General features: G+C 61.3%; 50 protein-coding genes, 4 tRNA genes and 1 rRNA gene (1 of these 55 only partly in view). 53 read left to right on the top strand and 2 right to left on the bottom strand.

All coding sequences use genetic code 11. The features are described 5' to 3' along the window. Positions 1-8 precede the first annotated feature (8 nt). The 51 genes from rrf (at position 9) to dsbD (ending at position 39,154) form a co-directional block, all read left to right on the top strand. Positions 9-122, top strand: a 5S ribosomal RNA gene (rrf, locus tag AB4Y35_RS39015). Positions 123-265: 143 nt separating this feature from the next. After that, positions 266-351: transfer RNA gene (locus AB4Y35_RS39010), tRNA-Tyr, on the top strand. Positions 352-426: 75 nt separating this feature from the next. Continuing rightward, a tRNA-Gly gene (locus tag AB4Y35_RS39005) sits at positions 427-500 on the top strand. Between the two features lie 32 nt (positions 501-532). Then, positions 533-607, top strand: a tRNA-Thr gene (locus AB4Y35_RS39000). Between the two features lie 108 nt (positions 608-715). Beyond that, positions 716-1,906 carry an elongation factor Tu gene (gene tuf / locus AB4Y35_RS38995; protein ID WP_028371383.1) on the top strand — a complete coding sequence of 397 codons (1,191 nt, stop codon included), beginning with the start codon at positions 716-718 and terminating at the stop codon, positions 1,904-1,906. A 71-nt stretch (positions 1,907-1,977) separates the two neighbouring features. Next, positions 1,978-2,053: transfer RNA gene (locus AB4Y35_RS38990), tRNA-Trp, on the top strand. Between the two features lie 37 nt (positions 2,054-2,090). Then, positions 2,091-2,471, top strand: a complete 381-nt coding sequence (secE, locus tag AB4Y35_RS38985) for a preprotein translocase subunit SecE (protein ID WP_028208940.1) — start codon at positions 2,091-2,093, stop codon at positions 2,469-2,471. 1 nt (position 2,472) lies between these two features. Continuing rightward, positions 2,473-3,030 (top strand): transcription termination/antitermination protein NusG, encoded by a 558-nt coding sequence (gene nusG / locus AB4Y35_RS38980; protein WP_028208939.1) that lies wholly within the window; start codon positions 2,473-2,475, stop codon positions 3,028-3,030. Between the two features lie 190 nt (positions 3,031-3,220). Continuing rightward, a complete protein-coding gene (gene rplK / locus AB4Y35_RS38975; RefSeq protein ID WP_368708577.1) occupies positions 3,221-3,652 on the top strand; it encodes a 50S ribosomal protein L11 in 432 nt (143 codons plus the stop codon). Next, positions 3,653-4,348 (top strand): 50S ribosomal protein L1, encoded by a 696-nt coding sequence (rplA, locus tag AB4Y35_RS38970; protein WP_042272956.1) that lies wholly within the window; start codon positions 3,653-3,655, stop codon positions 4,346-4,348. It begins immediately after the preceding gene. Positions 4,349-4,658: 310 nt separating this feature from the next. Then, positions 4,659-5,156 carry a 50S ribosomal protein L10 gene (gene rplJ, locus AB4Y35_RS38965; protein WP_368708576.1) on the top strand — a complete coding sequence of 166 codons (498 nt, stop codon included), beginning with the start codon at positions 4,659-4,661 and terminating at the stop codon, positions 5,154-5,156. Positions 5,157-5,234: 78 nt separating this feature from the next. Continuing rightward, positions 5,235-5,609: a 50S ribosomal protein L7/L12 gene (gene rplL, locus AB4Y35_RS38960; protein WP_027821097.1), complete on the top strand. Its 375-nt coding sequence runs from the start codon at positions 5,235-5,237 to the stop codon at positions 5,607-5,609. A 376-nt stretch (positions 5,610-5,985) separates the two neighbouring features. Then, positions 5,986-10,092 (top strand): DNA-directed RNA polymerase subunit beta, encoded by a 4,107-nt coding sequence (gene rpoB / locus AB4Y35_RS38955; RefSeq protein WP_069269333.1) that lies wholly within the window; start codon positions 5,986-5,988, stop codon positions 10,090-10,092. 21 nt (positions 10,093-10,113) lie between these two features. Next, entirely contained in the window at positions 10,114-14,367 is a 4,254-nt protein-coding gene (gene rpoC, locus AB4Y35_RS38950; RefSeq protein ID WP_368691422.1) for a DNA-directed RNA polymerase subunit beta', read from the top strand. 246 nt (positions 14,368-14,613) lie between these two features. Next, positions 14,614-14,943 carry a hypothetical protein gene (locus tag AB4Y35_RS38945; protein ID WP_368691423.1) on the top strand — a complete coding sequence of 110 codons (330 nt, stop codon included), beginning with the start codon at positions 14,614-14,616 and terminating at the stop codon, positions 14,941-14,943. Positions 14,944-15,104: 161 nt separating this feature from the next. Further along, positions 15,105-16,952 carry a DNA helicase RecQ gene (gene recQ / locus AB4Y35_RS38940; RefSeq protein ID WP_368708575.1) on the top strand — a complete coding sequence of 616 codons (1,848 nt, stop codon included), beginning with the start codon at positions 15,105-15,107 and terminating at the stop codon, positions 16,950-16,952. Positions 16,953-17,220: 268 nt separating this feature from the next. Then, positions 17,221-17,601, top strand: a complete 381-nt coding sequence (gene rpsL, locus AB4Y35_RS38935; RefSeq protein ID WP_027797953.1) for a 30S ribosomal protein S12 — start codon at positions 17,221-17,223, stop codon at positions 17,599-17,601. Positions 17,602-17,787: 186 nt separating this feature from the next. After that, entirely contained in the window at positions 17,788-18,258 is a 471-nt protein-coding gene (gene rpsG, locus AB4Y35_RS38930; RefSeq protein ID WP_006053291.1) for a 30S ribosomal protein S7, read from the top strand. A gap of 148 nt (positions 18,259-18,406) precedes the next feature. Beyond that, complete coding sequence (gene fusA / locus AB4Y35_RS38925) at positions 18,407-20,509, top strand: elongation factor G (protein WP_368691425.1); 2,103 nt, start codon at positions 18,407-18,409, stop codon at positions 20,507-20,509. 95 nt (positions 20,510-20,604) lie between these two features. Then, positions 20,605-21,795, top strand: a complete 1,191-nt coding sequence (tuf, locus tag AB4Y35_RS38920; RefSeq protein ID WP_028371383.1) for an elongation factor Tu — start codon at positions 20,605-20,607, stop codon at positions 21,793-21,795. A gap of 137 nt (positions 21,796-21,932) precedes the next feature. Further along, positions 21,933-22,244, top strand: a complete 312-nt coding sequence (gene rpsJ, locus AB4Y35_RS38915; RefSeq protein WP_017777154.1) for a 30S ribosomal protein S10 — start codon at positions 21,933-21,935, stop codon at positions 22,242-22,244. Positions 22,245-22,443: 199 nt separating this feature from the next. Further along, positions 22,444-23,103 carry a 50S ribosomal protein L3 gene (gene rplC, locus AB4Y35_RS38910; protein ID WP_028206511.1) on the top strand — a complete coding sequence of 220 codons (660 nt, stop codon included), beginning with the start codon at positions 22,444-22,446 and terminating at the stop codon, positions 23,101-23,103. Next, positions 23,103-23,723, top strand: a complete 621-nt coding sequence (rplD, locus tag AB4Y35_RS38905) for a 50S ribosomal protein L4 (protein ID WP_028213350.1) — start codon at positions 23,103-23,105, stop codon at positions 23,721-23,723. Before rplC ends, rplD begins: the two co-directional genes overlap by 1 nt. Then, entirely contained in the window at positions 23,720-24,034 is a 315-nt protein-coding gene (gene rplW / locus AB4Y35_RS38900; protein ID WP_028206513.1) for a 50S ribosomal protein L23, read from the top strand. The genes rplD and rplW overlap by 4 nt, the downstream gene beginning before the upstream one ends. Positions 24,035-24,036: 2 nt before the next feature. Beyond that, complete coding sequence (rplB, locus tag AB4Y35_RS38895) at positions 24,037-24,864, top strand: 50S ribosomal protein L2 (RefSeq protein WP_069268211.1); 828 nt, start codon at positions 24,037-24,039, stop codon at positions 24,862-24,864. A gap of 10 nt (positions 24,865-24,874) precedes the next feature. Further along, entirely contained in the window at positions 24,875-25,150 is a 276-nt protein-coding gene (gene rpsS / locus AB4Y35_RS38890) for a 30S ribosomal protein S19 (protein ID WP_006998484.1), read from the top strand. A 12-nt stretch (positions 25,151-25,162) separates the two neighbouring features. Next, complete coding sequence (gene rplV, locus AB4Y35_RS38885; protein ID WP_004199272.1) at positions 25,163-25,492, top strand: 50S ribosomal protein L22; 330 nt, start codon at positions 25,163-25,165, stop codon at positions 25,490-25,492. An 11-nt stretch (positions 25,493-25,503) separates the two neighbouring features. Next, the gene (rpsC, locus tag AB4Y35_RS38880) at positions 25,504-26,295 is read left to right on the top strand and encodes a 30S ribosomal protein S3 (protein ID WP_027797287.1); all 792 of its coding nucleotides are present in this window, start codon (positions 25,504-25,506) and stop codon (positions 26,293-26,295) included. A gap of 2 nt (positions 26,296-26,297) precedes the next feature. Next, on the top strand, positions 26,298-26,714 hold the full coding sequence (gene rplP, locus AB4Y35_RS38875) for a 50S ribosomal protein L16 (protein ID WP_042269753.1): 417 nt from the start codon (positions 26,298-26,300) through the stop codon (positions 26,712-26,714). Positions 26,715-26,724: 10 nt separating this feature from the next. Next, positions 26,725-26,919 carry a 50S ribosomal protein L29 gene (gene rpmC, locus AB4Y35_RS38870; protein WP_028206515.1) on the top strand — a complete coding sequence of 65 codons (195 nt, stop codon included), beginning with the start codon at positions 26,725-26,727 and terminating at the stop codon, positions 26,917-26,919. After that, complete coding sequence (gene rpsQ, locus AB4Y35_RS38865; protein WP_028206516.1) at positions 26,916-27,188, top strand: 30S ribosomal protein S17; 273 nt, start codon at positions 26,916-26,918, stop codon at positions 27,186-27,188. The genes rpmC and rpsQ overlap by 4 nt, the downstream gene beginning before the upstream one ends. A gap of 346 nt (positions 27,189-27,534) precedes the next feature. Continuing rightward, a complete protein-coding gene (gene rplN / locus AB4Y35_RS38860) occupies positions 27,535-27,903 on the top strand; it encodes a 50S ribosomal protein L14 (protein WP_028206517.1) in 369 nt (122 codons plus the stop codon). 9 nt (positions 27,904-27,912) lie between these two features. Continuing rightward, positions 27,913-28,221, top strand: a complete 309-nt coding sequence (gene rplX / locus AB4Y35_RS38855; protein WP_069268212.1) for a 50S ribosomal protein L24 — start codon at positions 27,913-27,915, stop codon at positions 28,219-28,221. A gap of 16 nt (positions 28,222-28,237) precedes the next feature. After that, complete coding sequence (rplE, locus tag AB4Y35_RS38850; protein WP_069268213.1) at positions 28,238-28,777, top strand: 50S ribosomal protein L5; 540 nt, start codon at positions 28,238-28,240, stop codon at positions 28,775-28,777. A 7-nt stretch (positions 28,778-28,784) separates the two neighbouring features. After that, positions 28,785-29,090 carry a 30S ribosomal protein S14 gene (gene rpsN, locus AB4Y35_RS38845; RefSeq protein WP_069268214.1) on the top strand — a complete coding sequence of 102 codons (306 nt, stop codon included), beginning with the start codon at positions 28,785-28,787 and terminating at the stop codon, positions 29,088-29,090. A 14-nt stretch (positions 29,091-29,104) separates the two neighbouring features. Further along, entirely contained in the window at positions 29,105-29,500 is a 396-nt protein-coding gene (gene rpsH / locus AB4Y35_RS38840; protein WP_027819345.1) for a 30S ribosomal protein S8, read from the top strand. 18 nt (positions 29,501-29,518) lie between these two features. Then, the gene (gene rplF / locus AB4Y35_RS38835; protein WP_133186304.1) at positions 29,519-30,049 is read left to right on the top strand and encodes a 50S ribosomal protein L6; all 531 of its coding nucleotides are present in this window, start codon (positions 29,519-29,521) and stop codon (positions 30,047-30,049) included. Between the two features lie 12 nt (positions 30,050-30,061). Next, positions 30,062-30,427 (top strand): 50S ribosomal protein L18, encoded by a 366-nt coding sequence (rplR, locus tag AB4Y35_RS38830; RefSeq protein WP_027819343.1) that lies wholly within the window; start codon positions 30,062-30,064, stop codon positions 30,425-30,427. A gap of 14 nt (positions 30,428-30,441) precedes the next feature. Further along, a complete protein-coding gene (gene rpsE, locus AB4Y35_RS38825; RefSeq protein WP_028206522.1) occupies positions 30,442-30,960 on the top strand; it encodes a 30S ribosomal protein S5 in 519 nt (172 codons plus the stop codon). A gap of 11 nt (positions 30,961-30,971) precedes the next feature. Next, positions 30,972-31,154 carry a 50S ribosomal protein L30 gene (rpmD, locus tag AB4Y35_RS38820; protein ID WP_010106952.1) on the top strand — a complete coding sequence of 61 codons (183 nt, stop codon included), beginning with the start codon at positions 30,972-30,974 and terminating at the stop codon, positions 31,152-31,154. Between the two features lie 30 nt (positions 31,155-31,184). Next, positions 31,185-31,619 carry a 50S ribosomal protein L15 gene (gene rplO, locus AB4Y35_RS38815; RefSeq protein ID WP_028206523.1) on the top strand — a complete coding sequence of 145 codons (435 nt, stop codon included), beginning with the start codon at positions 31,185-31,187 and terminating at the stop codon, positions 31,617-31,619. Positions 31,620-31,678: 59 nt separating this feature from the next. Beyond that, on the top strand, positions 31,679-33,025 hold the full coding sequence (secY, locus tag AB4Y35_RS38810) for a preprotein translocase subunit SecY (RefSeq protein WP_028206524.1): 1,347 nt from the start codon (positions 31,679-31,681) through the stop codon (positions 33,023-33,025). Positions 33,026-33,033: 8 nt separating this feature from the next. Then, positions 33,034-33,252: a translation initiation factor IF-1 gene (gene infA / locus AB4Y35_RS38805; protein WP_004521905.1), complete on the top strand. Its 219-nt coding sequence runs from the start codon at positions 33,034-33,036 to the stop codon at positions 33,250-33,252. 21 nt (positions 33,253-33,273) lie between these two features. Beyond that, positions 33,274-33,390 carry a 50S ribosomal protein L36 gene (gene rpmJ / locus AB4Y35_RS38800; protein ID WP_027819338.1) on the top strand — a complete coding sequence of 39 codons (117 nt, stop codon included), beginning with the start codon at positions 33,274-33,276 and terminating at the stop codon, positions 33,388-33,390. Positions 33,391-33,425: 35 nt separating this feature from the next. Continuing rightward, the gene (rpsM, locus tag AB4Y35_RS38795; protein ID WP_028213337.1) at positions 33,426-33,791 is read left to right on the top strand and encodes a 30S ribosomal protein S13; all 366 of its coding nucleotides are present in this window, start codon (positions 33,426-33,428) and stop codon (positions 33,789-33,791) included. A gap of 28 nt (positions 33,792-33,819) precedes the next feature. Continuing rightward, positions 33,820-34,224 carry a 30S ribosomal protein S11 gene (rpsK, locus tag AB4Y35_RS38790; RefSeq protein ID WP_006052224.1) on the top strand — a complete coding sequence of 135 codons (405 nt, stop codon included), beginning with the start codon at positions 33,820-33,822 and terminating at the stop codon, positions 34,222-34,224. A gap of 163 nt (positions 34,225-34,387) precedes the next feature. Next, on the top strand, positions 34,388-35,011 hold the full coding sequence (gene rpsD, locus AB4Y35_RS38785; protein WP_368691426.1) for a 30S ribosomal protein S4: 624 nt from the start codon (positions 34,388-34,390) through the stop codon (positions 35,009-35,011). Between the two features lie 124 nt (positions 35,012-35,135). After that, entirely contained in the window at positions 35,136-36,113 is a 978-nt protein-coding gene (gene rpoA / locus AB4Y35_RS38780) for a DNA-directed RNA polymerase subunit alpha (RefSeq protein ID WP_254337073.1), read from the top strand. Between the two features lie 128 nt (positions 36,114-36,241). Then, complete coding sequence (rplQ, locus tag AB4Y35_RS38775; RefSeq protein ID WP_027797304.1) at positions 36,242-36,634, top strand: 50S ribosomal protein L17; 393 nt, start codon at positions 36,242-36,244, stop codon at positions 36,632-36,634. 248 nt (positions 36,635-36,882) lie between these two features. Then, positions 36,883-37,194, top strand: a complete 312-nt coding sequence (gene cutA, locus AB4Y35_RS38770) for a divalent-cation tolerance protein CutA (RefSeq protein ID WP_211254093.1) — start codon at positions 36,883-36,885, stop codon at positions 37,192-37,194. Continuing rightward, positions 37,187-39,154: a protein-disulfide reductase DsbD gene (dsbD, locus tag AB4Y35_RS38765; protein WP_368708574.1), complete on the top strand. Its 1,968-nt coding sequence runs from the start codon at positions 37,187-37,189 to the stop codon at positions 39,152-39,154. The genes cutA and dsbD overlap by 8 nt, the downstream gene beginning before the upstream one ends. Before the next feature lie 103 nt (positions 39,155-39,257). On the opposite strand, the gene hemB is transcribed toward dsbD, so the two are convergent. After that, positions 39,258-40,256, bottom strand: a complete 999-nt coding sequence (gene hemB, locus AB4Y35_RS38760) for a porphobilinogen synthase (protein WP_028206531.1) — start codon at positions 40,254-40,256, stop codon at positions 39,258-39,260. Positions 40,257-40,651: 395 nt separating this feature from the next. Then, on the bottom strand, positions 40,652-41,311 hold the full coding sequence (gene yihA, locus AB4Y35_RS38755; protein WP_368691428.1) for a ribosome biogenesis GTP-binding protein YihA/YsxC: 660 nt from the start codon (positions 41,309-41,311) through the stop codon (positions 40,652-40,654). 238 nt (positions 41,312-41,549) lie between these two features. On the opposite strand from yihA, the gene AB4Y35_RS38750 reads away from it, so the two are divergent. Continuing rightward, on the top strand, positions 41,550-42,224 hold the full coding sequence (locus tag AB4Y35_RS38750) for a cytochrome c (RefSeq protein ID WP_368708573.1): 675 nt from the start codon (positions 41,550-41,552) through the stop codon (positions 42,222-42,224). Positions 42,225-42,388: 164 nt separating this feature from the next. Continuing rightward, positions 42,389-43,127: the 5' end (the start) of a cytochrome c biogenesis protein ResB gene (locus tag AB4Y35_RS38745; RefSeq protein ID WP_368708572.1), read on the top strand. 1,499 nt of this gene lie beyond the right edge of the window; 739 of the gene's 2,238 nt are visible here — the first part of the coding sequence; the start codon lies at positions 42,389-42,391; its stop codon lies off the right edge, out of view.

Here is a 43,127-nt window from a genome sequence, read left to right as displayed (position 1 = left end):
CCGTCATGCCTGATGACCATAGCGAGCTGGTCCCACCCCTTCCCATCCCGAACAGGACCGTGAAACAGCTCCACGCCGATGATAGTGCGGATTGCCCGTGTGAAAGTAGGTAATCGTCAGGCTCCTCTACAAGCGAGACCCCGGCCCTAAAAAGCCGGGGTTTTTGCTTTTCCGCTCTCACTATAAGTGAGAGCGTTGTGGGATCGACGCCGAACAAAGTGCTTGACACGATTCGGATGTTCCCCCATAATCATCAGTTCTCTGCGGAGGGGTGCCCGAGTGGCTAAAGGGGGCAGACTGTAAATCTGTTGGCTTACGCCTACGTTGGTTCGAATCCAACCTCCTCCACCAGAATTCAGCTGTAGCAGTGACGGGCCGGTAAAGATTGCGCTAGCAGCTGCGCGATCGAAATGACCGGCGAACCTCGCGGGTGTAGCTCAATGGTAGAGCAGAAGCCTTCCAAGCTTACGACGAGGGTTCGATTCCCTTCACCCGCTCCAGCGAAGCATTAAAGCGGTTCAGAGCAGTTTTCGCCCATGTGGCTCAGTGGTAGAGCACTCCCTTGGTAAGGGAGAGGTCGGCAGTTCGATCCTGCCCATGGGCACCAGCCGGATCTAGCGGGCGTCTAAAGCCCCGCATCGAGCAGGCAGCAGCAAGCCAGTGATTGTTTGCGCGCCCCGCGCAACGTACGGAAAAATCCTCTTAGGAGTCGAAAATGGCCAAGGGTAAGTTTGAGCGGACCAAGCCGCACGTGAACGTGGGCACGATCGGTCACGTTGACCACGGCAAGACCACGCTGACGGCAGCGATCACGACGGTTCTGACCGCCAAGTTCGGCGGCGAAGCGAAGGCGTACGACCAGATCGACGCGGCGCCGGAAGAAAAGGCACGTGGTATTACCATCAACACCGCGCACGTCGAGTACGAAACGGCTAACCGCCACTACGCACACGTCGACTGCCCGGGCCACGCTGACTACGTGAAGAACATGATCACGGGCGCGGCACAGATGGACGGCGCCATCCTGGTGTGCTCGGCCGCTGACGGCCCGATGCCGCAAACGCGTGAGCACATCCTGCTCGCCCGTCAGGTCGGCGTGCCTTACATCATCGTGTTCCTGAACAAGTGCGACATGGTCGACGACGCCGAGCTGCTCGAGCTGGTCGAAATGGAAGTGCGCGAGCTCCTGTCGAAGTACGACTTCCCGGGCGACGACACGCCGATCATCAAGGGTTCGGCCAAGCTGGCGCTGGAAGGCGACAAGGGCGAACTGGGTGAAGTGGCGATCATGAACCTGGCCGACGCACTGGACACGTACATCCCGACGCCGGAGCGCGCAGTTGACGGCGCCTTCCTGATGCCGGTGGAAGACGTGTTCTCGATCTCGGGTCGCGGCACGGTGGTGACGGGTCGCGTTGAGCGCGGCATCGTCAAGGTCGGCGAGGAAATCGAAATCGTCGGTATCAAGCCGACGGTGAAGACGACCTGCACGGGCGTGGAAATGTTCCGCAAGCTGCTCGACCAGGGTCAGGCAGGCGACAACGTGGGTATCCTGCTGCGCGGCACGAAGCGTGAAGACGTGGAGCGTGGCCAGGTGCTGGCCAAGCCGGGTTCGATCACGCCGCACACGCACTTCACGGCTGAAGTGTACGTGCTGAGCAAGGACGAAGGCGGCCGTCACACGCCGTTCTTCAACAACTACCGTCCGCAGTTCTACTTCCGTACGACGGACGTGACGGGCTCGATCGAGCTGCCGAAGGACAAGGAAATGGTCATGCCGGGCGACAACGTGTCGATCACGGTGAAGCTGATCGCTCCGATCGCGATGGAAGAAGGTCTGCGCTTCGCAATCCGCGAAGGTGGCCGTACCGTCGGCGCCGGCGTGGTTGCAAAGATCATCGAGTAAGTTTTTTGCCAGTCTCGTTGATCGACTAAGTGGTTTCGGGGTTGGCGATGCCGCCAACCCCAAAATGGTTTAGGGGTATAGCTCAACTGGCAGAGCGTCGGTCTCCAAAACCGAAGGTTGGGGGTTCGATTCCCTCTGCCCCTGCCAACTTCTCGTGCTCAGGCGCGTTGTTCTTTAAGGTGTTATGGCGAATCCTTCCGTCGAAACTGTTAATACTTCCAGCGACAAGCTGATGCTTGCGGCGGGCGTATTGTTGGTTGTGGCCGGGTTCGTAGGGTTCTACTGGCTCGGTAGCCAGGAGTGGTATGTCCGCGGTGCAGCGCTCGCAGTGGGCGTGATCGCGGGGGTGGTAGTCGGTCTTCTCTCGGCGCCCGGCAAGAGCTTCATCGCGTTTGCCAAAGACTCGTACAAGGAAGTTCGCAAGGTCGTCTGGCCGACTCGCAAAGAGGCCACGCAAACGACCCTGGTGGTCTTCGGTTTTGTGCTGGCCATGGCCATCATTCTGTGGGTTTGCGACAAATCCATCGAGTGGGTGATTTTCTCGGCGATTCTGGGTTGGAAATGATATGAGCGATACACCGGCATCCCCGAGCGGAAAACGTTGGTATGTGGTGCACGCCTACTCCGGCATGGAGAAGAGCGTGCAACGTGCGCTTCAGGAGCGCATCGAACGTGCTGGCATGCAGGACAAGTTTGGCCAGATCCTCGTGCCGACTGAAGAAGTGGTCGAGGTGAAGGGTGGTCACAAATCGGTGACCGAACGTCGTTTCTTCCCGGGCTACGTCCTGGTCGAGATGGAAATGACGGACGAAACGTGGCACCTCGTGAAGAACACGGCAAAGGTGACCGGTTTCGTCGGCGGGGCGCGTAATCGCCCGAGCCCGATTTCGCCGCGCGAAGTCGAAAAGATCATGTCGCAGATGCAGGAAGGCGTTGAGAAGCCGCGCCCCAAGACCCTGTTCGAAGTCGGCGAGATGGTCCGCGTGAAGGAAGGTCCGTTCACGGACTTCAACGGCAGCGTCGAAGAAGTCAACTACGAAAAGTCGCGCGTCCGGGTCTCCGTCACCATTTTCGGTCGCGCCACACCGGTCGAACTCGAATTCGGCCAGGTCGAAAAGCTGTAAATCGAATACTACGGATCGCGCCTCGGGTGCGATCCGTTTTTCCGCGCTTACGGTCCGCGTTATGGCCGTAGAGGAGCGCCAGTAGTCCAGTCGGCTGTAGATGTCGCCAAAGCAGTTGGCACAGCGAAGATTGTGGCGAACGCGCGCTACCACTCACCAGAACGCTCACGCGTTCCAAAGAGGTTTCAACATGGCAAAGAAAATCATCGGCTTTATCAAGCTGCAGATTCCTGCAGGTAAAGCCAACCCGTCGCCGCCGGTCGGTCCGGCACTGGGTCAGCGCGGCCTGAACATCATGGAGTTCTGCAAGGCGTTCAACGCGCAGACTCAAGCGATGGAACCGGGTCTGCCGACGCCGGTCGTGATCACGGCATTCGCGGACAAGAGCTTCACGTTCATCCTGAAGACGCCGCCGGCCACGATTCTGATCAAGAAGGCAGCGAAGGTCGACAAGGGTTCGGCCAAGCCGCATACGGACAAGGTCGCTACGATCACCCGCGCGCAAGCCGAGGAAATCGCCAAGACCAAGATGCCGGACCTCACGGCAGCCGATATGGATGCAGCGGTACGCACGATCGCTGGTAGCGCCCGCTCGATGGGCATCGTCGTGGAGGGCGTGTAAATGGCTAAGGTTTCGAAGCGTCAAAAGGCACTGGCTGCCAAGATCGACCGCCAAAAACAGTACCCGATCGGCGACGCACTGTCGCTCGTGAAGGAATGCGCCACGGCGAAGTTCGACGAGTCGATCGACGTCGCAGTGCAGCTCGGCATCGATGCGAAGAAGTCGGACCAGGTCGTTCGCGGCTCGGTCGTTCTGCCCGCAGGTACCGGCAAGTCGGTCCGCGTCGCAGTGTTCGCGCAAGGTGAAAAGGCTGAACAAGCCAAGGCAGCAGGCGCAGAGATCGTCGGTATGGAAGACCTCGCCGAGCAGATCAAGGGCGGCAACCTGAACTTCGACATCGTGATCGCTTCGCCGGACACGATGCGCGTCGTCGGTACGCTCGGTCAGATCCTCGGCCCGCGCGGCCTCATGCCGAACCCGAAGGTCGGCACCGTGACGCCGGACGTGGCGACCGCGGTCAAGAACGCGAAGGCGGGTCAGGTGCAATTCCGTGTCGACAAGGCCGGTATCATCCACGCCACCATCGGCCGTGCATCGTTCGAGCCGACCGCGCTGCGCAGCAACCTGGACGCGCTCCTCGACGCGCTGACCAAGGCGAAGCCGGCAACGAGCAAGGGCGTGTACCTGCGCAAGATCGCTGTCTCGAGCACGATGGGCGTTGGCGTTCGCGTCGACCAGACGTCGCTCGCAGCGTAATAGTTTCGCCGCGTTGAAGCTCGAAAGGGCTGCAGCGCGGATTTAAAGGGCTTTGGGCGGTTGTGCAGCGGCGGTAAGCGCGGTGCAACCGGTTGTCAAAGACCGTTGGCGGAAGTGCAGCAGTTGGGTGCTTCCTTAATGCAAAGCCAACGCAGATGGCGAACCCGAAAAGGTTTTGAAGTGCTGATGTGAGCGGATGCAGGCGGTAACGCCTGACGATGCAAACTGATTTACTCCGGACTGGTCGGTCGCCGTTGTTGAACGCGGCACATGTAGCGAAAGCAAAGTGTGTCGAATCTGGAGGTTAACCGTGCCACTGAACAAAGAAGGTAAGCAGGCCGTCGTGGCTGAAGTCTCCGCGCAAGTCGCGAAGGCTCAGACCATGGTGCTGGCCGAGTATCGTGGAATCGCGGTTGGCGATCTGACCAAGCTGCGCGCGAAAGCGCGTGAGCAGCAGGTGTACCTCCGCGTGTTGAAAAACACGCTGGCGCGTCGCGCTGTCGAAGGTACCCCGTTTGCTCCGCTGGCAGAGCAGATGACTGGCCCCCTGATCTACGGCATCTCGGAAGATGCAATTGCTGCTGCGAAGGTCGTCAATGACTTCGCGAAGGGCAATGACAAGTTGATCATCAAGGCTGGTTCCTACGAAGGCAAGGTGATGGACGTGGCAGGCGTGCAAGCGCTGGCCAACATCCCGAGCCGCGAAGAACTGCTCTCGAAGCTGCTGTTCGTTATGCAAGCTCCTGTTTCCGGCTTCGCGCGTGCTCTGGCCGCGCTGGCGGAGAAGAAGCAAGCAGAAGCTGCCTGATTTCAGGCAGACGAACGAGCAAGAGCGAGCGAGAAAGATCGCTAGCTGTTTCCGAATTCAAATCTGGAGTAATTTCAAATGGCAATCGCAAAAGAAGACATCCTCGAAGCCGTTGGCTCGATGTCGGTTCTTGAACTGAACGAACTGGTCAAGGCGTTCGAAGAGAAGTTTGGCGTGTCGGCAGCTGCTGTGGCAGTCGCTGGCCCGGCAGGCGGCGGCGCTGCTGCTGCTGCTGAAGAGCAGACCGAATTCACGGTCAACCTGCTCGAAGCCGGCGCAAACAAGGTTTCGGTCATTAAGGCCGTTCGTGAACTGACGGGTCTCGGCCTGAAGGAAGCGAAGGACCTGGTCGACGGCGCACCGAAGCCCGTGAAGGAAGCGGTGCCCAAGGCTGCTGCTGAAGAAGCGAAGAAGAAGCTGGAAGAAGCCGGCGCGAAGGCTGAAATCAAGTAAGTTTCAGCGCGCTGTGCGAAGGCTGGCGGTTTTTACACCGCCGGCCTTTTTGTGCTTTGTGGATTCTGCGTTTTTGTGTTCGATTTTTTAGAAGTCGGAGGCGGGATGCGGGATCCAGAAGCCAAAGAAAAACGTCTTTCGCCGGGTGAGTGCCTCAAGGGCATGATCTGTGCGCACGACGCTTCTCTTTGTCTTCTGAAGCGACTGCAGAAGGCAAGTTTGGTCGGGCAGCGGGCACGTTATGACAAGCCGAAATCCGTTGCCGTCAGCCAGCGGTTGGTAGAGGCCAACCACCAAGCTTCCAGGGCTCGCGAAGCCATCGGGTCTCAGTCGGTGAACACTCGGGTCGTCCTACCCGCCGTGATTCGGAGATCGTATGCACTATTCCTTCACCGAGAAGAAGCGTATTCGCAAGAGTTTCGCGAAACGCCCCATCGTTCACCAGGTTCCTTTCCTGCTGGCTACCCAGCTTGAATCATTCAGCACATTCCTGCAAGCAGAAACGGCGACCGCACAACGCAAACCGGAAGGTCTGCAGGCAGCGTTTTCGTCCGTTTTTCCTATTGTTTCCCATAACGGCTTTGCTCGTCTAGAGTTCGTCAGCTACATGCTGTCGTCGCCGGCATTCAACATCAAGGAATGCCAGCAACGCGGTTTGACGTACTGCTCGGCGCTGCGCGCCAAGGTCCGTCTCGTCCTGCTCGACAAGGAATCGCCGAGCAAGCCGGTCGTCAAGGAAGTGAAGGAGCAGGAAGTGTACATGGGCGAAATTCCGCTCATGACGCCGACCGGTTCGTTCGTCATCAACGGCACCGAGCGTGTCATCGTCTCGCAGCTGCATCGCTCGCCTGGCGTGTTCTTCGAACACGACAAGGGCAAGACGCACAGCTCGGGCAAGCTGCTCTTCTCGGCCCGTATCATTCCTTACCGCGGTTCGTGGCTCGACTTCGAGTTCGACCCGAAGGACGTGCTGTACTTCCGCGTCGACCGTCGCCGCAAGATGCCGGTCACGATCTTGCTGAAGGCCATCGGCCTCACGCCGGAACAGATCCTCGCGAACTTCTTCGTGTTCGACAACTTCACGCTGATGCCGGAAGGCGCGCAGATGGAGTTCGTACCGGAGCGTCTGCGCGGTGAAGTCGCGCGCTTCGACATCAGCGATCGCGAAGGCAAGGTCATTGTCCAGAAGGACAAGCGCATCAACGCGAAGCACATTCGCGACCTCGAAAGCGCGAAGACGACGTACATTTCGGTCCCCGAAGATTATCTGCTCGGCCGCGTTCTCGCGAAGAACGTCGTCGACGGCGACACGGGCGAAGTGATCGCGAACGCGAACGACGAGATCACCGAAAGCGTGCTCGAGAAGCTGCGCGAAGCGAAGATCAAGGACATCCAGACGCTCTACACGAACGATCTGGACCAGGGTCCGTACATCTCGTCGACGCTGCGTATCGACGAAACCGCCGACAAGATGGCCGCGCGCATCGCGATCTACCGCATGATGCGTCCGGGCGAGCCGCCGACCGAAGAAGCGGTCGAGGCGCTGTTCAACCGCCTGTTCTACAGCGAAGAAGCGTACGACCTCTCGAAGGTGGGTCGTATGAAGTTCAACCGCCGCGTGGGCCGTGACGAAATCGTCGGCCCGATGACGCTGCAGGACGACGACATCCTCGCGACCATCAAGATCCTCGTCGAGCTGCGTAACGGCAAGGGCGAAGTGGACGACATCGACCACCTCGGCAACCGTCGCGTGCGTTGCGTGGGCGAACTCGCGGAAAACCAGTTCCGCGCGGGTCTCGTGCGCGTTGAGCGTGCAGTCAAGGAACGCCTCGGCCAGGCCGAAAGCGAAAACCTGATGCCGCACGACCTGATCAACTCGAAGCCGATTTCGTCGGCGATTCGCGAGTTCTTCGGTTCGTCGCAGCTGTCGCAGTTCATGGACCAGACCAACCCGCTCTCGGAAATCACGCACAAGCGTCGTGTTTCCGCACTGGGCCCGGGCGGTCTGACGCGTGAGCGCGCAGGCTTCGAAGTCCGCGACGTGCACCCGACCCACTACGGCCGCGTGTGTCCGATTGAGACGCCGGAAGGTCCGAACATCGGTCTGATCAACTCGCTCGCACTGTACGCGCACCTGAACGAATACGGCTTCCTCGAAACGCCGTATCGCAAGGTGGCAGACGGCAAGGTGACCGACCAGATCGACTACCTGTCGGCGATCGAAGAAGGCCGTTACGTGATCGCTCAGGCGAACGCGGCGGTGGCTGAAGACGGCACGCTGACCGACGAACTGGTTTCGTCGCGTGAAGCGGGCGAAACGCTGATGGTCACGCCGGACCGCATCCAGTACATGGACGTGGCGCCGTCGCAGATCGTCTCGGTTGCAGCCTCGCTGATTCCGTTCCTCGAGCACGACGACGCGAACCGTGCACTGATGGGCTCGAACATGCAGCGTCAGGCCGTGCCTTGCCTGCGTCCGGAAAAACCGGTCGTCGGTACGGGTATCGAGCGCACCGTTGCGGTCGACTCGGGTACGACGGTTCAGGCGCTGCGTGGCGGCGTGGTCGACTACGTCGACGCCGGCCGTATCGTGATTCGTGTGAACGACGACGAAGCGGTTGCTGGTGAAGTGGGTGTGGATATCTACAACCTCATCAAGTACACGCGTTCGAACCAGAACACGAACATCAACCAGCGTCCGATCGTGAAGATGGGCGACAAGGTTGCGCGCGGCGACGTGCTGGCTGACGGCGCATCGACCGATCTGGGCGAGCTCGCGCTCGGCCAGAACATGCTGATCGCGTTCATGCCGTGGAACGGCTACAACTTCGAAGACTCGATCCTGATCTCGGAGAAGGTGGTTGCGGACGACCGTTACACGTCGATCCACATCGAAGAACTGAATGTCGTTGCACGCGACACGAAGCTCGGACCGGAAGAAATCACGCGCGACATTTCGAATCTCGCGGAAGTGCAGCTTGGCCGTCTCGACGAGTCGGGCATCGTGTACATCGGCGCGGAAGTCGAAGCGGGCGACGTGCTCGTGGGCAAGGTCACGCCGAAGGGCGAAACCCAGCTCACGCCGGAAGAAAAGCTGCTGCGCGCGATCTTCGGCGAGAAGGCTTCGGACGTGAAGGATACGTCGCTGCGCGTGCCCTCGGGCATGAGCGGCACGGTCATCGACGTGCAGGTGTTCACGCGTGAAGGCATCCAGCGCGACAAGCGTGCTCAACAGATCATCGACGATGAACTGAAGCGCTATCGCCTCGACCTGAACGACCAGCTGCGCATCGTGGAAGGCGACGCGTTCCAGCGTCTCGCCCGCATGCTCGAAGGCAAGGTCGCGAACGGCGGTCCGAAGAAGCTCGCGAAGGGCACGAAGATCGAGCGCGCGTACCTCGAAGATCTGGATCACTACCACTGGTTCGACATCCGCCTCGCGGACGAAGAAGCAGCGGCGCAGCTCGAAGCGATCAAGAACTCGATCGAAGAGAAGCGTCACCAGTTCGATCTGGCCTTCGAAGAAAAGCGCAAGAAGCTCACGCAAGGCGACGAACTGCCGCCGGGCGTGCTGAAGATGGTCAAGGTGTACCTCGCGGTGAAGCGCCGTCTGCAGCCTGGCGACAAGATGGCAGGCCGTCACGGTAACAAGGGTGTGGTGTCGAAGATCGTTCCGATCGAAGACATGCCGTACATGGCCGATGGCCGTCCGGCAGACGTCGTGCTGAACCCGCTCGGCGTGCCGTCACGGATGAACGTGGGTCAGGTTCTCGAAGTGCACCTCGGTTGGGCCGCGAAGGGTCTGGGCTGGCGTATCGGCGAAATGCTTGCGCGTCAGACGAAGGTTGCGGAACTGCGTGAATTCCTCACGAAGATCTACAACGAATCGGGCCACAAGGAAGACCTCGACAGCTTCAGCGACGACGAGATCCTCGAACTCGCGAAGAACCTGCGCGAAGGCGTGCCGTTCGCAACGCCGGTGTTCGACGGTGCGACCGAAGAGGAAATGGGCAAGATGCTCGATCTGGCATTCCCGGACGACGTCGCCCAGAACCTCGGCATGACGCCGTCGAAGAACCAGGTGCGTCTGTACGACGGCCGCACGGGCGAGATGTTCGAACGTACGGTCACCGTGGGCTACATGCACTACCTGAAGCTGCACCACCTTGTCGACGACAAGATGCACGCGCGTTCGACGGGTCCGTACTCGCTCGTCACGCAGCAGCCGCTGGGTGGTAAGGCGCAATTCGGTGGTCAGCGCTTCGGTGAAATGGAAGTGTGGGCGCTCGAAGCGTATGGCGCTTCGTATGTGCTGCAGGAAATGTTGACGGTGAAGTCCGATGACGTGACGGGCCGGACGAAGGTGTACGAGAACCTCGTCAAGGGCGACCACGTGATCGACGCGGGCATGCCGGAATCCTTCAATGTGCTGGTGAAGGAAATCCGCTCGCTCGGCATCGACATCGACCTCGACCGCAACTAATCGGACTACGGAGAGAAGGCAATGAAAGCTCTGCTCGATCTATTCAAGCAAGTCCAACAAGAAGAAGTTTTTGACGCGATCAAGATCGGTCTGGCCTCGCCGGACAAGATCCGCTCGTGGTCGTTCGGCGAAGTGAAGAAGCCGGAGACCATCAACTACCGTACCTTCAAGCCGGAACGGGATGGTCTGTTCTGCGCGAAGATCTTCGGGCCGATCAAGGACTACGAGTGCCTGTGCGGCAAGTACAAGCGCCTGAAGCACCGTGGCGTGATCTGCGAGAAGTGCGGCGTTGAAGTCACGCTCGCCAAGGTGCGTCGCGAACGCATGGGCCACATCGAGCTGGCCTCGCCGGTCGCGCACATCTGGTTCCTGAAGTCGCTGCCGTCGCGTCTGGGCATGGTGCTCGACATGACGCTGCGCGACATCGAGCGCGTGCTGTACTTCGAAGCCTATGTGGTGATCGAACCGGGCATGACGCCGCTGAAGGCGCGGCAGATCATGACCGAAGAGGATTACTACAACAAGGTCGAAGAGTACGGTGACGAATTCCGTGCCGAAATGGGCGCGGAAGGCGTGCGCGAACTGCTGCGCGCGATCAACATCGACGAACAGGTCGAGACGCTGCGCACCGAGCTGAAGAACACCGGCTCGGAAGCGAAGATCAAGAAGTACGCGAAGCGCCTGAAGGTGCTCGAGGCCTTCCAGCGTTCGGGCATCAAGCCCGAATGGATGGTGCTCGAAGTGCTGCCGGTGCTGCCGCCCGAACTGCGTCCGCTGGTGCCGCTGGACGGTGGCCGTTTCGCGACTTCGGACCTGAACGATCTGTATCGCCGCGTCATCAACCGTAACAACCGTCTGAAGCGTCTGCTCGAGCTCAAGGCGCCGGAGATCATCGTCCGCAACGAAAAGCGGATGCTCCAGGAAGCCGTGGACTCGCTGCTCGACAACGGTCGTCGCGGCAAGGCGATGACGGGCGCGAACAAGCGTCCGCTGAAGTCGCTCGCCGACATGATCAAGGGTAAGGGCGGCCGCTTCCGTCAGAACCTGCTGGGCAAGCGCGTGGACTACTCGGGCCGTTCGGTCATCGTGGTGGGTCCGACGCTCAAGCTGCACCAGTGCGGTCTGCCGAAGCTGATGGCGCTCGAACTGTTCAAGCCGTTCATCTTCAACAAGCTGGAAACGATGGGCGTTGCCACGACCATCAAGGCTGCGAAGAAGGAAGTCGAGAACCAGACGCCGGTGGTGTGGGACATCCTCGAAGAGGTGATCCGCGAGCACCCGGTCATGCTCAACCGTGCGCCGACGCTGCACCGTCTTGGCATCCAGGCTTTCGAGCCGGTGCTGATCGAAGGTAAGGCAATCCAGCTGCACCCGCTCGTTTGCGCGGCGTTCAACGCCGACTTCGACGGTGACCAGATGGCCGTTCACGTTCCGCTGTCGCTCGAAGCGCAGATGGAAGCGCGTACGCTCATGCTCGCGTCGAACAACGTCCTGTTCCCGGCCAACGGCGATCCGTCGATCGTGCCGTCGCAGGATATCGTGCTGGGCCTGTACTACGCCACGCGTGAAGCGATCAACGGCAAGGGCGAAGGCATGACGTTCACGGGCGTGTCGGAAGTGCTGCGCGCGTACGAGAACAAGGAAGTCGAGCTGGCCTCGCGCGTGAACGTGCGTATTACCGAAATGGTCCACAACGAGGACAAGTCGGAAGGCGCACCGGCATTCGTGCCGAAGATCTCGCTGTACGCGACCACGGTCGGCCGTTCGATCCTGTCGGAAATCCTGCCGCCGGGTCTGCCGTTCTCGGTGCTGAACAAGCCGCTGAAGAAGAAGGAAATTTCGCGCTTGATCAACACGGCATTCCGCAAGTGCGGTCTGCGCGAAACGGTGATCTTCGCTGACCAGCTGATGCAGTCGGGCTTCCGCCTGGCAACGCGCGCCGGTATTTCGATCTGCGTGGACGACATGCTCGTGCCGCCGCAGAAGGAAACCATCGTCGGCGAAGCCGCGAAGAAGGTGAAGGAGTACGACCGTCAGTACATGTCGGGTCTCGTCACCGCGCAGGAACGCTACAACAACGTGGTCGACATCTGGTCGAACACGTCGGAAGCGGTCGGCAAGGCGATGATGGAGCAGCTCGCGACGGAACCGGTGATCGACCGCGACGGCAAGGAAACGCGTCAGGAATCGTTCAACTCGATCTACATGATGGCCGACTCGGGCGCGCGGGGTTCCGCAACCCAGATTCGCCAGCTGGCGGGTATGCGCGGCCTGATGGCGAAGCCGGACGGCTCGATTATCGAAACGCCGATTACCGCGAACTTCCGCGAAGGTCTGAACGTGTTGCAGTACTTCATCTCGACCCACGGTGCACGTAAGGGTCTGGCTGATACGGCACTGAAGACCGCGAACTCGGGTTACCTGACGCGTCGTCTCGTCGACGTCACGCAGGATCTCGTGGTCGTCGAGGAAGATTGCGGCACGTCGAACGGCGTGGCGATGAAGGCCCTCGTGGAAGGCGGTGAAGTCGTCGAAGCGCTGCGCGACCGTATTCTCGGCCGCGTAGCAGTGGCGGACGTCGTCAATCCGGAAACTCAGGAAACGATCTACGCTTCGGGCGACCTGCTCGACGAAGACGCGGTCGAAACGATCGAAAGCCTCGGCATCGACGAAGTGCGCGTGCGCACGCCGCTGACCTGCGAAACGCGTTACGGTCTGTGCGCATCGTGCTATGGCCGCGACCTCGGCCGTGGCTCGCGCGTGAACGTCGGCGAAGCCGTCGGCGTGATCGCGGCACAGTCGATCGGCGAACCGGGCACGCAGCTCACGATGCGTACGTTCCACATCGGTGGTGCGGCGTCGCGTGCGGCAGTGGCCTCGTCGGTGGAAGCCAAGTCGAACGGTACCGTGCGCTTCACGGCGACGATGCGTTACGTCACGAATGCGAAGGGCGAGCAAGTCGTCATCTCGCGTTCGGGCGAAGCCATCATCGCCGACGATCACGGCCGCGAGCGCGAGCGTCACAAGGTGCCGTACGGCGCGACGCTGCTGCAGCTCGATGGCGCAGCGATCAAGGCCGGTACGCAGCTCGCAACGTGGGATCCGCTCACGCGTCCGATCATCACCGAGTACGGTGGTACGGTGAAGTTCGAGAACGTCGAGGAAGGCGTGACCGTGGCCAAGCAGATCGACGACGTCACGGGTCTGTCGACCCTCGTCGTGATCGACGTGAAGCGCCGCGGTTCGCAGGCGGCGAAGAGCGTGCGTCCGCAGGTCAAGCTGCTCGACGCGAACGGCGACGAAGTGAAGATCCCGGGCACGGAGCATTCGGTGCAGATCGGCTTCCAGGTCGGCGCACTGATCACCGTGAAGGACGGTCAGCAGGTGCAGGTCGGTGAAGTGCTCGCACGTATCCCGACCGAAGCCCAGAAGACGCGTGACATTACCGGTGGTCTGCCGCGTGTGGCGGAACTGTTCGAAGCACGTTCGCCGAAGGACGCAGGTATCCTGGCGGAAGTCACGGGTACGACGTCGTTCGGTAAGGACACGAAGGGCAAGCAGCGTCTCGTTATCACGGACCTCGAAGGCAATCAGCACGAGTTCCTGATCGCGAAGGAAAAGCAGGTGCTGGTCCACGACGGTCAGGTCGTCAACAAGGGCGAAATGATCGTGGACGGCCCGGCCGATCCGCACGACATCCTGCGTCTGCAGGGTATCGAAGCGCTGTCGCGTTACATCGTGGACGAAGTGCAGGACGTGTACCGTCTGCAGGGCGTGAAGATCAACGACAAGCACATCGAAGTGATCGTGCGTCAGATGCTGCGTCGTGTGCAGATCACCGACAACGGTGATACGCGCTTCATCCCGGGCGAGCAGGTCGAGCGTTCGGACATGCTGGACGAAAACGACAAGATGAACGCCGAGGACAAGCGCCCGGCAACGTACGAGAACGTGCTGCTGGGTATCACGAAGGCATCGCTCTCGACCGATTCGTTCATCTCGGCGGCATCGTTCCAGGAAACGACCCGCGTGCTGACCGAAGCGGCGATCATGGGCAAGCGCGACGATCTGCGTGGCCTGAAGGAAAACGTGATTGTCGGTCGTCTGATTCCGGCTGGTACGGGTCTCGCCTTCCACAAGGCGCGCCGTGCGAAGGAATCGTCGGATCGCGAGCGTTTCGACCAGATCGCAGCGGAAGAAGCGTTCGAGTTCGGTACGCCGGAAACCCCGGCCGCCGAGCCGCAGCCGCAACAGCCGCATACGACGGACGAGTAAGCGCGGGGCGGCGCAAGCCTCCTTTCGCTGCGGGCTCACATGCCCTCGCAAAAGCCGCCTGGTTTCACCGGGCGGCTTTTTTATTGGCGCTCGCGTTTCTTGCTTACGCCTGCGGCCTCGTGCCGCAGTGCCGGCCCGCTCGCTGCGCACATCGGTGAGGCGTGCTAACGTAGCGCGCCAAGTCCGCCTGTGTGGGTCTTTTCGTACGACACTGGCGGCGTTTATCTGAATCTGGAGGCGGTAATCATGTGGGTGGTCGGGGTCGGTCTCATCCTGAATCTGGTGGCGTGTGTCGCCAGCTTTTCGCAGCTGCTGCATCACGTCAGCAATCAGTCCGCGGCGAACTTCTTCGCGACCTTCCTTGTGATGTGGGCCTTCCTGATCATCGGTTTCATCATGCTGCTGGCGGGCAGGGTCAAGGGCGGCGCTGCGCTGCTGACGATCGGCTCGCTGATGTTCGTCGGCGCCAACGTCGTGCTCTTCGGGGCCAGCGCATTCACGATCGCAGCGGCCATCGTGGCCGTCGTGACGATCGTCGGCGCGTTTCGGATCGTGCGCCGACGCCTCGCTGCCTGACGAACCCGCTTCACCCTGGTGGTTCGCGTTCGCGATCTGCGCGCGCGACTTCCGCGGTTTCTCCTGGCCGAATGGCCAATCTTCACGGTAGCGGCGGTTAAGGCGCGTCCGGGTTGGTAAAATCCTGCCCACCGCCTCAGCTCCGCACGCTCACCGCTTTCATGTCCCGTTCCCTCGAAATCCTCAACGAAGTCTTCGGCTATCCCGCGTTTAGAGGGCAGCAAGCCGAAATCGTCGAGCACGTTGCAGGGGGCGGCGATTCGCTGGTGCTCATGCCGACTGGCGGCGGCAAATCGCTCTGCTACCAGATTCCCGCGCTCGTGCGGCACGAAGCCGGGCTTGGTGCCGGCATCGTCGTGTCGCCGCTCATCGCGCTCATGCAGGACCAGGTGGCCGCGCTCACGGAAGTGGGCGTGCGCGCCGCCTATCTCAACTCGACGCTGAGCGGCGCCGAAGCGGCGGCGACCGAGCGGGCGCTGCGCGAAGGCGATCTCGACCTGCTCTACGTCGCGCCCGAGCGCCTCATGACGTCGCGCTTTCTCGACCTGCTCGAGCGCACTCGCATCGGCCTCTTCGCCATCGACGAAGCACACTGCGTCTCGCAATGGGGCCACGACTTCCGGCCGGAATATATCCAGCTCTCGGTGCTGCACGAGCGCTTTCCGAACGTGCCGCGCATCGCGCTCACGGCAACCGCCGACGCCATCACACGCGACGAGATTGCGCACCGTCTCGCGCTCGACGACGCCCGTGTGTTCGTCTCGAGCTTCGACCGGCCGAACATCCGCTACCGCATCGTCGAGAAGGACAACGCGCGTTCTCAGTTGCTCGACTTCATCCGCGCGGAGCACATGCGCGCCGACGGCACTTCGGATGCTGGCGTCGTCTACTGCCTCTCGCGCCGCAAGGTCGAAGAAACGGCCGAGTGGTTGAAGGGGCAGGGGTTGCGCGCGCTGCCGTACCACGCCGGCATGGAATTCGAGGTGCGCCAGAAGCACCAGGAGATGTTCCAGCGCGAGGAGGGCGTGGTGATGTGCGCCACCATCGCGTTCGGCATGGGCATCGACAAGCCAGACGTGCGGTTCGTCGCACATCTGGATTTGCCCAAGAGCGTGGAAGGCTACTACCAGGAAACCGGCCGGGCGGGGCGCGACGGGCTGGCGGCCAACGCGTGGATGGCCTACGGTCTCGGCGACGTGGTGCAGCAGCGCAAGATGATCGACGAGTCCGAGGCCGACGAGCAGCACAAGCGCGTGCAGACGGGCAAGCTCGACGCGCTGCTGGGCCTGTGCGAAGCGGCCACGTGCCGGCGCGTGCGCCTGCTCGCGTACTTTGGCGAAGAGAGCAGGCCGTGCGGCAACTGCGATACCTGCCTCGAGCCGCCCGCCACGTGGGACGCCACGCGTGAGGCGCAAATGGCGCTCTCGTGCGTGTTCCGCGCGCAGCGCGCGAGCGGCTTCAATTTCGGTGCCGGCCATCTGATCGATATCCTGCGCGGCAACCGCAACGAAAAGATCCTGCAGCGCGGGCACGAAAAAATCTCGACCTTCGGCATCGGCTCCGCGCTTTCGGAGCCGGAATGGCGCGCAATCTTCCGGCAACTGGTGGCGTTCGGGTATCTCACCGTCGACCATGACGGCTACGGCTCGCTCGTGCTCACCGAGGCGAGCAAGGCGGTCCTCAAGGGCGAGCAGAATGTCACGATGCGCCGCTACGTGAAGCCCACGCGTACGCGTACGTCGTCGAGCCGCACGAGCGAGCGCGCCGATCCGACCCTTGGCATGAGCCCGCGTCAGCGCTCGCGCTGGGAGCGCCTGCGCCTGTGGCGCACCGAGACTGCGAAGAGCGAGGGCGTGCCGGCCTACGTCATCTTCCACGACGCCACGCTGGCGGAAATCGCGCGCAACGGCCCGGAGTCGGTGGACGAGCTGCGCGACATCCCGGGCATCGGGGCGCGCAAGCTCGAGCGCTTTGGCGAAGAGCTCGTCGAGGTCGTCGGCGACGAATAGCGCGCGGCGTTTTCCCGCCGGGTATTCCGGACGCCGCCGGATTGTCACGGCGCTGTCACTTCCTCTGTCGTCCGAAATGTCGCAAGCCATTGACTCGCTTGGTCTTTTCGGAATATCATGCTGGGTTCCGGTCTTTGGGATGTCTGTGCTCGTCAATTGATTTGACGAAAACTAACGTCAAATAACCAGTTCCGGAGTTCGATACGTATGGTTTTCCGCTTTGCCCGGAAATAAATGCGTCGATTTTGTTCAATTTCAGGAATAAACAATGCCAACCATCAATCAACTGGTTCGCAAAGGCCGCGCTTCGGAAGCTACGAAGAGCAAGTCGCCGGCCCTGCAGGACTGCCCGCAGCGTCGCGGCGTGTGCACCCGTGTGTACACGACGACGCCGAAGAAGCCGAACTCGGCACTCCGTAAGGTCGCCAAGGTGCGCCTGACGAACGGCTTCGAAGTCATTTCGTACATCGGTGGTGAAGGCCACAACCTGCAGGAACACTCGGTCGTGCTGATCCGCGGCGGCCGTGTGAAGGACTTGCCGGGTGTGCGTTACCACATGGTTCGTGGCTCGCTGGATACCCAGGGCGTCAAGGATCGTAAGCAGGCTCGTTCGAAGTACGGCGCGAAGCGCGCGAAGGCTGCGAAGTAAGAGTCAAGCGTCGTCTGCGCTTTCGAGTGCCGGCGATAAAAGCGACAGGTGCCGGATTGGCCGGTGCTGTCGAGTAAGTGGTCACCCGACCAGGCTGGTAAGTCGTAATGGATGAATCGGGTTAGTTGGTGGCCGCGGAGCGTAGGGTTCAATCCACGCTTCAACTGAAAAGTTAAAGGAAGAAACATGCCGCGTCGTCGCGAAGTCCCCAAGCGGGAAGTGTTGCCGGATCCGAAGTTCGGCAACGTTGATGTAGCCAAGTTCATGAACGTGCTGATGCTCTCCGGCAAGAAGTCGGTTGCCGAGCGTATCGTGTACGGCGCTTTCGAACAGATCCAGACCAAGGGTGGCAAGGACCCGCTGGAAGTGTTCACTGTCGCGCTCAACAACGTGAAGCCGGTGGTGGAAGTGAAGAGCCGCCGCGTTGGTGGTGCGAACTATCAGGTTCCGGTCGAAGTGCGCCCCTCGCGTCGTATGGCATTGGCGATGCGTTGGCTGCGTGAAGCCGCGAAGAAGCGCAGCGAGAAGTCGATGGCCCTGCGTCTGGCAGGTGAACTCTCCGAAGCGGCCGAAGGCCGTGGCGGCGCGATGAAGAAGCGCGACGAAGTTCACCGGATGGCAGAAGCGAACAAGGCGTTCTCGCACTTCCGCTTCTAAGAGAAAGCCCTTACCGGGGCTTGCTCAAAAAACGGAAAAAATTCCGGGCGGGTGCGCTTATCGAGCGCCTCGCCCGTTTGTGTTCAGGCGCGTTGGGATCAACCCGGTCGGGATCGATCCGGCGCGCACCTCCCGATAGAGGATCAAAGTGGCACGCAAGACTCCTATCGAGCGCTACCGCAACATCGGTATTAGCGCTCACATCGACGCCGGCAAGACGACGACGACCGAGCGCATTCTGTTTTACACCGGCGTGAACCACAAGATTGGTGAAGTTCACGACGGCGCCGCGACCATGGACTGGATGGAGCAGGAACAGGAGCGTGGTATCACGATCACGTCCGCTGCTACGACCGCGTTCTGGAAGGGCATGGGCGGCAACTACCCCGAGCACCGCATCAACATCATCGACACCCCGGGCCACGTCGACTTCACGATTGAAGTCGAGCGCTCGATGCGCGTGCTCGACGGCGCGTGCATGGTCTACTGCGCCGTGGGCGGCGTGCAGCCGCAGTCGGAAACGGTGTGGCGTCAGGCGAACAAGTACAAGGTTCCCCGTCTCGCGTTCGTCAACAAGATGGACCGTACCGGCGCGAACTTCTTCAAGGTCTATGACCAGCTGAAGAACCGCCTGAAGGCGAACCCGGTTCCGGTCGTGGTGCCGATCGGCGCGGAAGAAAACTTCAAGGGCGTCGTCGACCTCCTGAAGATGAAGGCGATCATTTGGGACGAGGCCTCGCAAGGCACGAAGTTCGACTACGTCGACATCCCGGCTGAACTCGTTGACACGTGCAACGAGTGGCGCGAAAAGATGATCGAGTCGGCTGCTGAAGCCAGCGAAGAGCTGATGGAAAAGTACCTCGGCGGCGAAGAGCTGTCCGAAGCGGAAATCGTCAAGGCGATCCGCGACCGGACCATCGCTTGCGAAATCCAGCCGATGCTGTGCGGCACCGCGTTCAAGAACAAGGGCGTGCAGCGTATGCTCGACGCCGTGATCGACTTCCTGCCGTCGCCGGTGGACATTCCCCCGGTCACGGGCGAACTCGAAAACGGCGAGAAGGCAGAGCGCCGCGCATCCGACGACGAGAAGTTCTCGGCACTCGCGTTCAAGATCATGACCGACCCGTTCGTCGGCCAGCTGATCTTCTTCCGCGCGTACTCGGGCGTCGTCAACTCGGGTGACACCGTGCTGAACTCGACCAAGGGCAAGAAGGAACGCCTCGGCCGTATTCTGCAGATGCACGCGAACAACCGTGAAGAAATCAAGGAAGTTCGTGCAGGCGACATCGCCGCAGCCGTTGGCCTGAAGGAAGCAACCACGGGCGACACGCTGTGCGACCCGCAAAACCCGATCATCCTGGAACGCATGGTGTTCCCGGAGCCGGTGATTTCGCAGGCCGTCGAGCCGAAGACCAAGGCTGACCAGGAAAAGATGGGCCTTGCCCTGAACCGCCTGGCGCAGGAAGACCCGTCGTTCCGCGTCCAGACGGACGAGGAATCGGGCCAGACCATCATTTCGGGCATGGGCGAGCTCCACCTCGAAATTCTGGTCGACCGCATGAAGCGCGAATTCAACGTGGAAGCGACCGTCGGCAAGCCGCAGGTTGCATACCGCGAAACGATCCGCGCCACGGCGAAGGACGTCGAAGGCAAGTTCGTCAAGCAGTCGGGCGGTCGCGGCCAGTTCGGTCACGCTGTCATCACGCTTGAGCCGAACGAGCAGGGCAAGGGCTACGAGTTCCTGGATGAGATCAAGGGCGGTGTGATTCCGCGCGAATTCATCCCGGCGGTGGACAAGGGTATCCAGGAAACGCTGAAGGCTGGCGTGCTGGCGGGCTTCCCGGTCGTCGACGTGAAGGTTCACCTGACGTTCGGTTCGTACCACGATGTTGACTCGAACGAAAATGCGTTCCGCATGGCTGGTTCGATGGCGTTCAAGGAAGCAATGCGCAAGGCGCAGCCGGTCATCCTCGAACCGATGATGGCTGTGGAAGTCGAAACGCCGGAAGACTACATGGGCAACGTGATGGGCGACCTGTCGGGCCGTCGCGGTATCGTCCAGGGCATGGAAGACATGGTTGGCGGCGGCAAGATCGTTCGCGCTGAAGTGCCGCTGTCGGAAATGTTCGGCTACTCGACGTCGCTGCGCTCGCTGACGCAAGGTCGTGCAACGTACACGATGGAATTCAAGCACTACGCAGAAGCACCGCGTAACGTGGCCGACGCGATCATCAGCGCGAAGGCGAAGTAAGCATCGGCGCTCATTTGAGCACGCAGCGGGCCCGGCATGGGCTGGGCCCGCGTAGCACAGTCACCGATTCATCACTTTTTTGAAAGAAGAGAAACATGGCAAAAGGTAAATTCGAACGGACCAAGCCGCACGTGAACGTGGGCACGATCGGTCACGTTGACCACGGCAAGACCACGCTGACGGCAGCGATCACGACGGTTCTGACCGCCAAGTTCGGCGGCGAAGCGAAGGCGTACGACCAGATCGACGCGGCGCCGGAAGAAAAGGCACGTGGTATTACCATCAACACCGCGCACGTCGAGTACGAAACGGCTAACCGCCACTACGCACACGTCGACTGCCCGGGCCACGCTGACTACGTGAAGAACATGATCACGGGCGCGGCACAGATGGACGGCGCCATCCTGGTGTGCTCGGCCGCTGACGGCCCGATGCCGCAAACGCGTGAGCACATCCTGCTCGCCCGTCAGGTCGGCGTGCCTTACATCATCGTGTTCCTGAACAAGTGCGACATGGTCGACGACGCCGAGCTGCTCGAGCTGGTCGAAATGGAAGTGCGCGAGCTCCTGTCGAAGTACGACTTCCCGGGCGACGACACGCCGATCATCAAGGGTTCGGCCAAGCTGGCGCTGGAAGGCGACAAGGGCGAACTGGGTGAAGTGGCGATCATGAACCTGGCCGACGCACTGGACACGTACATCCCGACGCCGGAGCGCGCAGTTGACGGCGCCTTCCTGATGCCGGTGGAAGACGTGTTCTCGATCTCGGGTCGCGGCACGGTGGTGACGGGTCGCGTTGAGCGCGGCATCGTCAAGGTCGGCGAGGAAATCGAAATCGTCGGTATCAAGCCGACGGTGAAGACGACCTGCACGGGCGTGGAAATGTTCCGCAAGCTGCTCGACCAGGGTCAGGCAGGCGACAACGTGGGTATCCTGCTGCGCGGCACGAAGCGTGAAGACGTGGAGCGTGGCCAGGTGCTGGCCAAGCCGGGTTCGATCACGCCGCACACGCACTTCACGGCTGAAGTGTACGTGCTGAGCAAGGACGAAGGCGGCCGTCACACGCCGTTCTTCAACAACTACCGTCCGCAGTTCTACTTCCGTACGACGGACGTGACGGGCTCGATCGAGCTGCCGAAGGACAAGGAAATGGTCATGCCGGGCGACAACGTGTCGATCACGGTGAAGCTGATCGCTCCGATCGCGATGGAAGAAGGTCTGCGCTTCGCAATCCGCGAAGGTGGCCGTACCGTCGGCGCCGGCGTGGTTGCAAAGATCATCGAGTAAATCGAGTAGAATACTCGGCTCGCTGTAGAAGTTGATGTACCCAGGGACCACCTCGCGGCGCCTTGCCGCAGGGTGGTCCTGCGCTCTTTATATCGTCTGGCGGCGCAAGTCCGCCTCGCTCTTTTCAAGGAATCATCATGCAGAACCAAAAAATCCGTATCCGTCTGAAGGCTTTCGACTACCGTCTGATCGACCAGTCGGCTGCTGAAATCGTCGATACGGCGAAGCGCACGGGCGCCATCGTCCGCGGTCCGGTGCCGCTGCCGACGCGTATCCAGCGTTTCGACATCCTGCGTTCGCCGCACGTCAACAAGACGTCGCGCGATCAGCTCGAAATCCGCACGCACCTGCGCCTGATGGACATCGTCGACCCGACGGACAAGACCGTTGACGCGCTGATGAAGCTGGACCTCCCGGCTGGCGTGGACGTCGAAATCAAGCTGCAGTAAGAGTCTCCAGCGCCGCCAGAATCTTCGGGTGGCGCTAAGTCTTTGATTGCTTGCGGAAATCGAGAAAGGACGTTATACTTGACGTCTTTTCGCGCGTTTGCGCAAAAAATCGGTGTGTCCCTTCGAGCCTTTACCTCGTAAACGCGCCGGTACTTTGTAAATTAGCCCCGACCAATCGCAGTCGGGAATGGAGAAAACGATGAGCCTTGGACTCGTAGGTCGCAAGGTTGGCATGACCCGTATCTTCACGGCCGAAGGGGATTCGATTCCCGTGACCGTGCTGGACGTGTCCGACAACCGCGTGACGCAGATCAAGACTGTAGAAACCGACGGCTACACGGCCGTGCAGGTTACTTTCGGTACGCGCCGTGCATCGCGCGTGACGAAGCCGCTCGCAGGTCATCTCGCCAAAGCTGGCGTTCAAGCCGGTGAAATCCTCAAGGAATTCCAGATCGACGCCGCTAAGGCCGCCGAACTGTCCGCTGGCGCCGTGATCGGTGTGGAACTCTTCGAAGAAGGCCAGAAGATCGACGTGCAAGGCACCTCGATCGGTAAGGGCTACGCCGGTACCATCAAGCGTTACAACTTCGCTTCGGGTCGTGCTTCGCACGGTAACTCGCGCTCGCACAATGTGCCGGGCTCGATCGGTATGGCGCAGGATCCGGGTCGCGTGTTCCCGGGCAAGCGCATGACCGGTCACATGGGTGACGAAACCGTGACGGTGCAAAACCTCGAAATCGCCCGTATCGACGCAGAGCGCAAGCTGCTGCTGGTCAAGGGTGCCGTGCCGGGTGCAAAGGGCGGCAAGGTTTTCGTGACGCCCGCCGTCAAGGCGCGCGCCAAGAAAGGAGCGCAATAATGGAACTCAAGCTCCTGAACGCTAATGGTCAGGAAGGCGCAGCGGTTAACGCGTCGGACGTCGTGTTCGGCCGTGACTACAACGAAGCGCTGATCCACCAGATCGTTGTCGCCTACCAGGCGAACGCGCGCAGCGGTAACCGCGCGCAGAAGGACCGCGAACAGGTCAAGCACACCACCAAGAAGCCGTGGCGTCAGAAGGGTACGGGCCGCGCTCGTGCCGGTATGTCGTCGAGCCCGCTGTGGCGCGGCGGTGGTCGCATCTTCCCGAATTCGCCGGAAGAAAACTTCTCGCACAAGGTCAACAAGAAGATGCATCGCGCAGGCCTCTGCTCGATCTTCTCGCAGCTGGCCCGAGAAGGCCGCATCTCGGTCGTGGAAGAGCTCTCGCTCGAAGCGCCGAAGACGAAGCTGCTGGCCGAAAAGTTCAAGGCCATGGGTCTCGAATCCGTGCTGGTCATCACCGACACGGTCGACGAGAACCTGTATCTCGCGTCGCGCAACCTGCCCCACGTGGCAGTCGTTGAGCCGCGTTTTGCCGACCCGCTCTCGCTGATCTACTTCAAGAAGATCCTGATCACGAAGGCAGCGGTCGCCCAGATCGAGGAGTTGCTGTCATGAGCGAGATTCGCAAGAACGATCATCGTTTGATGCAGGTCCTGCTCGCACCGGTGATCTCCGAAAAGGCGACGCTGGTTGCGGAGAAGAACGAGCAAGTCGTCTTCGAAGTCGCGCCGGACGCGAACAAGCAGGAAGTCAAGGCTGCTGTCGAGCTGCTGTTCAAGGTGGAAGTCGAGTCCGTCAACGTGCTGGTCCAGAAGGGCAAAGCCAAGCGCTTTGGCCGCTTCAACGGCAAGCGCAAGGACGTGAAGAAGGCGTATGTCTGCCTGAAGCCCGGCCAGGAAATCAACTTTGAAGCGGAGGCCAAGTAATCATGGCAATCGTGAAAGTTAAGCCGACCTCGCCGGGTCGCCGCGCGATGGTCAAGATCGTCAACAAGGACCTCCATAAGGGCGCACCGTTCGCGGCGCTGCTCGAAAAGAAGTCCTCGACGGCTGGCCGTAACAACAACGGTCGCATCACGACGCGTCACCAGGGTGGCGGTCACAAGCAGCACTACCGTGTGATCGATTTCCGTCGTACGAAGGATGGCATCCCCGCGAAGGTGGAGCGTCTCGAGTATGACCCGAACCGTAGCGCGAACATTGCGCTGGTTCTTTACGCAGACGGCGAGCGCCGCTACATCATCGCGCCGAAGGGCGTGACGGTTGGCACGCAGCTGATGTCGGGTTCGGAAGCGCCGATCCGTGCAGGCAACACGCTGCCGATCCGCAACATTCCGGTCGGTACGACGATCCACTGCATCGAAATGCTGCCGGGCAAGGGCGCGCAAATGGCGCGTTCGGCTGGCACGTCGGCAATGCTGCTGGCACGCGAAGGCGTCTACGCGCAGGTTCGTCTGCGTTCGGGCGAAATCCGCCGCGTGCACGTTGAATGCCGCGCAACGATCGGTGAAGTCGGCAACGAAGAGCACAGCCTCCGTCAAATCGGTAAGGCTGGCGCGAACCGCTGGCGCGGTATCCGCCCGACGGTCCGTGGCGTTGCAATGAACCCGGTCGACCACCCGCACGGTGGTGGCGAAGGCAAGACTGCGGCTGGTCGCGACCCGGTGAGCCCGTGGGGCACGCCGACGAAGGGCTATCGCACCCGCAGCAACAAGCGCACGACGAGCATGATCGTCCAGCGCCGTCACAAGCGTTAAGGAGTAGGCAATGGCACGTTCTATTAAGAAAGGTCCGTTCTGCGACGCCCATTTGCTGAAGAAGGTTGAGGCGGCTGCAGCATCGCGTGACAAGAAACCGATCAAGACCTGGTCGCGTCGCTCGACGATCCTGCCGGATTTCATCGGCCTGACGATCGCCGTGCACAACGGCCGTCAACACGTTCCCGTGTATGTCACGGAAAACATGGTCGGCCACAAGCTTGGCGAGTTCGCACTGACCCGTACGTTCAAGGGTCACGCGGCCGACAAGAAGGCCAAGAAATAAGGGGCAATCAAGATGGAAGTGAAGGCAATTCATCGCGGTGCCCGCATCTCGGCGCAGAAGACGCGCCTTGTGGCTGACCAGATCCGCGGTCTGCCGGTCGACAAGGCACTGAACGTTCTGACGTTCTCGCCGAAGAAAGCGGCTGGCATCGTGAAAAAGGTTGTGCTCTCGGCGATCGCAAACGCGGAACACAACGAAGGTGCTGATATCGACGAGCTCAAGATCAAGAGCATCTACGTCGACAAGGCAGCTTCGCTGAAGCGTTTCACCGCGCGCGCCAAGGGCCGCGGCAACCGCATCGAGAAGCAATCCTGTCACATCACTGTGACGGTCGGGAATTAAGGAGCCATACGATGGGACAGAAAATTCATCCGACTGGCTTCCGTTTGGCCGTCAGCCGCAATTGGGCTTCGCGTTGGTACGCGAACAACAACAATTTCGCGGCGATGTTGAAGGAAGACATCGGTGTTCGTGAATACCTGAAGAAGAAGCTGAAGAACGCTTCGGTGGGCCGTGTTGTGATCGAGCGTCCGGCAAAGAACGCTCGCATCACGATTTACAGCTCGCGCCCGGGTGTGGTGATCGGCAAGAAGGGCGAGGACATCGAACTCCTCAAGGCCGAACTCCAGAAGCGCATGGGCGTTCCGGTTCACGTGAACATCGAAGAAATCCGCAAGCCGGAAACCGATGCTCAACTGATCGCCGATTCGATCACGCAGCAGCTCGAGCGCCGCATCATGTTCCGTCGCGCAATGAAGCGCGCGATGCAGAACGCAATGCGTCTGGGTGCCCAGGGCATCAAGATCATGAGCGCCGGCCGTCTGAACGGTATCGAAATCGCACGTACCGAGTGGTACCGCGAAGGTCGAGTGCCGCTTCACACGCTGCGTGCCGACATCGACTACGCAACCTCGGAAGCGAAGACGACGTACGGCATCATCGGCGTGAAGGTTTGGGTCTACAAGGGCGACACGCTCGGCCGCAACGACGCACCGGTGGTGGAAGAAGTCGCCGAAGAAAAGCGTCCGCGCCGCAATGCGCGTCCGGGCGATCGTCGTCCGCGCCGTGATGGCGAAGGCGCACCGGGTGCCCGTCGTGGCGCACCGCGCCGTGGCGCCGGCGGTGACGGCAAGAGTGGAGAATAACGATGCTGCAACCGAAACGCAGGAAGTATCGCAAAGAGCAGAAGGGTCGTAACACCGGTATCGCAACGCGCGGCAACGCCGTTTCGTTCGGTGAATATGGTCTGAAGGCTATCGGTCGTGGTCGCCTGACCGCGCGTCAGATTGAAGCAGCGCGTCGTGCAATGACGCGTCACATCAAGCGTGGCGGCCGCATCTGGATCCGTATCTTCCCGGACAAGCCGATCTCGCAAAAGCCGGCGGAAGTGCGTATGGGTAACGGTAAGGGTAACCCTGAGTACTACGTCGCCGAGATTCAGCCGGGCAAGATGCTGTATGAAATGGATGGTGTGTCCGAAGAACTGGCCCGTGAAGCCTTCCGTCTGGCTGCAGCCAAGCTGCCGCTGAAGACGGTCTTCATGGTTCGCCAGCTCGGCGCCTAAGGAGTGATTGATGAAGGCATCTGAACTTCTTCAGAAAGACAAGGCCGCGCTCGACAAAGAGCTGTCGGACCTCTTGAAGGCGCAATTCGGCCTGCGCATGCAACTCGCGACCCAGCAGCTCACGAACACGAGCCAGCTGAAGAAGGTTCGTCGCGACATCGCACGTGTGCGGACCGTCCTGACTCAGAAGGCGAACCAGAAATGAACGAAAGCGTGAAAACCTCGCTTAAGCGGACGCTGGTCGGCAAGGTCGTCAGCAACAAGATGGACAAGACGGTCACCGTCCTGGTCGAGCGCCGCGTCAAGCACCCGATCTACGGCAAGTACGTCGTGCAGTCGAAGAAGTACCACGCTCACGACGAAGCGAACACGTACAACGAGGGTGACCTCGTGGAAATCCAGGAAACCCGTCCTCTCTCGAAGACGAAGGCCTGGACCGTGTCGAAGCTGATCGAAGCAGCACGCGTCATCTAAAAGTGGCGCAACACCCCGGGGAGCAACTTCCCGGGGTGTAGAAGTAATTGAAATCGCTGAAGATTTCGCTTGCTAGACCAAGATTATCGAGTTATAGTCTTGGTCTTCCCTCTTTATGGGTTTGCTGTTGGCAAAGCGGCAGGCGGAAATAGGTGGGGAAGCAGATCCGGACGCCAGTCCGGGTTAGCAAGATTCACCGGAATGCGATGGCCGGTTTCGTTTGCCGTCGCTGCTGTTCTTACCCAAGCAGCTGAGCGGTCGTTCTAGTGGCGGCGCGGCTGACGGGACCAAGACTGACCGGATGTGCCATGGTGGCGCGACCGGATTAAGTTGGGAAAGATAAACCATGATCCAGACCGAAACTCGGCTTGAAGTAGCCGACAACACGGGTGCACGTGAAGTCCTGTGCATCAAGGTGCTCGGCGGCTCGAAGCGTCGTTATGCCAGCATTGGCGACATCATCAAGGTGAGCGTCAAGGAAGCAACGCCGCGCGGGCGCGTAAAGAAGGGCGAAATCTACAACGCTGTTGTGGTTCGCACTGCGAAGGGCGTGCGCCGTCAAGACGGCTCGCTGATCAAGTTCGATGGCAACGCCGCCGTGCTTTTGAATACCAAGCTTGAGCCGATCGGCACCCGTATCTTCGGGCCGGTTACGCGTGAGCTGCGTAGCGAACGATTCATGAAGATCGTTTCGCTGGCGCCGGAAGTGCTGTAAGGAGCCGCGATGAACAAGATTCGCAAGGGTGACGAAGTTATCGTCGTTACCGGCAAAGATAAGGGCAAGCGCGGCGTCGTGCTGGCCATCGGCGAAGAGCGCGTCACTGTCGAAGGCATCAACATCGCGAAGAAGCATGTGAAGCCGAACCCCATGAAGGGTACGACGGGTGGCGTGGAAGCCAAGGCAATGCCGCTGGCTATCTCGAACGTCGCACTGGTCGACGCGAACGGTAAGCCGTCGCGCGTGGGCATCAAGGTCGAAGGGGACAAGAAGGTTCGTTTCCTGAAGACGACCGGTGCTGTTCTGAGCGCCTGACGCTGCGGAGTAAAAAATGGCACGTTTGCAAGAATTTTATAAAGAGAAGGTCGTTCCTGGCCTGATCGAGAAGTTCGGTTACAAGTCGGTCATGGAAGTGCCGCGCCTCACCAAGATCACCCTGAACATGGGTGTTGGTGAAGCCGTCGCTGACAAGAAGGTCCTCGAGCACGCCGTTGGCGACCTCACGAAGATCGCCGGCCAGAAGCCCGTCATCACGAAGTCGCGCAAGGCAATCGCCGGCTTCAAGATTCGCGAAGGCTACCCGATCGGCACGATGGTTACGCTGCGTGGCAATGCCATGTACGAATTCCTGGACCGTTTCGTGACGGTTGCGCTGCCCCGCGTGCGCGACTTCCGTGGCGTGTCGGGCAAGGCATTCGACGGCCGTGGTAACTACAACATCGGTGTGAAAGAGCAGATCATTTTCCCCGAAATCGACTACGACAAGATCGACGCGCTGCGTGGGCTGAACATCAGCATCACGACGACCGCGAAGACCGACGAAGAAGCAAAGGCACTGCTCGCCGGCTTCAAGTTCCCGTTCAGAAACTGAGGTTACCGTGGCTAAACTGGCACTGATCGAACGTGAAAAGAAGCGCGCTCGTCTGGCAGCGAAATTCGCGCCGAAGCGCGCAGCGCTGAAGGCGATCATCGACGACCAAAGCAAGTCGGAAGAAGAGCGCTATTCGGCTCGCCTGGAACTGCAACAACTGCCCCGCAACTCGAACCCGACTCGCAAGCGTAACCGCTGCGCGCTCACGGGTCGTCCGCGTGGCACGTTCCGCAAATTCGGTCTCGCACGTAACAAGATTCGTGAAATCGCGTTCCGTGGTGAGATCCCTGGCATCACCAAGGCGAGCTGGTAATAGGAGAAACATAAATGAGCATGAGTGATCCTATCGCCGATATGCTGACTCGCATCCGCAATGCGCAGATGGTCGAGAAGGTTTCGGTTGCTATGCCCTCGTCGAAAGTGAAGATTGCGATTGCGCAGGTTCTGAAGGACGAAGGCTATATCGACGACTTCGCGGTGAAAACCGAAGGTGCGAAGTCGGAATTGAACATCGCGTTGAAGTACTACGCTGGCCGTCCCGTTATCGAGCGCATCGAACGCGTCTCGAAGCCGGGTCTGCGCGTGTACCGCGGCCGCAACGACATTCCGCAGGTCATGAACGGCCTGGGCGTTGCGATCGTGTCGACGCCGAAGGGTGTGATGACGGACCGCAAGGCGCGCGCTACTGGCGTCGGCGGCGAAGTTATCTGCTACGTCGCTTAAGGCCTAAGGAGAAGAAACATGTCTCGAGTAGGTAAGAGCCCGATCGCGCTGCAAGGCGCAGAAGCGACGCTCAGCGACGAGAAGATTACCGTCAAGGGCCCGCTGGGTACGATTTCGCAAGCTGCGAACCGCCTCGTGAAGGTGGTGAACGACAACGGCACGCTGAAGTTCGAGCCGACCGACGAAAGCCGCGAAGCCAATGCGATGTCGGGCACGATGCGCGCGATTGTCGCGAACATGGTGCAAGGCGTGACGAAGGGTTTCGAGCGCAAGCTGACGCTGGTTGGCGTTGGTTATCGTGCTCAAGCGCAAGGCGACAAGCTGAATCTGTCGCTGGGTTTCTCGCACCCCGTGGTGCACCAGATGCCGGAAGGCGTGAAGGCCGAAACCCCGTCGCAAACGGAAATCGTGATCAAGGGGATCGACAAGCAACAAGTTGGCCAGGTCGCTGCGGAAGTCCGCGGCTACCGCCCGCCGGAGCCCTATAAGGGCAAGGGTGTGCGCTACGCCAACGAGGTTGTGATCCTCAAAGAAACGAAGAAGAAGTAAGGGTGCGCAATCATGGATAAGACTCAATCTCGCCTGCGCCGCGCTCGTCAGACGCGTCTCAAGATCGCTGAGCTGCAGGTCGCGCGTCTGGCCGTGCATCGCACGAACACGCACATCTATGCACAAGTGTTCTCGCCCTGCGGCACCAAGGTGCTGGCCAGCGCGTCGACGCTCGAAGCTGAAGTGCGTGCGCAACTGGCTGACCAGTCGGGCAAGGGCGGCAATGTCGCCGCGGCCTCGCTGATCGGCAAGCGTATCGCAGAAAAGGCTAAGGCCGCCGGCATCGAATCCGTCGCCTTTGACCGCTCGGGTTTCCGCTATCACGGCCGCGTCAAGGCGCTGGCTGATGCTGCGCGCGAAGCCGGGCTCAAGTTCTAAGGAAGGAATTCGTCATGGCAAAGATGCAAGCGAAAGTTCAGGCTGACGAACGCGACGACGGCCTCCGCGAAAAAATGATTTCGGTCAATCGCGTGACCAAGGTCGTGAAGGGTGGCCGTATTCTCGGCTTCGCCGCACTGACCGTGGTTGGCGACGGTGATGGCCGCGTCGGTATGGGCAAGGGCAAGTCGAAGGAAGTGCCCGTTGCTGTCCAGAAGGCGATGGAACAAGCTCGCCGCAACATGTTCAAGGTGCCCCTGAAGAACGGCACCCTGCAACACGAAGTGCACGGCAAGCACGGCGCATCGGTCGTCCTCCTCGCTCCGGCGAAGGCAGGTACGGGCGTGATCGCCGGCGGCCCGATGCGCGCAGTGTTCGACGTGATGGGCGTGCAGAACGTCGTGGCCAAGAGCCACGGTTCGACGAACCCGTACAACCTCGTTCGTGCCACGCTGGACGGTCTGCGCAAGCAGTCGACCCCGGCTGACATCGCGGCGAAGCGCGGCAAGTCCGTCGAAGACATTCTGGGCTAAGGGTGGGCACCATGTCTGAAAAAACTGTCAAGGTTCAGCTCGTCAAGAGCCTGATTGGGACCCGCGAAACGCACCGTGCCACTGTGCGCGGTCTCGGCCTGCGCCGCCTGAACTCGGTCTCCGAGCTGCAGGACACGCCGGCTGTGCGCGGCATGATCAACAAGGTCTCGTACCTCGTTAAGGTCATCGGCTAAGCGGTCGACCAAAGACTCCAGGAGTTGAAAATGGAATTGAATAACCTGAAGCCGGCAGAAGGCGCGAAGCACGCAAAGCGTCGCGTCGGCCGCGGCATCGGCTCCGGCCTCGGCAAGACCGCTGGCCGTGGTCACAAGGGTCAGAAATCGCGTTCGGGCGGCTTCCACAAGGTCGGCTTCGAAGGCGGTCAGATGCCTCTGCAGCGTCGTCTGCCGAAGCGTGGCTTCACCTCGCTGACGAAGGAATTCGTCGGTGAAGTGCGGCTCGCCGACATCGAGAAGCTGCCGGTCGACGAAATCGATCTGCTGGCTCTCAAGCAGGCAGGCCTCGTGGGCGAACTGACCCGCAGCGCGAAGATCATCGCCACCGGCGAGATCAAGCGCAAGGTCGTCGTGAAGGGTCTGGGTGCGACGAAGAATGCGCGTGCTGCGATTGAAGCAGCAGGCGGTTCTTTTGCCGAGTGATTGTGAGTGGTGCGTGCGGGCTTGCCCGCCGTCACTAGCATCTGCATCGGAGAAGCTACTTGGCTAACAGCCCGAGTCTCGCAAAAACCGGTCGCAGCGCTCCGAAGTTCGGCGACCTGCGCCGGCGTGCAGTGTTCCTGCTGCTGGCGTTGGTCGTTTATCGTATCGGCGCGCATATTCCGGTTCCGGGTATCGATCCGGACCAACTGGCGAAGCTCTTTCAGAGCCAGTCGGGCGGCATCCTTGGCATGTTCAACATGTTCTCGGGTGGCGCACTGTCTCGGTTCACGATCTTCGCGCTGGGTGTGATGCCGTATATTTCGGCGTCGATCATCCTGCAGCTGATGGCGATCGTCTCGCCGCAGCTGGAAGCGCTGAAGAAGGAAGGGCAGGCTGGACAACGCAAGATCACGCAGTACACGCGGATCTTCACGGTGGTGCTGGCGACGTTTCAGGCGTTCGGCATCGCGGTCGCGCTGGAAAACCAGCCTGGCCTCGTGATCGATCCGGGCATGGTGTTCCGCTTGACGACGGTCGTGACGCTCGTAACGGGCACGATGTTCCTGATGTGGCTTGGTGAGCAGATCACGGAACGCGGGCTTGGCAACGGTATCTCGATCATCATCTTCGGCGGGATCGCGGCAGGCTTCCCGAATGCGCTCGGTGGGCTTTTCGAACTGGTTCGCACCGGCTCGATGAGCATCATCTCGGCGATCATCGTGGTCGTTCTGATCGCAGCCGTGACTTACCTGGTGGTGTTCATCGAACGCGGCCAGCGCAAGATCCTCGTGAACTATGCGAAGCGCCAGGTCGGTAACAAGATTTACGGCGGGCAGTCGTCCCACCTGCCGCTCAAGCTGAACATGTCGGGTGTGATTCCGCCGATCTTCGCGTCGTCGATCATCCTGTTCCCGGCAACCATCCTGAACTGGTTCAGTTCGGGTTCGCGAACCGGCTGGTTTGCGGACACGCTGCACAACGTGGCCGAAGCCCTCAAGCCTGGCCAGCCCGTGTACGTGTTGCTGTACGCGTTGGCGATCGTGTTCTTCTGCTTCTTCTACACCGCACTGGTGTTCAACAGCAGGGAAACGGCCGACAACCTGAAAAAGAGTGGCGCGTTCGTACCTGGCATCCGTCCGGGCGATCAGACGGCACGCTATATCGACCGCATCCTCACGCGTCTGACGCTGGCCGGTGCGATCTATATCGTGTTCGTTTGCCTGCTGCCGGAGTTTCTGGTGCTGCGCTGGAATGTGCCGTTTTATTTTGGTGGAACGTCGCTGCTGATCATTGTCGTCGTCACAATGGACTTCATGGCGCAGGTGCAGTCGTACGTGATGTCGCAACAATATGAATCGCTGCTCAAGAAGGCCAACTTCAAGGGCGGCGGCGTCCCGATGCGTTAAAAGGACCTATGGCCAAAGACGATGTAATCCAGATGCAAGGCGAGGTGATCGAAAACCTCCCCAACGCGACCTTCCGGGTGAAGCTGGAAAACGGCCATGTCGTTCTGGGACATATTTCCGGAAAGATGCGGATGCACTACATCCGCATCCTCCCGGGCGACAAGGTGACGGTTGAGTTGACGCCTTACGATCTGTCGCGTGCGCGGATCGTGTTCCGGGCGAAGTGATTTAGGAAAAAGGGTAATATCATGAAAGTGATGGCATCGGTAAAGCGCATTTGCCGCAACTGCAAAATCATCAAGCGCAACGGCGTCGTTCGCGTGATCTGCAGCTCGGACCCGCGCCACAAGCAGCGCCAAGGCTGATTAGCGCGCTTGCGCTTTTTGTTTGAGGAAAAACAATGGCTCGTATTGCAGGGGTTAACATCCCGAACCACCAGCACACCGAAATCGGCCTGACGGCAATTTTTGGTGTTGGCCGCACGCGTTCGCGCAACATCTGCGTGGCCGCCGGTGTGCCGTTCAACAAGAAGGTCAAGGACCTGAACGACGCGGATCTGGAAAAGCTGCGTGAGGAAGTGGGCAAGTTTGTCGTCGAAGGCGATCTCCGCCGTGAAGTGACGATGAACATCAAGCGCCTGATGGACCTCGGCTGCTACCGCGGCGTGCGCCATCGCAAGGGCCTGCCCCTGCGTGGCCAGCGTACGCGTACCAACGCACGTACGCGTAAGGGTCCGCGCCGCGCAGCACAGTCGCTGAAGAAGTAAGCGGAACTGAAAGTTACAGGAAAACGTAATGGCTAAGGCTTCGAACAACTCCGCGGCGCAACGCGTTCGCAAGAAGGTTAAGAAGAACGTCGCCGAGGGCGTGGTTCACGTTCACGCGTCGTTCAACAACACGATCATCACGATCACCGACCGTCAAGGCAACGCGCTTGCCTGGGCAACGTCGGGCGGTCAGGGCTTCAAGGGTTCGCGTAAGTCGACGCCCTTCGCAGCTCAGGTCGCAGCTGAATCGGCTGGCCGTGTTGCAATGGAATACGGCGTCAAGAACCTCGAAGTGCGTATCAAGGGCCCCGGCCCGGGTCGCGAATCGGCGGTGCGCGCGCTGCATGGTCTTGGCATCAAGATCACCGCGATCTCCGACGTTACGCCGGTCCCGCACAACGGCTGCCGTCCGCCGAAGCGCCGCCGTATCTAAGGCGTCGTTTTAGCCGAACGCCTGAGCCGCCGGAAACGGCGACCCAGGCTCTCGGCGTTATTGAATTGACTAAGCCCACCGTTCGGTTCAAAGAGCCGGACTAGCGCGAAGGCCGGGTTTTCCCGTTTAGCCCTCGCGTGATCAATTATCGAAGGAAAGCAACGTGGCACGTTATATCGGCCCGAAGGCCAAGCTGTCCCGCCGTGAAGGCACCGACCTCTTCCTGAAGAGCGCACGCCGCTCGCTCGCCGACAAGTGCAAGCTCGACAGCAAGCCGGGTCAGCACGGCCGCACCTCGGGCGCCCGTACGTCCGACTACGGCACGCAGCTTCGCGAAAAGCAAAAAGTGAAGCGTATCTACGGCGTGCTCGAGCGCCAGTTCCGCCGCTACTTCGCGGAAGCTGACCGCATCAAGGGCAACACCGGCGAAAACCTGCTGCAACTGCTCGAATCGCGTCTCGACAACGTCGTGTACCGCATGGGCTTCGCTTCGACCCGCGCTGAAGCGCGTCAGCTCGTGGGCCACAAGGCTCTCACGGTGAACGGCGTCGTTTCGAACATCCCGTCGATGCAAGTGAAGGCTGGCGACGTCGTCGCGATTCGCGAAAAGGCGAAGAAGCAGGCGCGTATCGTCGAAGCCCTCTCGCTCGCAGAGCAAGGCGGCATGGCAAGCTGGGTGTCGGTCGACGCGAAGAAGTTCGAAGGCACGTTCAAGGGCATGCCTGAGCGCAGCGACATCGCTGGCGACATCAACGAAAGCCTGATCGTCGAATTGTATTCGCGGTAATCGGATTGACGGCCGGGGTAACCTCTGTGCTTCGCGCAGGAGGCGGCCTCGGCCGTTTTTTTCAGGTTGTTGCCATCTCAGCCTTATCGGTGTAACGAGCCGAGGGTATTGAAAAGGAAAACCTATGCAAACCAGTTTGTTGAAACCCAAGATCATCGCTGTGGAATCGCTCGGCGACAACCACGCGAAAGTGGTCATGGAGCCGTTCGAACGCGGTTATGGCCACACCTTGGGTAACGCGCTCCGGCGCGTGCTGCTGTCGTCGATGGTGGGCTACGCGCCGACCGAAGTGACGATCGCAGGCGTCGTGCACGAATACTCGACGCTCGATGGTGTGCAAGAGGATGTGGTCAACCTGCTGCTGAACCTGAAGGGTGTTGTTTTCAAGCTGCATAACCGTGACGAAGTGACGGTTACGCTGCGCAAGGAAGGCGAAGGCGTTGTCACCGCTGGCGACATCGAACTCTCGCACGACTGCGAAGTGATCAACCCGGATCACGTGGTTGCGCATCTGACGAAGGGCGGCAAGCTCGACGTGCAGATCAAGATCGAAAAGGGCCGTGGCTACGTGCCGGGCAACGTGCGCCGTTACGGCGACGAGTCGGCCAAGATCATCGGCCGCATCGTGCTGGACGCGTCGTTCTCGCCGGTTCGCCGCGTGAGCTACGCCGTGGAAAGCGCGCGTGTCGAACAGCGTACCGACCTCGACAAGCTCGTGATGAACATCGAAACCAACGGCGTGATCTCGCCTGAGGAAGCGATCCGCCAGTCGGCCCGCATCCTCGTGGATCAGCTGTCGGTGTTCGCGGCGCTGGAAGGCACGGAAACGGCCGCGGAAGCGCCTTCGCGCGCCCCGCAGATCGACCCGATCCTGCTGCGTCCGGTGGACGATCTCGAACTCACGGTTCGCTCGGCGAACTGCCTGAAGGCCGAGAACATCTACTACATCGGCGATCTGATCCAGCGCACCGAGAACGAACTGCTCAAGACCCCGAACCTGGGTCGCAAGTCGCTCAACGAGATCAAGGAAGTGCTCGCTTCGCGCGGTCTCACGCTCGGCATGAAGCTCGAAAACTGGCCGCCGGCTGGTCTCGACAAGTAAGAAGTCTGGCACGGACGCGGATTTTCCTTTAAAATCCGCGTCTTGCCTTTTTCACGTACCGGCCCGTGCCTCGATAGTTGCGAGGCGATAGAAGAGCTGGACCAAAACTTTGTTTCAAGGAAATTGAAATGCGTCACCGTCATGGTCTGCGGAAACTGAACCGCACGAGCAGCCACCGTCTGGCAATGCTCCGTAACATGTCCAACTCGCTCATCGAGCACGAAGTCATCAAGACGACGCTGCCGAAGGCGAAGGAACTCCGTAAGGTTGTCGAGCCCCTCATCACGCTGGGCAAGAAGCCGTCGCTCGCAAACCGTCGTCTGGCGTTCAACCGCCTGCGCGATCGTGACTCGGTCACGAAGCTGTTCGACGTGCTCGGTCCGCGTTTCGCGAACCGTCCGGGCGGCTACCTGCGTATCCTGAAGTTCGGTTTCCGTGTTGGCGACAACGCACCGATGGCACTGGTCGAACTGCTCGACCGTCCGGAAGTCGCGGAAGAGAACGTCCAGGAAGCGGAATAAGCTTTCCGTCGCTCGATCCCCGGATTGAGCGGCATGCGAAAAAGCCAGGCCTAGCCTGGCTTTTTTGTTTTCGGGCGCGGATGAAATCGCGTCGAACCGTGTTTGCCGGTTGCAGTCCCCTTTTGCCACACGGTGCACGAGAGAAGCCGATCGGCGCCGATGGTACGATTACGTTCTGCCCCGAAGCCCGTTTGCCGTCGCACGCGGGCACCACGCCGGAGATCGTCGTGACCCTCAATGTGACCCTGATGCTGACTACGGTGCCCGACGAGGGCACCGCCGAAACGCTCGCCGCCGGGGCGCTCGCGCAGCGCCTCGCCGCGTGCGTGACGCGCCTGGGCGCCGTCCACTCGCAGTATCACTGGCAGGGCAACATCGAGTCGGGCAACGAGATCCAGCTGCTCTTCAAGACGAGCCTCGCCCGCGCGGCCGAGCTCGAACAGTTCATCCAGACCCAGCATCCCTACGAGACGCCCGAGATTCTCTCGTGGCAAGCCACGGCGTCGAATGCCTACGGGCAATGGGTCAATGCCGAGACTCAGCGCACCCTTCATGTCTAACCGCTTCGATCGGCGCTCGCGCGCCGCGCCGTACGCTTCGCTGTCCGGCTTTCTCCTGCTCGTCTGCGCTCTGCTGCCGATGCTGTTTGGTGCGTCGCTCGCGCGTGCGGCCGACGACGACTTCCTGCCGCCCGACCAGGCCTTCACGTTCAGCGCGAGCGAAGCGCCGGGCATGGTCGACGTGCACTTCAAGATCGCCGACGGCTACTACATGTACCGCGAGCGCTTCGCGTTCGCCGCGCGCAACGGCTCGGCGCAGCTCGGCGAGGCGCAAATCCCGCCCGGCCATGTGAAGTTCGATCCGACCTTCCAGAAGAATGTCGAAACCTATCGGGGCGAGCTGACGATCCGCGTGCCGGTGCAAAAGGCGAGCGGTCCGTTCGATCTCGCGGTGACGTCGCAGGGCTGCGCAGATGCGGGCATCTGTTATCCGCCCGCGGAACACGTGTTCCACGTGAGCGGCGCGGCTTTGCAGGCCGCTACGCCCGCCCAGAGCCCCGTGCCGGGAGCAGCAAGCCCGACGCCCGCGCCCCAGCCGCAGACGAGCGCAGCGCCCGCAGCGGGCGACACCGGGGAGCCGTGGTACGAGCGCGCCACGAGCGCGGACTACGCGCAATCGCTGCTGCAAGGCGGCGGCTTTTTCGCCGTGGTCGGCCTGTACTTCGTGGCCGGCATGGTGCTGAGCCTCTTGCCGTGCTCGTACCCGATGATCCCGATCCTCTCGGCGATCATCGTCGGCGAGGGCGCCCGCGTCACGCGCTCGCGCGGCTTCGCGCTGTCGTTCGTCTACGTGCTCGGCATGGCGCTCGTCTACACGGTGCTGGGCATTGCCGCTGCGCTGGTCGGCCAGAGCCTTGGCGCATGGCTGCAGAACCCGTGGGTGCTGGGCGTGTTCGCGGTGCTCCTCACCGCGTTCGCCGTCATGCTGATCGCGGGCTACGACATCGCGCTGCCGCAGCGCTGGCAGGACGGCGCCTCGCGCGCCACCCAGGGCCGTTCCGGCGGCAAATTCGCCGCCGTCGCCGTGATGGGCGCGCTTTCCGCGCTCGTGGTCGGCGCCTGCATGACCGCGCCGCTCTTCGCGGTGCTGGCGTTCATCGCACACACGGGCAACGCCGTGCTCGGCGGCGCGGCGCTCTTTGCCATGGGCCTGGGCCTTGGCGTTCCGCTGATGATCCTCGGCCTCGGCGCGGGCTCGCTGCTGCCGCGTGCGGGTACGTGGATGGATGGCGTGAAGGTGTTCTTCGGTGTCGTGCTGCTCGCGGCCGCGCTGTGGATCGTTTGGCCGGTGCTCGGCGCCACCGCGCAGATGCTGCTTGCCGCCCTCTGGCTGCTGCTCGCGGCCGCCGCGCTCGGGCTGTTCACGCCGAACGCGGGTGCGGCCAACGTCTGGCGGCGCCTCGGGCGTGGTCTCGGCGCCGCGTTCGCGATCTGGGCCGCGACGCTGATCGTCGGTCTGGCGGCGGGTTCGACCGATCCGCTGCGCCCGCTTGCGGTGCTGGCCGCGCGCGTGGGCGGCGCGAGCGATGTTGCCGCTGCAGGCGCGGCGCAGACCGCCGGCGCCGGCGAAGCGAACGCATTGGTCTTCGCACCCGTGCGCTCGCCCGCGCAGCTCGACGCGGCGCTCAAGACTGCGGGCAAGCCGTCGATGCTCGACTTCTACGCCGACTGGTGCGTGAGCTGCAAGGAAATGGAGAAGTTCACGTTCAGCGACCCGCGCGTGCAGGCGCGCCTCGCGGAGCTGGGGCTGTTGCGCGCCGATGTGACCGCCAACAATTCGGACGACCAGGCACTGCTCAAGCGCTTCGGCCTCTTCGGACCGCCGGGCATCATCTTCTTCGATACGCAAGGGCGCGAAGTGCTGCGCGTGGTCGGCTACGAGAATGCCGACCGGTTCCTCGCGCGCCTCGATCGCGTGGCGGCGCCGGCGCCGCAGACGCCGGCAGCGCCATCGACCTGATTGGCCGGATCGGCGGCATTGCGCGTGTGTGAGAACGCGCATCGGCCCAAAAGCAAAAGGCACGTCCGTGGACGTGCCTTTTTTCATGGGACGTGCCCAGCGCTTACTTCTGTGCGCGCAGCAAACGTGCGGCGTCGAGCGCGAAATACGTGAGGATGCCGTCGGCGCCCGCGCGCTTGAACGCGAGCAGCGATTCCATCATCACCTTGTCGTGATCGAGCCAGCCGTTTTGCGCGGCTGCCTTGAGCATGGCGTACTCGCCGCTCACCTGGTACACGTAGGTCGGAAAGCGGAATTCGTCCTTCACGCGGCGCACGATGTCGAGGTACGGCATGCCGGGCTTCACCATCACCATGTCGGCGCCTTCCTCGATGTCGAGGCGCACTTCGCGCAGCGCCTCGTCGGAGTTCGACGGGTCCATCTGGTAGGTCATCTTGTTGCCCTTGCCCAGATTCGACGCCGAGCCCACGGCGTCGCGGAACGGACCGTAGAACGCCGAAGCGTATTTGGCCGAGTACGCCATGATGCGCGTGTGGATGTGGTTCTCGCTTTCGAGCATCTCGCGGATCGCACCGATGCGCCCGTCCATCATGTCCGAAGGCGCGACGATATCGACCCCGGCTTCCGCCTGTGCACGGGCCTGCGCGACGAGGATCTCGATGGTCTCGTCGTTGATGACGTAGCCGTTCTCGTCGAGCACGCCGTCCTGGCCGTGGCTCGTGTACGGGTCGAGCGCGACGTCGCACAGCACGCCGAGGTCGGGGAAGCGCTTCTTCAGTTCGCGCACGGCGCGCGGAATCACGCCGTCGGGGTTCGTCGCCTCGATGCCATCGGGCGTCTTGAGCGCCGGATCGACGACGGGGAAGAGCGACAGCACCGGAATGCCGAGTTCGACGCACTGTTCGGCGACGCCCATCAGCAGATCGATCGACACGCGTTCGACGCCAGGCATCGACGGCACGGCTTCGCGCACGTTGTTGCCCGCAATGACGAATACGGGGTAGATCAGGTCGTTCGTGGTGAGGAGGTTTTCGCGCATCAGACGGCGCGAGAAATCGTCACGTCGCATGCGGCGCGGACGATGATGCGGATAGAAGCTCATGTCGGCGGATATCTTGAAACGGGATGGGTCCCGGGGCGCAGGAAACTTTTCGGGACAATGGTATATCATACCGATCGAGCGAGGCGCCTGGCGCCGAGCTCCCCGCTTCTCCTCCCTGAGCGGGTGCCTGTCGTTTTTCGATAAGGCTGTTTAACCCGCCGGAAACCACGGCGGGTTTTTTTATGTGCGCCGGAAGGGACGTAGCAAGACCCGCGGCGCAGGCCGGAAAGGGCGCTTATGCCCGGCGTTGGCGTGGTCTGCGTGCGCTAGCGCACATAACGCGGCAGATGCCGCGCCGGCCTTGCGAAAAGATCTGATGAATGCGCGTGAAAAGCCCGACAGTGTGGGCTTTTGCATGATCGAGAGCCGGCCTGAAGCGACTGGCCCGAGGGGCGTTACTCCGCTTGCGCGTCGGTTTCGCCGACAGATGCCTGCGGCACGATCCAGCTCTCGATCACGGCGTGCGCCTCGTCGAGCCCCACGCGCTTGAGCGCCGAAAAGAGCTGGGCGCTCAGCTTCCCTTCGTAGCCTTGCTTGCTGTACTCGTCGAACGCCTTGTTGGTCGTGCGCAGCGCGAGCACGCTTTCCTGACGCGTCAATTTGTCGCACTTCGTAAGGAGTGCGTGAATCGGTTTGCCCGTCGGCGCGAACCACTCGATCATGCGGCGGTCGAGGTCGGTGAGCGGGCGGCGGGCGTCCATCATCAGGATGAGGCCGGAGAGTTGCGCGCGCGTTTGCAGATAGAGCGAAAGCAACTGCTCCCAGTGCGCCTTCGCGGCGGCCGGCACTTCGGCGTAACCGTAGCCGGGCAGGTCGACGAGATAGCCCGCCGGTTCGTCGGCGGGGCCGACCGAGAAGTAGTTGATATGCTGGGTGCGGCCCGGCGTCTTCGAGGCGAAGGCGAGCCGCTTCTGGTTGCACAGCAGATTGATGGCGGTGGACTTGCCGGCGTTCGAACGGCCGGCGAACGCTACCTCGGGCCGCGCCGTAGCGGGCAGGTCGCGCAGATGGTTCACCGTCGTGAAGAAGCGGGCTTGGTGCAGCAGGAAGGCCATCGGAAAAGGACCACAATGTGAGACAACGCGGCGGGTGGCCCGCCGGGCCCGGACGCGCCCGGGATGGATTCTGGGATATCGGGGGCAGGCCCGACTGGCGCCGTGGCGCCTTGCGCGCTATTGTACAATGCGATGGTTTACTGAATACCAGCGAGGCCAGCGCGGGCCTTTCGAGGTAGATCGGTCGCTGTCGTACATTGCAGAACCTGATTCCCACAAGACGAAACAAGGTGCGCGAATGAATCGACTGGGCAAGTGCTTGAAGGTGTTCGAGAGTGCGATAGCGTCAGGTCTTACAGCAGGTTTATTCATGGTGGCGGGGCAGGCAAACGCGGCGGATCAGGGAACGCCGGCCAAGCCCGACGTCGCCCGGGGGCAAGCCATTGCCGCGCAGGTCTGCGCGGCCTGTCACGCGGCCGACGGCAACAGCACCGGCGGCGCGTATCCCAAGCTCGCCGGCCAGCACGCCGACTATCTCGTCAAGCAACTCAAGGACTTCAAACCGCAGCCCGGCGGCAAGCCGGCGGCGCGCGCAAACCCCATCATGGCCGGCTTCGCTGCCGCGCTGTCAGACCAGGATATGATCAACGTCGCAGCCTGGTTCTCCTCCCAGACACCCAAACCCGGCTACGCGCGCGACGCGAAGACCGTGCCGTTCGGCCAGTCGATCTGGCGCGGCGGCATCGCCGACAAGGGCGTACCGGCCTGTGCGGCGTGCCACGGACCTACGGGCCAGGGGATTCCGATCCAGTTTCCGCGCCTCTCGGGCCAGTGGTCGGAATATATCGTTGCACAGCTCAATGCTTTCCAGCAGGGCACGCGTAACAATAACGATCCGATGCGCACCATCGCGCACCGGCTCTCGGACGACGAGATCAAGGCCGTTGCCGATTACGCGGCCGGCCTGCATTGAGCGCAGCAGGTTTGCCGCGCGGTTGATCAGCAGTTCCACGGCGCGGCCGGCCGGAAAACAAGAAAAGGGTGAGGGCGTCGTCACGCTGACGGCGCGCCTGCACCCTTTTTTGCTGTAGCGCCTGTTCGGCAAGAAAGCAGCAAGAGCGAAAAAGCGGAGTTTGAATGAGCGTCACCACGCAGGGTTTGCAGTTGAATGTTCGCCAGAAGGCGGTGAGGAGCGCCGTCGAGCTGATCAGCTCGATGCGCTTCGCGATTGCACTGCTCGTCGTGCTCGCCATTGCGAGCATCATCGGCACGGTGCTCACGCAGGACGACCCGTACCCGAACTACGTCAACCAGTTCGGCCCCTTCTGGGCCGACATCTTCCGCTCGCTGAGCCTCTACACGGTCTACAGCGCGTGGTGGTTCATGACGATCCTCGGCTTTCTCGTGGTGTCGGTTTCGCTGTGCGTGATCCGCAACGCGCCGAAGATGCTCGCGGACATGAAGAGCTGGAAGGACAAGGTCCGCGAAGGCAGCCTGCGCGCGTTCCATCACAAGGGCGAGTTCGCGGTGGAGGGCGGCTCGCGCGAGCAAACGGCCGCCACGCTCGGCAAGCTGGCGGGGCGCATGGGCTACCGCTTCGTCACGCGCGAGAGCGAGGGCGCCACGCTCATCGCGGCCAAGCGCGGAGCGCTCACCAAGATCGGCTACATCTTCGCGCACCTCGCGATCGTGATCATTTGCCTCGGCGGCCTGCTCGACAGCAATCTGCCGATCAAATTCCAGATGTGGCTGTTCGACAAGACGCCGATCCGCAGCAACGCAGTCATCAACGACATTGCGCCCGAGCACCGTCTCTCGCAGTCGAACCCGACCTTCCGCGGCTACGCCTGGGTGCCCGAGGGCCAGTTCGTCTCCA

The sequence above is a fragment of the Paraburkholderia sp. EG286A genome (assembly GCF_040965375.1).
Lineage (GTDB): Bacteria > Pseudomonadota > Gammaproteobacteria > Burkholderiales > Burkholderiaceae > Paraburkholderia.
Note: the sequence above shows the minus strand (reverse complement) of the source record. Positions and strands in the feature narration are given on the sequence as shown.

Excerpts from the sequence above, each read along its gene's own strand:
- tuf (WP_028371383.1), top strand. The coding sequence starts at position 716 with ATGGCCAAGGGTAAGTTTGAGCGGACCAAGCCGCACGTGAACGTGGGC.
- secE (WP_028208940.1), top strand. The coding sequence starts at position 2,091 with ATGGCGAATCCTTCCGTCGAAACTGTTAATACTTCCAGCGACAAGCTG.
- nusG (WP_028208939.1), top strand. The coding sequence starts at position 2,473 with ATGAGCGATACACCGGCATCCCCGAGCGGAAAACGTTGGTATGTGGTG.
- rplK (WP_368708577.1), top strand. The coding sequence starts at position 3,221 with ATGGCAAAGAAAATCATCGGCTTTATCAAGCTGCAGATTCCTGCAGGT.
- rplA (WP_042272956.1), top strand. The coding sequence starts at position 3,653 with ATGGCTAAGGTTTCGAAGCGTCAAAAGGCACTGGCTGCCAAGATCGAC.
- rplL (WP_027821097.1), top strand. The coding sequence starts at position 5,235 with ATGGCAATCGCAAAAGAAGACATCCTCGAAGCCGTTGGCTCGATGTCG.
- rpoB (WP_069269333.1), top strand. The coding sequence starts at position 5,986 with ATGCACTATTCCTTCACCGAGAAGAAGCGTATTCGCAAGAGTTTCGCG.
- rpoC (WP_368691422.1), top strand. The coding sequence starts at position 10,114 with ATGAAAGCTCTGCTCGATCTATTCAAGCAAGTCCAACAAGAAGAAGTT.
- AB4Y35_RS38945 (WP_368691423.1), top strand. The coding sequence starts at position 14,614 with ATGTGGGTGGTCGGGGTCGGTCTCATCCTGAATCTGGTGGCGTGTGTC.
- recQ (WP_368708575.1), top strand. The coding sequence starts at position 15,105 with ATGTCCCGTTCCCTCGAAATCCTCAACGAAGTCTTCGGCTATCCCGCG.
- rpsL (WP_027797953.1), top strand. The coding sequence starts at position 17,221 with ATGCCAACCATCAATCAACTGGTTCGCAAAGGCCGCGCTTCGGAAGCT.
- rpsG (WP_006053291.1), top strand. The coding sequence starts at position 17,788 with ATGCCGCGTCGTCGCGAAGTCCCCAAGCGGGAAGTGTTGCCGGATCCG.
- tuf (WP_028371383.1), top strand. The coding sequence starts at position 20,605 with ATGGCAAAAGGTAAATTCGAACGGACCAAGCCGCACGTGAACGTGGGC.
- rpsJ (WP_017777154.1), top strand. The coding sequence starts at position 21,933 with ATGCAGAACCAAAAAATCCGTATCCGTCTGAAGGCTTTCGACTACCGT.
- rplC (WP_028206511.1), top strand. The coding sequence starts at position 22,444 with ATGAGCCTTGGACTCGTAGGTCGCAAGGTTGGCATGACCCGTATCTTC.
- rplD (WP_028213350.1), top strand. The coding sequence starts at position 23,103 with ATGGAACTCAAGCTCCTGAACGCTAATGGTCAGGAAGGCGCAGCGGTT.
- rplW (WP_028206513.1), top strand. The coding sequence starts at position 23,720 with ATGAGCGAGATTCGCAAGAACGATCATCGTTTGATGCAGGTCCTGCTC.
- rplB (WP_069268211.1), top strand. The coding sequence starts at position 24,037 with ATGGCAATCGTGAAAGTTAAGCCGACCTCGCCGGGTCGCCGCGCGATG.
- rpsS (WP_006998484.1), top strand. The coding sequence starts at position 24,875 with ATGGCACGTTCTATTAAGAAAGGTCCGTTCTGCGACGCCCATTTGCTG.
- rplV (WP_004199272.1), top strand. The coding sequence starts at position 25,163 with ATGGAAGTGAAGGCAATTCATCGCGGTGCCCGCATCTCGGCGCAGAAG.
- rpsC (WP_027797287.1), top strand. The coding sequence starts at position 25,504 with ATGGGACAGAAAATTCATCCGACTGGCTTCCGTTTGGCCGTCAGCCGC.
- rplP (WP_042269753.1), top strand. The coding sequence starts at position 26,298 with ATGCTGCAACCGAAACGCAGGAAGTATCGCAAAGAGCAGAAGGGTCGT.
- rpmC (WP_028206515.1), top strand. The coding sequence starts at position 26,725 with ATGAAGGCATCTGAACTTCTTCAGAAAGACAAGGCCGCGCTCGACAAA.
- rpsQ (WP_028206516.1), top strand. The coding sequence starts at position 26,916 with ATGAACGAAAGCGTGAAAACCTCGCTTAAGCGGACGCTGGTCGGCAAG.
- rplN (WP_028206517.1), top strand. The coding sequence starts at position 27,535 with ATGATCCAGACCGAAACTCGGCTTGAAGTAGCCGACAACACGGGTGCA.
- rplX (WP_069268212.1), top strand. The coding sequence starts at position 27,913 with ATGAACAAGATTCGCAAGGGTGACGAAGTTATCGTCGTTACCGGCAAA.
- rplE (WP_069268213.1), top strand. The coding sequence starts at position 28,238 with ATGGCACGTTTGCAAGAATTTTATAAAGAGAAGGTCGTTCCTGGCCTG.
- rpsH (WP_027819345.1), top strand. The coding sequence starts at position 29,105 with ATGAGCATGAGTGATCCTATCGCCGATATGCTGACTCGCATCCGCAAT.
- rplF (WP_133186304.1), top strand. The coding sequence starts at position 29,519 with ATGTCTCGAGTAGGTAAGAGCCCGATCGCGCTGCAAGGCGCAGAAGCG.
- rplR (WP_027819343.1), top strand. The coding sequence starts at position 30,062 with ATGGATAAGACTCAATCTCGCCTGCGCCGCGCTCGTCAGACGCGTCTC.
- rpsE (WP_028206522.1), top strand. The coding sequence starts at position 30,442 with ATGGCAAAGATGCAAGCGAAAGTTCAGGCTGACGAACGCGACGACGGC.
- rpmD (WP_010106952.1), top strand. The coding sequence starts at position 30,972 with ATGTCTGAAAAAACTGTCAAGGTTCAGCTCGTCAAGAGCCTGATTGGG.
- rplO (WP_028206523.1), top strand. The coding sequence starts at position 31,185 with ATGGAATTGAATAACCTGAAGCCGGCAGAAGGCGCGAAGCACGCAAAG.
- infA (WP_004521905.1), top strand. The coding sequence starts at position 33,034 with ATGGCCAAAGACGATGTAATCCAGATGCAAGGCGAGGTGATCGAAAAC.
- rpmJ (WP_027819338.1), top strand. The coding sequence starts at position 33,274 with ATGAAAGTGATGGCATCGGTAAAGCGCATTTGCCGCAACTGCAAAATC.
- rpsM (WP_028213337.1), top strand. The coding sequence starts at position 33,426 with ATGGCTCGTATTGCAGGGGTTAACATCCCGAACCACCAGCACACCGAA.
- rpsK (WP_006052224.1), top strand. The coding sequence starts at position 33,820 with ATGGCTAAGGCTTCGAACAACTCCGCGGCGCAACGCGTTCGCAAGAAG.
- rpoA (WP_254337073.1), top strand. The coding sequence starts at position 35,136 with ATGCAAACCAGTTTGTTGAAACCCAAGATCATCGCTGTGGAATCGCTC.
- rplQ (WP_027797304.1), top strand. The coding sequence starts at position 36,242 with ATGCGTCACCGTCATGGTCTGCGGAAACTGAACCGCACGAGCAGCCAC.
- cutA (WP_211254093.1), top strand. The coding sequence starts at position 36,883 with ATGCTGACTACGGTGCCCGACGAGGGCACCGCCGAAACGCTCGCCGCC.
- dsbD (WP_368708574.1), top strand. The coding sequence starts at position 37,187 with ATGTCTAACCGCTTCGATCGGCGCTCGCGCGCCGCGCCGTACGCTTCG.
- hemB (WP_028206531.1), bottom strand. The coding sequence starts at position 40,256 with ATGAGCTTCTATCCGCATCATCGTCCGCGCCGCATGCGACGTGACGAT.
- yihA (WP_368691428.1), bottom strand. The coding sequence starts at position 41,311 with ATGGCCTTCCTGCTGCACCAAGCCCGCTTCTTCACGACGGTGAACCAT.
- AB4Y35_RS38750 (WP_368708573.1), top strand. The coding sequence starts at position 41,550 with ATGAATCGACTGGGCAAGTGCTTGAAGGTGTTCGAGAGTGCGATAGCG.